This window comes from Paenibacillus sp. JT22N12, assembly GCF_056269365.1.
Window position 1 is genome coordinate 1 of sequence record NZ_JBWDNU010000003.1, and the last position, 57671, is coordinate 57671.

General features: G+C 51.5%; 51 protein-coding genes, 2 pseudogenes and 1 other annotated feature (1 of these 54 running past the window's edge). Of the genes and pseudogenes, 22 read left to right on the plus strand and 31 right to left on the minus strand.

What is annotated here, in order from left to right:
* Positions 1–635: 635 nt before the first annotated feature.
* Positions 636–821: pseudogene (locus tag AC0YOA_RS11440) on the plus strand (ATP-binding protein); the annotation flags it as partial.
* A 151-nt stretch (positions 822–972) separates the two neighbouring features.
* Here the strand turns inward: AC0YOA_RS11440 and AC0YOA_RS11445 are convergent.
* Complete coding sequence (locus tag AC0YOA_RS11445) at positions 973–2523, minus strand: FAD-dependent oxidoreductase (protein WP_475786659.1); 1551 nt, start codon at positions 2521–2523, stop codon at positions 973–975.
* Positions 2524–2685: 162 nt separating this feature from the next.
* On the opposite strand from AC0YOA_RS11445, the gene AC0YOA_RS11450 reads away from it, so the two are divergent.
* Together AC0YOA_RS11450 and AC0YOA_RS11455 are read left to right on the plus strand one after the other, a co-directional pair.
* Positions 2686–3351 (plus strand): fumarylacetoacetate hydrolase family protein, encoded by a 666-nt coding sequence (locus AC0YOA_RS11450; RefSeq protein ID WP_475786660.1) that lies wholly within the window; start codon positions 2686–2688, stop codon positions 3349–3351.
* Between the two features lie 149 nt (positions 3352–3500).
* Complete coding sequence (locus tag AC0YOA_RS11455; RefSeq protein WP_475786661.1) at positions 3501–3914, plus strand: organic hydroperoxide resistance protein; 414 nt, start codon at positions 3501–3503, stop codon at positions 3912–3914.
* Between the two features lie 180 nt (positions 3915–4094).
* On the opposite strand, the gene AC0YOA_RS11460 is transcribed toward AC0YOA_RS11455, so the two are convergent.
* Both AC0YOA_RS11460 and AC0YOA_RS11465 read right to left on the minus strand, forming a co-directional pair.
* The gene (locus AC0YOA_RS11460; RefSeq protein ID WP_475786662.1) at positions 4095–5933 is read right to left on the minus strand and encodes an ABC transporter ATP-binding protein; all 1839 of its coding nucleotides are present in this window, start codon (positions 5931–5933) and stop codon (positions 4095–4097) included.
* 8 nt (positions 5934–5941) lie between these two features.
* The gene (locus AC0YOA_RS11465; protein ID WP_475786663.1) at positions 5942–6589 is read right to left on the minus strand and encodes a PadR family transcriptional regulator; all 648 of its coding nucleotides are present in this window, start codon (positions 6587–6589) and stop codon (positions 5942–5944) included.
* Between the two features lie 232 nt (positions 6590–6821).
* Here AC0YOA_RS11465 and AC0YOA_RS11470 point away from each other — a divergent pair, with 232 nt between their 5' ends.
* The 3 genes from AC0YOA_RS11470 to AC0YOA_RS11480 all read left to right on the plus strand — a co-directional run bounded on the left by AC0YOA_RS11470 (position 6822) and on the right by AC0YOA_RS11480 (position 8659).
* Complete coding sequence (locus tag AC0YOA_RS11470; protein ID WP_475786664.1) at positions 6822–7250, plus strand: cupin domain-containing protein; 429 nt, start codon at positions 6822–6824, stop codon at positions 7248–7250.
* 62 nt (positions 7251–7312) lie between these two features.
* Positions 7313–7690 carry an MmcQ/YjbR family DNA-binding protein gene (locus AC0YOA_RS11475; RefSeq protein ID WP_475786665.1) on the plus strand — a complete coding sequence of 126 codons (378 nt, stop codon included), beginning with the start codon at positions 7313–7315 and terminating at the stop codon, positions 7688–7690.
* An 84-nt stretch (positions 7691–7774) separates the two neighbouring features.
* Positions 7775–8659 (plus strand): NAD-dependent epimerase/dehydratase family protein, encoded by an 885-nt coding sequence (locus tag AC0YOA_RS11480; protein WP_475786666.1) that lies wholly within the window; start codon positions 7775–7777, stop codon positions 8657–8659.
* A 92-nt stretch (positions 8660–8751) separates the two neighbouring features.
* Here AC0YOA_RS11480 and AC0YOA_RS11485 read toward each other — a convergent pair whose 3' ends face one another.
* From AC0YOA_RS11485 to AC0YOA_RS11510, 6 genes are all read right to left on the minus strand, one after another.
* Positions 8752–9657, minus strand: coding sequence for an aldo/keto reductase (locus AC0YOA_RS11485; protein WP_475786667.1), 906 nt, complete (start codon positions 9655–9657; stop codon positions 8752–8754).
* 271 nt (positions 9658–9928) lie between these two features.
* Entirely contained in the window at positions 9929–10879 is a 951-nt protein-coding gene (locus AC0YOA_RS11490) for a DUF1861 family protein (RefSeq protein ID WP_475786668.1), read from the minus strand.
* A gap of 295 nt (positions 10880–11174) precedes the next feature.
* The gene (locus tag AC0YOA_RS11495) at positions 11175–13640 is read right to left on the minus strand and encodes an O-antigen ligase family protein (protein ID WP_475786669.1); all 2466 of its coding nucleotides are present in this window, start codon (positions 13638–13640) and stop codon (positions 11175–11177) included.
* Positions 13641–13909: 269 nt separating this feature from the next.
* Positions 13910–14536 (minus strand): SGNH/GDSL hydrolase family protein, encoded by a 627-nt coding sequence (locus AC0YOA_RS11500; RefSeq protein ID WP_475786670.1) that lies wholly within the window; start codon positions 14534–14536, stop codon positions 13910–13912.
* A 390-nt stretch (positions 14537–14926) separates the two neighbouring features.
* The gene (gene uxaC, locus AC0YOA_RS11505; RefSeq protein ID WP_475786671.1) at positions 14927–16333 is read right to left on the minus strand and encodes a glucuronate isomerase; all 1407 of its coding nucleotides are present in this window, start codon (positions 16331–16333) and stop codon (positions 14927–14929) included.
* 29 nt (positions 16334–16362) lie between these two features.
* Positions 16363–17652, minus strand: coding sequence for a Gfo/Idh/MocA family oxidoreductase (locus AC0YOA_RS11510; protein WP_475786672.1), 1290 nt, complete (start codon positions 17650–17652; stop codon positions 16363–16365).
* A gap of 160 nt (positions 17653–17812) precedes the next feature.
* On the opposite strand from AC0YOA_RS11510, the gene AC0YOA_RS11515 reads away from it, so the two are divergent.
* Positions 17813–18694 (plus strand): AraC family transcriptional regulator, encoded by an 882-nt coding sequence (locus AC0YOA_RS11515; protein ID WP_475786673.1) that lies wholly within the window; start codon positions 17813–17815, stop codon positions 18692–18694.
* An 85-nt stretch (positions 18695–18779) separates the two neighbouring features.
* On the opposite strand, the gene AC0YOA_RS11520 is transcribed toward AC0YOA_RS11515, so the two are convergent.
* Positions 18780–19655, minus strand: coding sequence for a helix-turn-helix domain-containing protein (locus AC0YOA_RS11520; protein WP_475786674.1), 876 nt, complete (start codon positions 19653–19655; stop codon positions 18780–18782).
* A 326-nt stretch (positions 19656–19981) separates the two neighbouring features.
* Here AC0YOA_RS11520 and AC0YOA_RS11525 point away from each other — a divergent pair, with 326 nt between their 5' ends.
* On the plus strand, positions 19982–21973 hold the full coding sequence (locus tag AC0YOA_RS11525; RefSeq protein WP_475786675.1) for a beta-galactosidase trimerization domain-containing protein: 1992 nt from the start codon (positions 19982–19984) through the stop codon (positions 21971–21973).
* A gap of 203 nt (positions 21974–22176) precedes the next feature.
* Here AC0YOA_RS11525 and abc-f read toward each other — a convergent pair whose 3' ends face one another.
* The 5 genes from abc-f to AC0YOA_RS11550 all read right to left on the minus strand — a co-directional run bounded on the left by abc-f (position 22177) and on the right by AC0YOA_RS11550 (position 27167).
* On the minus strand, positions 22177–24006 hold the full coding sequence (abc-f, locus tag AC0YOA_RS11530; protein WP_475786676.1) for a ribosomal protection-like ABC-F family protein: 1830 nt from the start codon (positions 24004–24006) through the stop codon (positions 22177–22179).
* A 414-nt stretch (positions 24007–24420) separates the two neighbouring features.
* Positions 24421–25446: an NADH:flavin oxidoreductase/NADH oxidase gene (locus AC0YOA_RS11535; RefSeq protein ID WP_475786677.1), complete on the minus strand. Its 1026-nt coding sequence runs from the start codon at positions 25444–25446 to the stop codon at positions 24421–24423.
* Positions 25447–25725: 279 nt separating this feature from the next.
* The gene (gene lspA, locus AC0YOA_RS11540; RefSeq protein ID WP_475786678.1) at positions 25726–26187 is read right to left on the minus strand and encodes a signal peptidase II; all 462 of its coding nucleotides are present in this window, start codon (positions 26185–26187) and stop codon (positions 25726–25728) included.
* 26 nt (positions 26188–26213) lie between these two features.
* On the minus strand, positions 26214–26597 hold the full coding sequence (locus AC0YOA_RS11545; RefSeq protein WP_475786679.1) for a ribosomal maturation YjgA family protein: 384 nt from the start codon (positions 26595–26597) through the stop codon (positions 26214–26216).
* Positions 26598–26639: 42 nt separating this feature from the next.
* On the minus strand, positions 26640–27167 hold the full coding sequence (locus AC0YOA_RS11550) for a GNAT family N-acetyltransferase (protein ID WP_475786680.1): 528 nt from the start codon (positions 27165–27167) through the stop codon (positions 26640–26642).
* Positions 27168–27457: 290 nt separating this feature from the next.
* On the opposite strand from AC0YOA_RS11550, the gene AC0YOA_RS11555 reads away from it, so the two are divergent.
* Positions 27458–28222, plus strand: coding sequence for a MerR family transcriptional regulator (locus tag AC0YOA_RS11555; protein WP_475786681.1), 765 nt, complete (start codon positions 27458–27460; stop codon positions 28220–28222).
* A gap of 143 nt (positions 28223–28365) precedes the next feature.
* Here AC0YOA_RS11555 and AC0YOA_RS11560 read toward each other — a convergent pair whose 3' ends face one another.
* The 4 genes from AC0YOA_RS11560 to AC0YOA_RS11575 form a co-directional block, all read right to left on the minus strand.
* Complete coding sequence (locus AC0YOA_RS11560) at positions 28366–28830, minus strand: hypothetical protein (protein ID WP_210038594.1); 465 nt, start codon at positions 28828–28830, stop codon at positions 28366–28368.
* 196 nt (positions 28831–29026) lie between these two features.
* Complete coding sequence (locus tag AC0YOA_RS11565; RefSeq protein WP_475786682.1) at positions 29027–30061, minus strand: phage baseplate protein; 1035 nt, start codon at positions 30059–30061, stop codon at positions 29027–29029.
* Between the two features lie 248 nt (positions 30062–30309).
* Entirely contained in the window at positions 30310–30735 is a 426-nt protein-coding gene (locus AC0YOA_RS11570) for a hypothetical protein (RefSeq protein WP_475770319.1), read from the minus strand.
* A gap of 114 nt (positions 30736–30849) precedes the next feature.
* Positions 30850–31728 (minus strand): VOC family protein, encoded by an 879-nt coding sequence (locus AC0YOA_RS11575; protein WP_475786683.1) that lies wholly within the window; start codon positions 31726–31728, stop codon positions 30850–30852.
* Positions 31729–31925: 197 nt separating this feature from the next.
* Between AC0YOA_RS11575 and AC0YOA_RS11580 the strand changes: the two genes are divergently transcribed.
* The 3 genes from AC0YOA_RS11580 (at position 31926) to AC0YOA_RS11590 (ending at position 35399) form a co-directional block, all read left to right on the plus strand.
* Entirely contained in the window at positions 31926–32369 is a 444-nt protein-coding gene (locus AC0YOA_RS11580; protein ID WP_475786684.1) for an Rrf2 family transcriptional regulator, read from the plus strand.
* Between the two features lie 186 nt (positions 32370–32555).
* Positions 32556–33932 carry an S-layer homology domain-containing protein gene (locus AC0YOA_RS11585; RefSeq protein ID WP_475786685.1) on the plus strand — a complete coding sequence of 459 codons (1377 nt, stop codon included), beginning with the start codon at positions 32556–32558 and terminating at the stop codon, positions 33930–33932.
* A 282-nt stretch (positions 33933–34214) separates the two neighbouring features.
* Positions 34215–35399: an MFS transporter gene (locus AC0YOA_RS11590; protein ID WP_475786686.1), complete on the plus strand. Its 1185-nt coding sequence runs from the start codon at positions 34215–34217 to the stop codon at positions 35397–35399.
* Positions 35400–35616: 217 nt separating this feature from the next.
* Here AC0YOA_RS11590 and AC0YOA_RS11595 read toward each other — a convergent pair whose 3' ends face one another.
* Both AC0YOA_RS11595 and AC0YOA_RS11600 read right to left on the minus strand, forming a co-directional pair.
* Positions 35617–36738, minus strand: a complete 1122-nt coding sequence (locus tag AC0YOA_RS11595; RefSeq protein ID WP_475786687.1) for an NADH-dependent flavin oxidoreductase — start codon at positions 36736–36738, stop codon at positions 35617–35619.
* Positions 36739–36821: 83 nt separating this feature from the next.
* Positions 36822–37544: a DsbA family oxidoreductase gene (locus tag AC0YOA_RS11600; RefSeq protein WP_475786688.1), complete on the minus strand. Its 723-nt coding sequence runs from the start codon at positions 37542–37544 to the stop codon at positions 36822–36824.
* A gap of 255 nt (positions 37545–37799) precedes the next feature.
* On the opposite strand from AC0YOA_RS11600, the gene AC0YOA_RS11605 reads away from it, so the two are divergent.
* Positions 37800–38372, plus strand: coding sequence for a TetR/AcrR family transcriptional regulator (locus tag AC0YOA_RS11605; protein WP_475786689.1), 573 nt, complete (start codon positions 37800–37802; stop codon positions 38370–38372).
* A gap of 106 nt (positions 38373–38478) precedes the next feature.
* Here AC0YOA_RS11605 and AC0YOA_RS11610 read toward each other — a convergent pair whose 3' ends face one another.
* Entirely contained in the window at positions 38479–39024 is a 546-nt protein-coding gene (locus tag AC0YOA_RS11610; RefSeq protein WP_475786690.1) for a TetR/AcrR family transcriptional regulator, read from the minus strand.
* Between the two features lie 253 nt (positions 39025–39277).
* On the opposite strand from AC0YOA_RS11610, the gene AC0YOA_RS11615 reads away from it, so the two are divergent.
* Positions 39278–40030 (plus strand): 3-oxoacyl-ACP reductase family protein, encoded by a 753-nt coding sequence (locus tag AC0YOA_RS11615; protein ID WP_475786691.1) that lies wholly within the window; start codon positions 39278–39280, stop codon positions 40028–40030.
* Positions 40031–40375: 345 nt separating this feature from the next.
* Here the strand turns inward: AC0YOA_RS11615 and AC0YOA_RS11620 are convergent, their stop codons facing one another.
* Positions 40376–40516: a hypothetical protein gene (locus tag AC0YOA_RS11620; RefSeq protein WP_475786692.1), complete on the minus strand. Its 141-nt coding sequence runs from the start codon at positions 40514–40516 to the stop codon at positions 40376–40378.
* 441 nt (positions 40517–40957) lie between these two features.
* On the opposite strand from AC0YOA_RS11620, the gene AC0YOA_RS11625 reads away from it, so the two are divergent.
* Entirely contained in the window at positions 40958–41425 is a 468-nt protein-coding gene (locus AC0YOA_RS11625; protein ID WP_475786693.1) for a substrate-binding domain-containing protein, read from the plus strand.
* A 170-nt stretch (positions 41426–41595) separates the two neighbouring features.
* Positions 41596–42096, plus strand: coding sequence for a CBO0543 family protein (locus tag AC0YOA_RS11630; protein WP_475786694.1), 501 nt, complete (start codon positions 41596–41598; stop codon positions 42094–42096).
* Positions 42097–42432: 336 nt separating this feature from the next.
* On the opposite strand, the gene AC0YOA_RS11635 is transcribed toward AC0YOA_RS11630, so the two are convergent.
* From AC0YOA_RS11635 to AC0YOA_RS11655, 5 genes are all read right to left on the minus strand, one after another.
* Positions 42433–43659 (minus strand): serine hydrolase domain-containing protein, encoded by a 1227-nt coding sequence (locus AC0YOA_RS11635; protein WP_475787371.1) that lies wholly within the window; start codon positions 43657–43659, stop codon positions 42433–42435.
* 226 nt (positions 43660–43885) lie between these two features.
* Positions 43886–44653, minus strand: a complete 768-nt coding sequence (locus AC0YOA_RS11640; RefSeq protein WP_475786695.1) for an ABC transporter permease — start codon at positions 44651–44653, stop codon at positions 43886–43888.
* Positions 44654–45415, minus strand: a complete 762-nt coding sequence (locus tag AC0YOA_RS11645) for an ABC transporter ATP-binding protein (protein WP_475786696.1) — start codon at positions 45413–45415, stop codon at positions 44654–44656.
* A 12-nt stretch (positions 45416–45427) separates the two neighbouring features.
* Positions 45428–46294 (minus strand): pentapeptide repeat-containing protein, encoded by an 867-nt coding sequence (locus AC0YOA_RS11650; RefSeq protein WP_475786697.1) that lies wholly within the window; start codon positions 46292–46294, stop codon positions 45428–45430.
* 14 nt (positions 46295–46308) lie between these two features.
* Positions 46309–46638 (minus strand): PadR family transcriptional regulator, encoded by a 330-nt coding sequence (locus AC0YOA_RS11655; RefSeq protein WP_475772416.1) that lies wholly within the window; start codon positions 46636–46638, stop codon positions 46309–46311.
* Between the two features lie 250 nt (positions 46639–46888).
* Between AC0YOA_RS11655 and AC0YOA_RS11660 the strand changes: the two genes are divergently transcribed.
* The 4 genes and pseudogenes from AC0YOA_RS11660 (at position 46889) to metG (ending at position 52601) form a co-directional block, all read left to right on the plus strand.
* On the plus strand, positions 46889–47584 hold the full coding sequence (locus AC0YOA_RS11660) for a response regulator transcription factor (protein ID WP_475787372.1): 696 nt from the start codon (positions 46889–46891) through the stop codon (positions 47582–47584).
* Positions 47571–48716, plus strand: a complete 1146-nt coding sequence (locus AC0YOA_RS11665; protein ID WP_475786698.1) for a sensor histidine kinase — start codon at positions 47571–47573, stop codon at positions 48714–48716. Before AC0YOA_RS11660 ends, AC0YOA_RS11665 begins: the two co-directional genes overlap by 14 nt.
* Before the next feature lie 91 nt (positions 48717–48807).
* A complete protein-coding gene (locus AC0YOA_RS11670) occupies positions 48808–50541 on the plus strand; it encodes a M20/M25/M40 family metallo-hydrolase (RefSeq protein WP_475786699.1) in 1734 nt (577 codons plus the stop codon).
* Positions 50542–50669: 128 nt separating this feature from the next.
* Positions 50670–50930, plus strand: a binding site (T-box leader).
* Between the two features lie 41 nt (positions 50931–50971).
* Positions 50972–52601 (plus strand): annotated as a pseudogene (gene metG / locus AC0YOA_RS11675) (methionine--tRNA ligase).
* 149 nt (positions 52602–52750) lie between these two features.
* Here the strand turns inward: metG and AC0YOA_RS11680 are convergent.
* The gene (locus AC0YOA_RS11680; protein WP_475786700.1) at positions 52751–53461 is read right to left on the minus strand and encodes a FadR/GntR family transcriptional regulator; all 711 of its coding nucleotides are present in this window, start codon (positions 53459–53461) and stop codon (positions 52751–52753) included.
* Positions 53462–53471: 10 nt separating this feature from the next.
* A complete protein-coding gene (locus AC0YOA_RS11685) occupies positions 53472–54245 on the minus strand; it encodes a DUF1836 domain-containing protein (RefSeq protein ID WP_475786701.1) in 774 nt (257 codons plus the stop codon).
* Positions 54246–54480: 235 nt separating this feature from the next.
* Between AC0YOA_RS11685 and AC0YOA_RS11690 the strand changes: the two genes are divergently transcribed.
* Positions 54481–55803, plus strand: a complete 1323-nt coding sequence (locus tag AC0YOA_RS11690) for a hemolysin family protein (protein WP_475786702.1) — start codon at positions 54481–54483, stop codon at positions 55801–55803.
* 265 nt (positions 55804–56068) lie between these two features.
* Here AC0YOA_RS11690 and AC0YOA_RS11695 read toward each other — a convergent pair whose 3' ends face one another.
* Positions 56069–56398: an antibiotic biosynthesis monooxygenase family protein gene (locus AC0YOA_RS11695; protein ID WP_210045755.1), complete on the minus strand. Its 330-nt coding sequence runs from the start codon at positions 56396–56398 to the stop codon at positions 56069–56071.
* A 261-nt stretch (positions 56399–56659) separates the two neighbouring features.
* Here AC0YOA_RS11695 and AC0YOA_RS11700 point away from each other — a divergent pair, with 261 nt between their 5' ends.
* Positions 56660–57671 carry the 5' portion of an epoxide hydrolase family protein gene (locus tag AC0YOA_RS11700; protein WP_475786703.1) on the plus strand. Its footprint extends 386 nt past the window's final position, so 1012 of the gene's 1398 nt are visible here — the first part of the coding sequence; the start codon lies at positions 56660–56662; its stop codon lies beyond the right edge, outside the window.

A 57671-nucleotide genomic window follows, 5' to 3' on the forward strand; every position in this document is an offset into this window, starting at 1 on the left:
TGAGGAGGGACCCCAAGGGCCCCGGCCCTCTGGACACCCGGAATGGCATAACGTCTGTGTTACAGAGAATCGCTTGTTAGCTGCAACCAGCATGGATCGTTTCCGTCCCTTCCGGGACACACTTCCATTTACCGCTCCTGTGCCGCCCGGTGGACTTCGTCCCATCATAACGTTGGCGGGAGTGAGATGCGTTTATGATTGTTTCCCTCCCTAAATCCCTCCTGAGGAGGGACCCCAAGGGCCCCGGCCCTCTGGACACCCGGAATGGCATAACGTCTGTGTTACAGAGAATCGCTTGTTAGCTGCAACCAGCATGGATCGTTTCCGTCCCTTTCGGGACACACTTCCATTTACCGCTCCTGTGCCGCCTTTTGGACTTCGTCCCATCATAACGTTGGCGGGAATGAGACGGGTTTATGAACCTTTGTGCGGATAAAGTTTTCTTTGGAGATTGGTTTGTTTTTCCTTATTAGAAAATGGGGGCCTATTGAATGAACAACTTTGATAGGTTTCACCCTATAGTATATTCTATCCCGGCAAAGACGTAAATTGGGGAAGAACAGCCGCGAACGGGGGAGTGATTGCCAAAGGGAAAGTGATTTGATTCATGAGGGTGATCGTACCATGAGGATCATCTTTCAAGGCTGTTTGAGCGGTTCTACCGCAGCGATCATTCGAGGGCGCGCAATTACGGCGGAGCGGGTCTGGGGCTCTCCATCTTGCAATCCATTGTGGAGGCGCACGGCGGGGAAATAACCGTACGCAGCCGCATCGGTCATGGATCCGAATTTGATGTTACTTTTCCGGTCATCCAGCAGTAAATGCAGATGCTGCGGAAAGATTCCAAGCCTTTTGTTATAACATAAGGTTCTTGACCCGGGTTGAAGTCAAGAACCTGTGATGCAGGCCGGGTAATGACAAGTTGATATTGCCCGGGCGCAGCGGTTAAACCCCCGCGGTATGATTTAATCCTTAATCGGAGCCAAGCTTTTTAAGCGCTTTGGTCGCCGGTCCTTCAATAACCTCTCCGTCATAGGAGAATCTCGAGCCGTGGCAGGGGCAATCCCAGCTTCGGTCGCCATTGTTCCAATCCAGCTCGCAGCCCATGTGGGTGCAGGTTGTATCAACCAGATGAAGTATCCCGTCAGGATCCTTGTAGGCGCCTGCGCGCTTTCCATTGAACGATACGACTCCGCCTTCCCCCTGCGCGAGCTCTTCGACATGCTTATGCACCATTTCCAGCTTTCCGGCGATCAAGTACTTGGCCACGTTCGCATTCTCCGATATCACGTTCTTCATGCTGGCACGGGCGTGAAAACGCTGAGGCGTATACAGCTCCAGATAGGGATTGCCGCGCCCGACGATGCTGTCGCTCAGCATCATCGCCGCAGCCGTTCCGCCGGTCATTCCCCATTTGCCAAAGCCGCTGGCAAGCTGGACATTAGGCATGCCTGAGGTGACAGCTCCCACATACGGAACCTTGTCGAGAGTCAGCAAATCCTGGGCGGACCAGCGGTACGGTATCGAGGCCACGTTGAAATGCCTTACCGCATAATCCCTCAATGCTTCATAATACTGGATCGTGCACAGACCCTGTCCCGTCTTATGGTTTTCCCCGCCGATCAGAACCAGCTTCTCACCATTCATCGTAGACGCCGTACGGATTGAGCGCTTCGGATCGTCGGCGCTCAGATACATGCCCTCCGGGAATGGTTCCTCATCCGCCATGCGTACTCCAAGTACATAGGAACGCTGGGCATGCAGCCGGGCAAAATAAAAACCATGCCGGTCGATAAACGGATAATGCGAGCAAACGACCACATGGGATGCTTTCACCCGATGCCCGTCTTTGGTGATGACAACAGGCTCCTCTCCATTCTCCACATCCACCGCCGTGGTATGCTCATAAATGCGTCCCCCCGCCTCTGTGATACGGGGAAGCAGAGCGCTCAAGTACTGCAGGGGATGGAACTGAGCCTGATTATGCATCACAATGGCGCCATGGGTCGGCACATCGAGCGGTATCTTGTCAATATATCCGCCGGGAATATCCAGCTTGGCATACGCCTCGGCTTCGTCATGCAGCTTGGTCAGCGTATCGACCGTTTGCGCATAGAGGTATGCATCCTGCTCGGAATAGCCGCAATCTATGTCCAGCGACTTGATCGTATGCCTGACAAAATCGAGAGCGTCGCGGTTGGCTTCATAATATAATCTGGCCTGGTCCTCGCCCAGATCCTTGATCAATTGAGCGTAGATCAGATCATGCTGGGCGGTCAGCTTGGCTGTCGTATGCCCGGTGGTTCCGCCAAGAAGGGAATCCGCTTCAAGCAGCACCACGTTGACGCCTGCCTCAGCCAACCGGTAAGCGGTCGTTATTCCTGCGATTCCCCCGCCAATAACGACGGTATCCGTCGATGTATCTTCTTCCAGCTTCGGGTAATCGGGAAGCTGTACGGAATGGCGCCAATACGATTCGGGTAGCTGCGGAAGCTCTCTTAATGGCTTGTTTGTAATTAACATCTGTCATCACTCCGGTCTATGGGCATCCCCACTCTATTGTTCGCGGATAGGGTTTACAGAATTAACCTCTTTTATGTAAAGATGGCGGATATTGCGATGAAAACAACCTCTCCTTAAGGTATAATGAAACAAATCGTGTTTATGCAAAGGAGAGAATGAACCATGTCTGAGTTTGACTGGATTCGCAATATTTATTGTGTGGGGCGCAATTATTCCCTTCACGCCAAGGAGCTGGGCAATGATGTGCCGAAAGAGCCCATCCTCTTCTCCAAACCGACGCATGCCCTTCGACCGGCCCATGGAACGACTGAGCTGCCCGGCCATATCGGCATTATCGATTATGAAGCCGAGCTGGTGCTCCGGATCTCTTCGGCTTACGACCCAGGCAAGCCTGTTGGCGAGCTAATTGACGGTATCGCCCTTGGCATCGACTGGACGGCAAGAGACGTGCAGTCCCGTTTAAAAGCCAACCAGCATCCCTGGCTGCTGGCCAAAGGCTTTAAAGGCTCCGCTATTCTTTCCGAATTCCACAGCGTCTCCAGTCTGGAGCAAATCGCAGCTCTGCGCTTCAGTCTCCATATCAATGGACAAGCCGTCCAAACGGGCAACCCGAATGACATGACCTTCTCTGTGGAGCAATTGGTTACCTATATCGGCGGTACCTATGGACTGGATGCGGGGGATATTATTTATACCGGTACGCCAGCCGGCGTCAGCGCTATCCATGATGGAGATTCGGTGGAGCTGAGGCTCACTGGATTGGACTCTGCTGCTGCAGGCGGGGAGCAAACCTTGGGTTCCTTTGAAGTTAAATTTCTAAACCAATAAACTGTTAATCCGATGTAAAGAAAAGATCTTAATTCCATGATTAATTCAGGATATTAAATAAATATGAAGAGTGCGGCTCAAAGGTTTGCACAACGGACAAGTAGGGTAATATAGAAGCGTGCTTACATAATGAAAGGAGAGGAATTACTATGAGCGTTATCTACACTGCGCATGTCACATCACGCGGAGGCCGGGAAGGCGTTGTCCGCTCCTCCGATGGTCATTTGAATTTGAAAACCACTCAGCCCAAGGAAGGTGCTGAAGGAACGAATCCGGAGCAGCTGTTTGCAGCCGGATTTTCGGCCTGCTACCACAGCGCGTTGAAAGCCATTGCCAAGGGCAAGGGGATCGAAACGGAGAAATCGGAGGTTACCGCAACTGTCCGGCTTCACAAGGACGATGACGGCTTCAAGCTCTCCGCCGTTCTTACCGTGACTGTTCCGGGTCTCGATGAGAAGCAGACGATGGAGCTTGCGGAAGCGGCGCATCAAATGTGCCCTTACTCCAAGGCTACACGCGGCAATATTGATGTGGAGCTTAAAGTTGGAGCGGCACAAGCCTGATCTTATACGCGGCAGCTGACAAAAGGCTGTATCCTCAAGCGGGTAATCGACCCGCCAGAGGATACAGCCTTTCTTTTGAGCTTACAGCAGTAATACCGCATGCTATATAATCAGCCCTGCAGCAGAACGCTTTTCCGCAGAAGGTTCTCTTATAACGACACCACCGGTCCGGCTATCCTATCATGTCCGGGATAATTTCCTGCCTCGGTGCTCCACAGGCTGCTGCGGCTCCTCTTTCTGCGGAAACTGCAGCTCATAGAGCTGTTTGTATCGGCCGCCCTGCTCCAGCAGCGATTGATGCGTGCCCACCTCGACGACCTTTCCTTTGTCCAGGACATAGATCCGGTCTGCCCGCTGAATGGTTGATAAACGATGGGCAATGACAAGTGACGTGCGGTTCTCCAGCAGATGCTCCAGCGCGTCCTGAATGGCCTTCTCCGATTCCGTATCAAGCGAGGAGGTCGCTTCATCGAGAATAATGAGCCGGGGATCCTTCAGAATCGCCCGGGCGATGGACAATCGCTGTTTCTGGCCGCCGGAGAGCTTCACTCCCCGTTCCCCGATCTGCGAATCATAGCCCTGCGGGAACGACATGATGAAGTCATGGGCGTTGGCGGCGCGTGCAGCCGCTTCGATCTGGGCCGATGTCGCTTCCGGCTTCCCGTACACCATGTTGTCGCGAATGCTCCCGTTCAGCAGGACGATATCCTGGGAAACAATTCCCATTTGGCGCCGCAGCGAGCTCAGGCTAAGCTGTGTCAGCGGATGCCCGTCAATGCTGATGCTCCCATGCTGCGGATCATAGAAACGGGTGATCAGATGGGTGATGGTGGATTTGCCCGCTCCCGAGGAACCGACGATGGCGGTAACTTTGCCGGGCAGCAGCTCGAAATTAAAATGCTCCAGCACCTTCGGACCTGTTTGGTAGGCAAAGCTTACATCGTCGAACAGGACATGGCCATGAACGCGGTCAAGCTCCCGGGCATGATCTACCTCCACCACCTGGGACTTCGTCTCCAGAATTTCCACTATCCGCTCGTAAGCTGCCGCCGATTGCTGAATGGTATTCAGCGTCCGGCTGAAGCGGCGGACCGGATTTTGCAGGAGCCGCAGATACGCGAGAAAAGCAACGACATTCCCTACGGTCAAAGCCCCGTCCATCGTTTGCTTGGCCCCATAAATCAGGACGGCCGCCATCCCGACGAAGTTGATCATGTCGATTATCGGCTCATAGACCGAACGCAGCTTCACGGCGGCCAGATTCGCCCCCATATTCGCCTGGGTACGAACGGCGAAGCGCTCCGTTTCGTAGTCCTCCGTGGAGAAGGCCTTCATCAGCCGAATGGAGGACAGGGTATCCTGCAGATGATTGGTCACCTCGGCAACCGACTCCTGAATCCGTTTGGATGCGGCGCGAATCCGTTTGGAGAAGAACCGCGTCGTCAGAATCATCACAGGGAAGGTAATCATAATGATGACGGTCAGCTGCCAATCCACCCACAGCATATAGGCAAGAACAGCCACAAAGGTGAACAAATCCGTTACGATCGACATCATGCCGGACGATACCAGCTGCTGCAGCATCCCTACATCGCTGGTTACGCGCGACATCAGATCTCCGGTCCGGCTGCGGTCGAAGAAGCCGACATCCAGCGATTGTAAATGCCGGTACAGCTGCTGACGCAAATCAAGTACGGCCTTCTGGCCGATAGAAGCCATCGCCATGCCGCTCAAATAATTAAAGATTCCCTGCAGGATAGCGGCGGCCAGGATACCCAATGCAATCCATACCAGCGTCATATAATGCTTGCCGGGAATGACGTGGTCAATGGTATACTGCGTAATCTGCGGAATTACAAAAGCCAGCAGGGAAACGGCCAGGATCGAGAAGAAGGCCACAAGGATAAGCCCACGCTGACCGCGAATATGGAAAAACATCCGTTTATACATGCTCCAGATGCTGCCGGGATTCGGTTTGGCAGGCTGCAAGCTTATTCGTCGTCTTGCCAGATTGTCCATTCTTTCCATCACTCCGTATCGGCGGGCCCGGCATCTGTCGCGCCAGAGTCCAGATAAGCTTTTAACAGATTATTCATGTCTGCAACCAATCCGGCGAGCTCATGCTGCCTCGCCTCACTGCCGGCTGCGGATCGTTCCGCCCTCATCAGCTGCCGCAGCACTTCATACGATTCTATACTTAGACCCAGCTTTCTGCGGAACCGCTCATGCCGGTGCAGATCCTCTTCTTCTCCCCTGTGCCGCTCCCCTCTTTCGCCTTCCCGGCCCTTGCCGCATGCGCCCCGCTCCGGCTCGGGGCTTTCGCTGAGCATCGTGCGGCCTTCCTCCGTAATCCGGTACACCTTCTTGCCGCCGCTCTCCGCTGCCGCGATCAGCTCGCGGTCCTCAAGCATCTGAAGGGTAGGATAAATCGATCCTGCACTCGGAATATACAAGCCGCCGGATTGCTCCTCCAGAGCTTTCATCATCTGATAGCCATGCATCGGCTCCTTCGTAAGCAGCTGGAGCAGCGCATATTTGACGCCTCCCCGGCCAAAATACCGTTTGGAGCTGCGGAAACGGCCTTCGCCGCCATCCTCCCTGCCTCCACGCCCCTCATGCTCTTCGTATCTCCTGCCCCTATGTTCAAAAAAATGATTAAACCGCTCATTCCGCATCGTTCAATCTCTCCCTTGTTAGCGAATACGATATATCGTAATATAAAAATAAACGATATATCGTATTGTGTCAATAACGACATTAATTACAATGCCGGCCGGCAAACGGGTAGAGTTCGTTCACCTTCTCTGGTAAATTATAGTTAGAAAGTGGTTCATGATGATCTGCTGCACAACAAACTGCCAGAAAGCTCACAGATTTTTCATAGATCGCTCTAAAGGAGGCATTTATTTGTCCCATTCTTCTGAATTCGACTTCCTTGCTGCACCTCTTGCCGGACAAGCTCTGGCGCCATCCGGCTCCAATCTGGTGCTTGCCGAGTGGACAGCTTCAGGCACTTCGCCAGACATGACCCAGCCGCAGCTCATCGCTCCGCTCCATCTGCATCATTACGACAATGAAGCGTGGTACATCCTCGAAGGCACGCTCGGCTTCCAGATTGGCGATGCGGCGATTGTGGCCTCCGCCAATGACGCTGTCATGGTCCCGCGTGGGACAGCGCACACTTATTGGAATCCAAGACCTGAGCCTGCCCGTTACCTCATTGTCATGACCGCACAGATTAGTGGGCTGATTGATGCCATCCACGCTGCAGACAAGCGGGATCCGGAATCCATGAAGCAGCTATTCGAACGGTACGGTTCCGAATTGCTTGAGTAGGACGGGTCGCAGATATGGCAGCATGTATTAGGAGTGGGAGCAGCAATTATACGAGGAGGGCTATGATGAAGCATGATTTGAGCGGGATGAAAACGCCTGGGGGAGTAAGAATGCTTGAGCAGGTGCGCAAGATCTGCAAGGTGCTGCCTGAGGTCGCCGAGTTGATCGATGGGCATGGGCATACGACGTTCAAGGTAGCCAACAAATCGTTTATCATCATGAGCGACTACGGGATCACCTTCAAGTCGGATCTGGAGAATCAGGAGATTCTGATCCAGCAGGAGCGTTTCACGAGGCCTCCCTATATCGGCCATCACGGCTGGGTATCCATCAGCAATCCCGAGGACTGGGAAGAGATGGGCATTCAGTTGAAGGAAGCTTATTTGCGCGCCGCGCCCAAGCGGCTGTTCAAGCAAGTGATGGAAGAGGAATCGATATAACCTTCTGAGTCATGATGGGCTGAACGATATATCTATATAAACGACTGGCTGCATGGTTAAATTTGATTACAGGAGGTGTCGACGATGAAAAAAGCGCTTATTTTGGGCGGAACACGATTTTTCGGCAAAAAGTTAGTGGAACAGTTGATCCATGATCAGGTCGACCTGACCATCGTAACAAGAGGGCTTACTCCCGATTCATTCGGCAGCTCGGTGAAGCGGCTCCAAGCTGATCGTACAGACCCGGCTGCTCTGCGCGCTGTACTGGGTACCTCGGAATATGATGTTGTTTACGACAACATTTGCTTCACGCCGCAAGAGGCGGAGGAAGCTGTGAATCTGTTTGCCGGGCGCACAGGAAGATATATCGTAACTTCGTCATTAAGTGTGTATCCGTTCGGAGAACCCGGAAAAAAAGAGAGTGATTTTGACCCCTACACCTATCCTGTTCCGGAGCCCTCTCCTGCGAACGCGGACTATGCTGAAGGAAAACGGCTGGTTGAAGCGGTATTGCTGCAAAAAGCGCCGTTTCCGGTGGCGGCTGTACGTTTCCCCATTGTTTTGGGACATGATGATTACACGCGGCGGCTGCATTTTCACATTGAGCATGTTGAGCAGGGGCTGCCCGTCGGAATACCAAACCTGAATGCGCAAATGTCGTTCATCAACTCGGATGAGGCTGCCTCCTTTCTCGCCTGGCTTGGCCGTTCCAATCTGGAAGGGCCGGTCAACGCCTGCTCGCAAGGGGAGCTGTCCCCTGGACAAATCATGACGCTTATATCGCAGGCCGCGGGCAAAGAGGCGAATATCCTGAGCGAGACTGATAACATGCATATGTCGCCCTTTGGCATCCCCCAGCCCTGGTATATGGACACGGCCAAAGCCGAGGCTGCCGGCTTTTCGTTCCAGCAGCTCCGCAGCTGGATGCCGAATTTGATCCGGGAGATTGCTGCCGGGCAGGCAAAATAGACAAAAAATAACCGGCCAGACACATTAATCCTGTGTTTAGACCGGTTATTTCTCCTATATATACGGCGCTGCCGGACCGTCATCCATTCCGCTTAAACCTTCGCGGCCTGCCCTACCTCAGTCAAACGTTTCTTCGCTTCCTCATAGACATCACCCGCAAGCGGACCCTGCTGGGCAAAACGCAGATTCTCCTTCAGATGCTCCGGATTCTTAGTGCCTACAATCGTTGTCGAGAGCTGCGGGTGGGACAAAGTAAAACGCAGCAGGAAGCCTGTCCGGCTCTCTCCTTCTTCGAGAAGCTCGTCCAGCTTCGCCGCTTCCCATGCCGACCAGCGGTCCTGGGAACCGCGTCCAGCTCCAGGCTCGCCCTGTCCTACGCCGCCGCGTATAATAATGCCCGCGCCAGCTTTGCCTGCCTTGGCAATAAGATTCTCATGCTCACGCTCCAGGGCGGAATATGGAATCTGGAAGGTGTCGAACGCACCGGTATCTATGTAGGCCGGTAGATGGGGCAAATAGGATGAAATACCGATCCAGCGGACTTTGCCCGAGGCCTGGATTTCCTTCAATGCCTCGACGAGTCCGCCCTCTTCCGTCTGCTCCACTGTCGGCCCGTGCAGCTGCAGCAGATCGACATAGTCCGTTTTCATCCGTTTCAGGCTGGTCTCAATATTATGAAGGATATTATCGCGTGTCCAGACATGAGGCGTCTCGTCGTGATCACCCTTGTCCACCAAGGTGCATCCGCATTTGGTTGCAAGGAAATACTCATTCCGGCGATGGCTGATATACTTGCCGATCAGCTCCTCGCTCCTGCCGTAGTCGTATGCGGTATCAATGAAGTTAATGCCGGCATCCAGCACAGCGTTCAGAATACGCTCGGAATCCTCATCGGCTACGTGGCGTCCGTTCCATACCCGGGGACCGCGAATCTCCATGGCTCCAAAACCAAGCTTCGTCACCTGCAGGCCCGTCCGGCCAAGCAATGCTTTTTCCATTGTCGGTATTCCTCCTTTGATTCGGATCTTGAATACCCTTACATTATACCCTTGTCCAAGTGCCATGAACAATCCTTGTCCGGATTATTCCCGGAATAAGCCCCTTTTTCCGACTGAGGAAAAGGGGCTTTCAGATGAGTCTTACGGGTCATCGCATCGCGGAAATCGTTCAACATGGATAAAACACATCAAGCGCATGAATGGATGAATAGCTGTCTTAACCGGTCTGCTGATTCAGGGCAGGGCAGATGCCGTCCTGACCCGCCGCAGCTTACAACTGCTCGTATTCCAGAAAAGGATCCGCGATTTCAATCCTGTACGCTGCGGCATCCCCCGCTCCCACATAGAGATCCGCCAACCCGCCTTCCCTGCGCACCAGTCCGCCGCTGAAGATGACATCGGCAAGATCGGGGCGCTTGGCGGGGCCTGCGGGGAAGCTCCCCCGCCGGGCAATGATTTTCATCGGTGTCTTCTCAAGGGTGTCCGGGTTGAAGGCAAAGGTCATGGCATAGTAATGGCGGCTGCCATCCTCCTCATCGAAAGAGGCGATATGACCGAGTACACCGACAAGGCCATTGGCCAGCAGATGCGCCTCATTGGCGCCGCCCCACTGCGTACCGGCAAACTGATCCTCGAATACGGGAGCCTCGCCAATCAGATAAGCGGTTACATCTTCGAGCCGGCCGACTTTGACGAAGCCGATCTGTCCTCTGCCGCCTTTGTACCCCTGGGGACGGGTCAGCACACCGATTTCTCCATCCGCAAGCTCGATCAGACGAATATCCTTCATATGGTATGGACCGCTGAGAAAATGCCGCAGGCCGGCGGTATCCGCACCGCGATAGAACTCCGTCACCCAAGCCACGATGCAGTGCGGATGCAGCGGATCGGCAATAACCCGTACACCGCCGAAGATCAGTTCCCCTTTGATTCGTGTAAAAAAGGGATCCTGCAGCTCATAAACCGGATAATCCGGATGGGGCTTCCAGACCTCGCCTTCCTTGCGAAAAAAAATAACCTCCGAAAATTCCGTGCTGCGTCCTTCCACTCGCCCTGCGATAACGAGACTTTCCCGGTCGGCAAAAGCAGCCGATATGTTATACACATCCCGGCCCCCGATACCTTCGAAGCGGATCCGCTCTCCGCCCGTTGCAGGCTCATGATTACCAAATTGCTGCAGCAGGTCCCTGCAGGTTTGAACCTTCGTTTGTTGTAGCAGCATACGTCCCGTCCCTCCGTAACCGTTTACGATTAACCGAGATGCTACTTTCAATGATGAAACCATTAATCAAGCGTTCTATGCCCTCTTCATTGCTACACTCAGGCGGCTGGACAACGGACGCTGGATTGCCCAGAAAAACGAAAGGCGCATCCTCACTGGGCAGGCAGTGCTTTCCATCAGAAATATTCGATGCTTTATCATATACCCGAATGGGTTCCGTCGTTCCGATCTTTTATCGGCAGCATGCTTATGAAATGTCTCTCGTATGCTCCGGCAGAAGGGGACCTCATTGCGACTAGCTCTCTATTGCCGCAATCTTCTGTTGTTCCATTAACTCTTGCTCAGCCTTGGCCTTCTCCTCGGCCTCCACTAATTTAGCCTGCAAGGCCTCATCCTTCCGTCCTGCAGCTTCAAGAGCGGATAGATAGGCATGAACCCCGGAGCGTATGATCGGATCTTCAAAATTACCATTAATATCCTCCTTCAGCATATTAATGGCCTGCTCATAATCATGCCGGTTGTAATAAATTTGGCCCAGAGCCAGCCTCATCGTCGGGGTAACAATAAACTCATTGCCCTGAAGCTGTCCTTCCGGAAGCGATTTGAGGCGTTCGATCCGGTCCAGCACTTCCCGATACAAGGCAAAAGAGTGATCCCACATGGCATTTGCCGCCTGTTCATCCGTCTGCTTCCCGTTCATCCCGGACAAATAATACTCCATCATCCCCGCTTCATAGAAATACATATCCCACGGGAACCTGTCCAGACCTTCGTCGATCGTCCTCAAGGCACGGTCATTGTCTCCTATGCTTTTGTAATATTGGTATTCTTCTCTCAATAACTTATAGTCGTAAGGAGAATAGGATTTTAACTGAGTGATCAGCCGTCCCTGCTCCTGCAGGTACTGCTCATCCCGGGTTGAGCTGAACGCCTGCTTCATCCAGTCTATCTTGAGCAGCGTATAATCGGGATGCTCCGGTGAAATCGCAATCGCCCGGTCGATGTAGGTGAGCAGCTCATTAAGCGGCTTCCTCTCTGCGACTGCCATATTCAAGGAATGATCGAAGCTTGCGCGTGCCTCGTATTCCCTGTACGCCCCGATGAATAGAACGAGCGCCAGCAAAGAAATCGAGGAGGGAAAGACCCACCGCCAATTGACCTTTTGAAATGCTTGCCACGCCGGTATGAGAAATGTCTTGTGATAAGGTGCCAGCATGGCGCCCAGGCACAGGAACACAAGTACGGAAAGAAACATGTAGCTCATATCGAAGTCGATTACACTATGCGCCAGAATGGACAGGGAAATGATGAAGAAATAGATTCCGCCGCCGCGAAGCCCGGGATTTCTGATATAGGACCGGATAAACAGGCCGTAAACGGTAATCAGGAATCCGAGCAGAACGAGGAGCCCCAGCCAGCCGATTTCAACCATGGTTTGTAATAAATAGCTGTGCGTCTGCTGGCTGCCATACGGATTGTTTTGATACTTCTGGTAAAGCGCTGCCCAGGCACCGCCTCCGCCGCCCAGGATGGGATAGTCAGCCGAGATTTTGAATGAATCTCTGTAGAAGGTCTCGCGCTCCAGGACGCTGTGCTGGTGCAAATTGATATTTTCCAGGCGGTTCGCGATACTCACAGGCAGCAAGCTTCTGATTCCGCTGCTTGTAAGAACAAGAGTAACGGCCAGCGTCCCCAGGATGATGAAGAGCGCAGGTACAGCGGCAATAGACAGCCTGGACTTTTCCAGCCTGAAGGTTTTGGCTTCGAGAAAGCCGGATAACCGCGGGTGAATGAAAACAATCAGTGCTGCAAGTACGACAGAAATGCCCAGAACGAAGCTCCAGCCGTTTAAGGGGAGAGGATTCCAGAGGGACATGGTCTTCCCAAGCTCGGAGGCGGGCTCCAGTATAGCCGAGATATCGGTGCCTATTCGCGTCACATGGCTCAGGATCACGAAAGAAAACAGAACAGCCAGAACCATATAAATCAAATACAGCAGCTGCCTGCTTATTTTCAGAAAAGGAAGAATGAACAAGACGATGACTGGCAGCAGGACAAGCGCCGCCCGCGAGTAAGTCAGCATGAGAGACAACCAGATCGGGACAAGCATGAAACTATGTATTGCCCGCAGGTACCACTGCCTGGTATGGATAGCTGAGAACAGTCCGCCCAGGAAAAGAGCGGTAAGAAATGCGGCATAGGAATTGGAATACTGAAAAACCGAGGTCAGACGGTAAGAGGTATCGGCCAGCCACAGTGCATTGGGATAATACACCTGTCCGAACCAATTCATGAATCCATAGATGACAATCGTGTAGCCGGATATTTGAATGGCCGCTTCCATGATGTTCCTGTGAAGCTTATTTTCCATCATATACAGACCGACGATAAAGAAAGCCGCGGTCATAAATTCAAGCTGAACCATCAGCTTCGCATTATGGGCGGAAGCCGCCTGGAAGGAAGACAGCACATACATAAGCGGGAGCATGAGCACTCCCAGGGACAACAGAAACCTGTAGTCATCCAGTCTCCAATTGTAGAGAAAGCGAATGCCGAGAAGAAAGACGATGACGGACGAATACATCAGGAATTCAATCAGAGGCGCTTCAAAATTCAATTCGGCTCCGTTAAACAGAGCGTACCTGAATGGAAAAATAAACAGGAAAAGCGTTACCGCCGCTACGATCGTCCACTGAATGAGCGAAGTATTCGATGCCTCTTTTTCATGGACGCGAGGAAGTGTCTTTTTTTTCGTATTCAATTTCGTGAAGCTCCTTTACGACTGCGGATTTTTACTCATCTATCATTTATAAATTCCGGTTTTCAGGATTCGCATAACATTTCCAAATATATGGACGAGAAAAAAAGAAAAAAGTTACAATTTTGGGTGATTTAATTTTTAATGAAATGAAGAGCAGAGGATGCATCAAGGAAGATCTTCCCCTTTGAAGCGAAAGAAAACGACAAAAAAGCCGGCGCCTGATTTCCCGGACACCAGCCTTATATTCACGTCATTGATAATAAGTTCTCTTAAGCTTTCACAGCATTCAGCCAGGCCTGGGCGATCAACGCGCTCCCCGCAGGCGATGGGTGAACGCCGTCCGGCGCCCAATAAGCGGGGCTTGTCTGTGTACCCGCTTGAGCGAACAACCCGTCGAGCGGAACATACAGGGCTTGGAACTCGTTGGCGAGCTTGCGGACCACTTGAATCTTCGGGTCCAAATCCTCTCTCCAGGTCTTCTGGGCCTCGTTGACCGGAAGCACGAACGGCTCTACCAGGATCAGTTTGACATTCAGCTGCTCCTTCGCCTGCTTGATCAGTTTGCGGTAGGTGGTTTCATATTCCTCCGCGCTCATCGGAATGCCCCTGTCATACCGGCGCCAGGTATCGTTGATCCCGATATAGATCGACAACCAGGTCGGCTTCAGTTCCAGGCAATCCCGCTCCCACCTGCGTTCCAGATCAACCACGCGGTCGCCTCCGATACCGCGGTTAAGGAAGCGGACCTGTTTCTCCGGGTGCTTGCTGGTAAACAGCGCCGTAGCAATATTGGCGTAGCCGCTGCCCAGACTTTTTCCATCCTCCCGGTTGCGTCCTGCATCGGTAATGCTGTCCCCCTGAAACAGCACAACTGCATTGTTTTCGATTAATGTCATCAATAACACCTCCAGTTAACTATTATACATGCGATAATCCGCAGCGGGATAGGGGGATTTCAGCCGATCTTATGGGCCTTCTGCCTATACGGAAGCCGACTCCAGCAAGGAATTTCCGGCTTCCAGCCCGCCATCCCCGCTCCTGCAGCAGCTTCTGTATGGAGAACTTTAAGCAGGCTGCAAAAGCATGTAAACCGGCAGGCTTTTCAGCACGGCGGCTTCGATAAACTCTTAACCTGCTGCAGGACGCGCACAGAAGCGAGTAATGTTAACGCGCCCCCGTCAGCGTCGGACTTCAGCCGCACAAGCGAAGCTTTCTTCGTCAGCAGCATTCCATGTGAAAAAGACAGCTGCCCGCAAACCGCCGGACAGCCGTCTTCACAAAAATCCCTACTGCGCAAATCCAAAATACTGCTGCGCGTTATTGTAGCAAATATCCTGCACAATGGTTCCAAGCAGCTCCCGGTCATGGGGAGCTTCGCCCTTCTCCACCCAGTCGCCGAGCATGTCGCACAGCAGTCTGCGGAAATACTCATGACGCGTGTACGACAGGAAGCTGCGCGAATCCGTCAGCATGCCGACAAAACGGCTCAGCAAGCCAATGTTCGCGAGCGTGTTCATCTGCACCAGCATGCCGTCCTTCGTGTCGTTATACCACCAGGCGGAGCCAAGTTGCATTTTACCCGCAACGCCGCCGCCCTGAAAGCTGCCCATTACAGTAGCCAGCACCGGATAATTCACCGGATCGAGGGAGTACAGAATCGTCTTGGGCAGAGCATCCGCCGAATTCAGAGCGTCCAGCAGTCTGGTCAGGGGATACGCAACCTGGCTGTCGTTGATGGAATCGTAACCCGTATCCGGCCCCAGCTTGCCGAACATAAGGCTGTTATTGTTGCGGGAAGCGTTAATATGAAGCTGCATGGCCCAGCCGAGCTTGTTGTACTGCCGGCCCAGGAACAGGAGCGTATGCGTCTTGTATTTTTGCTCCTCCAGGAGGCTCACTTCCGCACCTTGCAGCGCTTTGGCGAAAATCTCCGCGGCTTCCCCTTCCGTCGTATCCGCATATGGCACATAATCGAGCGCATGGTCCGATACCCTGCAGCCAATCGAATCGAAGAACTGTATCCGCGATTCGAGCGCGGAGAGCAATTCGCCGTAGCTGCCGATCGGCTGCCCTACAGCCTCGCTCAGTCTGGCAATCCACGGCCTGAAGGTGGCGCGGTTAATCTCCAGACTTTTGTCCGGGCGGAAGGACGGCAGCACGACCGTATCGAAGCTGCTGTCCTCCTTCAGCTTGATATGGTATTCAAGCGAATCCGCCGGGTCATCCGTCGTACAGATCACCTTCACCTTGGAGCGTGTGATCAAGTCGCGGGCGCCGTAACCCCCTCCGGTCAGCAGCGCGTTCGCTTTCTCCCAGATCGCTTCCGCATTGCCCGTATTAATAAGCTCTTCAATGCCGAAGAACCGTCTAAGCTCCAGATGCGACCATTGATAGAGCGGATTACCGAGTGTTACCGGCACCGTAGCCGCCCAGGCGTCGAATTTGCTCCGATCGTCGGAATCTCCGGTAATCAGCTGTTCCTCGACCCCGTTGCTTCTCAAAGCGCGCCACTTGTAATGATCCCCGGACAGCCATACATCGGTAATATTGCGGAACGTCTTATTCTCGTATATTTCCTGCGGGCTCAAATGACAGTGGTAATCAATGATTGGCATATCCTTGGCAAAGCTGTGGTAAAGGTCGATTGCCGTTTCACTGTTCAGCAGAAAATTATCATCCATAAACGGTTTCATTTTACCTGCTCCCTTCCCTTACGGTTATCCTAGAACTTGACAAGATCGCTCACTTGAACCGGCAATCCGGTGCGTATGGAACGGTTGGCGGCAATCCCCGTCAGAATGGACATCGCGCCGTCCCGATGATCCGCGGCACGATTGAACTTATCCGGCACGGGCTCGCCAAATACATCATTGAGCAGCACAGGATCGCCGCCGCCATGGCCGCCTTCGCCTTCATCCACCTTCACGGTATAAGGAGCGTCGAACATGGGATAAACGGTGATCGATATCCCTTCCACGGCACCCTCCTGGGACTTTTCCCCGCCGGAATTGACATAGGATTTCTCGACAATGGTCATCTCAAGCCGTCCTCTGGTTCCGTTGAATGCGATGCGGTAGCCTTCCCAAGGCAGATAAGCATTCAAGGAATACGTCAGAATCGCGCCGCTGTTGTATTTCACAAGCACGCCCATCGTATCCTCGATGGAAATCCCGTCGCCGAAGACGCTCTGATCGCGGCGGTAGCCGTCTTCATGCTCGGCATCCAGATACATCGCCTTCAGATGCTTGTTATTGTCGAGTTGGAGGGCGAACGGATCGTTCTCGGCGATCGGATTGCCCGTCGCGCGCTCATAGAATTCCGTCACGCCGCGGTTCTCGGCATTCTCACGGCCATAGAACATCAGATCGCCATAAGCGAATACGGATTTCGGCTCCGAGCCGATCCAGAAATTGACCAGATCGAAGTGATGCGTCGATTTGTGCACCAGGAGTCCGCCGCTGTTGCGCTTGTCCCGGTGCCAGCGGCGGAAATAATCCGCGCCGTGCTGGGTGTTCAGCAGCCATTCAAAATGGATCGAATTCACGCGGCCGATGGCCCCCTCCATAATAAGCTCGCGCGCTTTCGTATGGTGCGGTGCATAGCGGTAGTTGAAGGTGACTCGGATTTTGCGGCCTGTGCGTTTGACGGCATCGAGAATTTCCTGAAGCTTGTTTTCATCCACTGTCATCGGCTTCTCGGTCACAATATCGCAGCCGAGCTCCATGGCCCGGATAATATATTTGTGATGCGTGCGGTCAACCGTCGTAACAATCACCGCATCCGGACGCTCCTGCGCGATCATCTCTTCGAATTCGTCGGCGCGGTAGGTCCGCACTTCGGGATGATCATATTTGTCCACAAGCAGCTTATTCGCGTAAGCCATGCGGGTTTCGTTAATATCGCAGAAGGCTGTCAGCTCCGAAGTTGCCCGGTAATGCTTGGCAAGCGCTCCATAGAAGAATTCCGCTCTTCCGCCAGTGCCGACTAATACATATTTTTTACGTTGTGCCATTTTGCCACCGCTTTCATGCTAGATTTGAATGAGTTCGTCACAGCTAACTTTAGCGCAAATAAAACGATTTTTCACCGCAGTTTATGTATAAGTCACCCCTAACCCCGCTTTTATTGCTATAATATCATGAAGAAACATAGACGGGCGGTGAGCGAAACGAATGAGTGCCTCCACACGAACCAGCTTTCAGGATCCATCCGGCGGATGGGATATCGATAATTTAAAACGCAAAGGGCATTTCTCGATGACCGCAAACCACTTCCACCCTTATTATGAGCTGTATTATTTATGTGAGGGCGAGCGAATGTACTTCGTAAAGGACCGCGCTTACCGGGTGAAGGCAGGGGATATGGTTTTTATAGACCGGCAGGTGCTGCACAAAACCTCCGATACCGGAGTGCCCGACCACGAAAGAATTGTGATCAATTATCAGCATGAATGGCTGGAACAAACCTACCCTCACGATGCCGCTATACTGGTGGAAACTTTTAGACGCGATTATCCCGTTGTCTCCCTACCGGCGCAGCAGCTTCCCGAGCTCAAGCGGGTCATTGCCGAAATCATAAACGAAATGCGGCTGCAGGAGACAGGATGCGCCATCCGCCTGCGCCACGCCATTATCGAGCTGCTGCTGATTGCCGTCCGTGCAAAAAGCGGCGATCACGGCCAGCCTGCGCCCGCTGACCATGGTTCGCCCATGCACATACGAATGATCAAGGTAGTCCAGTTTCTCAATGAGCATTATGCGGAGCCGCTGTCCTTAACAAACGTAGCGAAGCAGTTCGCCATCAGCTCCTATTACCTGAGCCGCACCTTCAAATCCGCGACAGGGTTTGCTTTCAGCGAATATATCAACCTGCTGCGCTTGAAGGAATCCCAGCGGCTGCTTCGCGAAACGGATCTGAAAATCACGGATATCGCGCTTCGAACCGGCTTCGATAATTTCTCGCATTTCGGCAAAGCCTTCAAGAAAATGGCCGGGCTCTCGCCCCGCGCCTACCGCAGCGGCAGCCGGATGAACGCGATGCGGCAGCAGGTCTAGTGAGGTATAGGCTAAAAACCCTTCCGGGTTAATGGGCTGCCGGGCGTATCCCGCTCCACGCTTGATTATTTGCCGTCAACATGCATCAGACGAAGCCCTGACGCTCCCGCCGGTACGCCCCGGGTGCCTGTCCGGTCTGCTTGCGGAACACGCGGATAAAATAATTATAATCCGGTATGCCGACCTTCCCGGCGATGACCGGCACAGAGTCGCGGGTCTGGACAAGCAGCTTCTTCGCTTCCTCCACACGAAGATAATGGAGATATTTCATCGGGCTCATCCCGGTGTGCTTCTTCAGACAGCGGGTTATGTAGTCAAAATGATAGGACAGCGCGGCCTCGAGGGCGCTTGAGGAGAAGGGCTGATCGATGCTGCGGCGCAGAAACTTCTCCGCCTCCCGGCTGATCTCCAGCGACTTGGACGGCTGCTGCCCGGCAGCCACAATCGATTGAAGCTGGGTAAACAGCCTGGCCAGATAAGAATGCAGCTGAAGCGCGCCGAACAGCTGCAGACTGCGATGCAAATCCAGCATTGCCTGAAGCGTGGGAATAAGCGGCAGCAGATCGAGGCCCTGTGCGAATTTCGGAATAAACATGTAATGTGCCGTTGGCTCCGTATCTGTATCCGTATCTTTACGCCGGATCGAGAACCAGGGGATATCATCGGCCTTTACCGTAATCGCCGGTCCCTTATGGACAAAGTGCAGCCAATAGATTTCCGTATCCTCCTCGCACGGCCGGTACCCAACATGCGTCCTGCCTGCCTCCAGCACCAGCATTCCGCCCGTTTTGATCGCGTATTCCACCCCGTCCTCAGCCATATACATCGTTCCCTTGGCCACAATCAGCATATCGTACACCTGGAAGGTCCGTTCAAAATGGCTGTCTCCCGGCTTCCAGACCGTATGCCCAATCGTCATAAACTGCGGAATTGGCGGTATTAACAGCTGCAGGCAATCCATGCCCATAACCTCCCCTCAAGCTCCTGCCGTTCGTATTCCTAACGATCCTGTTCAAGCTTGAAAACGTTCCGTTCAAAGTTATTATACGCTATATCCGGCAGTAAGAAGGAACTTGCTGCCGCCATCCTTCGACGGCAGGGAACGCTTATGCAGCCTATCCTTGCCCATTGTTCCAAAAAGTCGATATCGTCCTATTGAAATCGCTTACGTCCCTATACGCAAACAGAGCGGATGCGATAGATTAAAGCTGAAAGCTGCCTTTTTCCCTAACATTCACACCATGTGTACCGATTAACGCCATTAAACGTAAAGGGGTTGTTTGTATCATGCGGTTCCGACAGGTCCATCTTGATTTCCATACGTCCGAAATGATCCCCGGCATCGGTAAATCCTTTGACAAAAAACAGTTCCAGCAGATGCTCCAAAAAGGGCATGTCGATTCCATCACGGTATTCTCCAAATGTCATCATGGCTGGGCGTACCACCCTTCGGAGGCCAACGAGACCCATCCCGGCCTCTCCTTCGATCTGCTAGGCTCCATGATCGAAGCAGCCCATGAGATCAACGTGAACACACCTGTCTATATCTCAGCCGGACTTGACGAGAAGCTTGCGCGGCGTCATCCCGAGTGGCTGATCCGCAGCAGGGACGACCAGACGCAGTGGGTCAAGGGATTCATGGTGCCGGGCTATCACGAATTCTGCATGAATACGCCCTATCTGGACGTGCTGCTGAAGCAGATTGAGGAAGTCGCCACCCGGTATGATGCCGATGGCATCTTCCTGGATATTGTAGGCGTTCGCAAATGCTACTGCCAAGTCTGCATCGCCGGCATTCGCGCCCAAGGTCTCGATCCCCGCGACGAAAACGTGATTCTGGCCTATGGCGAAACGGTTTATGCCCATTACACAGAATCCGTCAAACGCGTTATTCATGCCATCAAGCCGGATATGCCGATCTTCCATAATGGGGGCCATATTCAGCGGGGCCGCCGTGATTTGGCGCATATGAATACCCATCTGGAGCTGGAATCGCTGCCGACGGGCGGCTGGGGCTATGACCACTTCCCGCTCTCCGCCCGCTATGCCCAGACGCTTGGCATGCCTTATCTCGGTATGACAGGCAAATTCCACACCTCATGGGGAGAATTCGGCGGCTACAAGCATCCCAATGCGCTGCGCTACGAGGTTGCGCTCAATCTTGCCAACGGAGCGCGCTGCTCCATCGGCGACCAGCTTCACCCGGAAGGCTTGATGGATGAGGCCACCTATTCCTTGATTGGAGCCGCGTATTCCGAAGCCGAAGCCAAGGAGGCATGGTGCGTCGATGCCACAGCCGTTGCCGATGTGGCGCTGCTCTCCGAGGAGGCTGCCGCCAATGAGCATACCGGCCGGAATAAAATCTCCGATGTCGGCGCTGTGCGCATGCTTCTGGAAGGCAAGCTGCTGTTTGACGTTATCGATCAGGAGGCGGATTTCGGTGCCTATCGGGTCATCATTCTCCCCGACCATATACGCCTTGCGGAAGGGGAGGCATTGACGGCCAAATTGGAGGCCTATCTGGCCCAAGGAGGCAAGCTGCTCGCGACCGGCGAGAGCGGGCTGCGGAAGGCCAGCTGCGCCAGCCTGACGGATCCAGACGACGGCTTTGTGCTTGATTTGGGCGCTTCCTGGCTGGGCGAGAACCCGTATAAACCGGATTATTTCCGTCCGCACTTCGAGCTGCCCGCACTCGGCTCCGCCGCATATATTTTCTATTCGCAGGGGCAGAGGATTGCTCTGGGCAGCGGAGGAACGGAGCTTGGACACCGGGAGGATCCTTATTTCAACCGCGATGTATTCACGTTCTGCTCCCATCAGCATACGCCTGCCAGCGGCAGCATCGCCGGTCCGGGCATGACTGAAAACAAGAACGGCATTTATGTGGCCTGGAATGTGTTCGAGGATTACGCGACCAAAGGCAGCCTGATCCTGAAGGAGACGGTGTTGTGGGCCTTGCGACGGCTGCTCCCTGACATCACGCTGCGCACCAGCCTGCCTGCGCAGGGAGTGGTAACGCTGCAGCATCAGCCGGGGCAGGCGCGTTATGTCAATCATCTTCTCTATGCTTCACCCGTGAAACGCGGGGATGGCGTCGAGGTCATCGAAGATATTATTCCGCTTCATGATGTGGAGGTTGCGCTGAATCTGCCGGAAGCCGCGAAGCGCGTTTATCTGGCCCCGCAAGGCACCGAGCTGCCGTTCCGGCAAAATGAAACGATCGTCGCCTATACGGTCCCGCGCCTGGAATGCCATCAAATGGTGGTCATCGAGACATAAAAGTCCGGCGAAGAAAACAGCTTGCGCATGGAAGGAGAGCGCCTGCGCTTCTCAGACTATTTCCGCTTTCCGCTCTCCGTCGGTTAGTCGGGCTTTTGAATCTTAAGCAATATTTCTGCCAAGTAAAGAAGCCGGAAGCGATCAGTTCATCGCTTCCGGCTTCTTTGAAATAGCTATGCTTTCAGACAATCCGTATGCAGATTCTATATCTGCCTCAATAGCGCGATCTGCTTTTGCAGCTCTTTAATTTCCTGCATCAGCTTTTTCTGCTGCAGCTCATTCTCCGGCTCCGTCTCGTTCATCAATCGGACCAGGCGGAGCTCAAGCTGTCCGCACTCATTCGCGCGTTCCTGCCCATCCGTATTGAGCGGATGAGTCCGGCTGCGGGACGCGTATTCCTCGTATGTCCCGGGAAACAGCTCCGGAGCTTGATTGTTGTCCATCAGGATCAGCCGGTTCGCCGTCTTGCGGATCAAATACCGGTCATGCGTAACGAGCAGAAGCGCTCCGGGATACTGCTGCAGCGCCTCCTCCACACGCTCCCGGGTGTCGATATCCAGATAGTTGGTCGGTTCATCCAGAACCAGCAGATTGGCGCGGCCAAAGTACAGCTTCAGGAAGGCCACCCGGCATTTCTCGCCCATGCTCAGGCCGGCGATTTTCTTGAAGACCTCCTCGCGCTTGAACATGAAGCAGCCAAGAATGGTCCTCGCCTGCGACTGCATCATATCGGGAAGGGAAAGCAAGCTCCCGAGTATGGTCTCCTCCTCATCCAGATTGCCAAGCTCCTGGGCAAAATAACCGATTCTGGTCTGCGGATGCAGACGCACGGTCCCGGAAGTCGGCGGCAGCACACCAGCCGCCAGCTTCAGCAGCGTGGACTTGCCTGCGCCGTTAGGCCCCAGAATGGCAATCCGGTCTCCGCGGTTCACCGACAGCTGGAGGTTCCGGAATATCTCGGGCGTTCCCTGATACGCAAAGCCCGCATTCTCGAGCCGAAGCAGAGTCGATGCTGCGAACCCCGCGTCCTCCAGCCGCATGCTCAAGCGGGCCGATTCGCTCGGCTTCTGCACCCCTTCCTGTTCCAGCTTATCGAGCGCGGATTCCTTGGCGTGCATGCGGGAGACGTTCTTCTTCGCCTTCGACCGGTAGAAATCATTCTGGCCCGCAGCCTTATGCGATTGCTGAAACCACTCCGAGTAGCGGCGGATACTCTCGAGAAGCTTCTCCTTCTCCTGCTGCTGCTTCGCATACAGCGCTTCCTGCGTCCGCAGCTCCAGATCCTTCTGCTTGCGGTAATCGGTGTACCCGCCGGGATAACGACGGCAGTCGTGACGGGACAGCTCCATCACAGCCGTTGCCGTTTGGTCTATAAAAGCGCGGTCGTGCGATACATACAGCACGGTGCCCGGATAGGACCGCACCCACTCCTCGAGCCAGCCAAGCATCTCCGCATCCAGATGGTTGGTCGGCTCATCCAGCACAATAAACTCAGGCTCCCGGACCATCAGCGCCGCCAGCTGCGCTCTTGTTTTCTGCCCGCCGCTCAGCTGGCAGAACGGCAGCTTCCACAGCGCCGGATCCAGTTTCAGCTGCTGCAGGCATTTCTCCGTCTTCACTTCCCAGCCGTACCCGTCCAGCTGCATATATCTGTCGTACGTCCGGCTGTACTGCTCCATAACGTCAGATTCTGTGTCTCCGGTACTTAAGCGCGTCTGCAGATCGTTTAATGTGCGCTTAAGGTTGTACAGCTCGGTCGAGCCAAACTGGACAAATTCCAGTGTGGACAGCTCATCCCCCTGCTCCACCAGCTGATCGATCGAGCCCCAATCCGATAGCGGGAGCACGCGGTGAATATCCCCGCCTGTCAGATGGATCCGGCCGAACAAGCCCTGGAGCAGCGTAGTCTTCCCGATGCCGTTGCTGCCGAACAGAGCCACCCGCTCGCCCTTCCTGATTTCCAATTCAATATCTTCAAACAGCGGTTCCCCGCCATATTCATGTTTTAGTCCCGATGCCTTGACGATATACATAGTCATTCCCCCCGATCCCAAATGGAAACACAAAAAACCGCGGCCAGCAGCTCGCGGTCTTATACGTCCGGGGGAAGCAGAGGAACAGCATGAACCATGCCGCTAATATGCCTGAAAGCAAGCTGAAGCGCCTGAAATAGACACCTCCGACAGCGTCAAGCATTTTCGCAGTCCATCCGTACCCTGCTTCATATAAAAGGAGTACCCCCGCGTTGACACACGTATCCCAGACCGGTTCGCGCTATAGGCGAACGCTGCTTGCACATTGACAAGTTATCTTGGGATTCATGTGATTAATTCATCGGCGTGGGTCCTCCGTAAGGTCATTGGAATATTGGAACGGTTCCATTATATATCGATTAACCGCATCAATTCAAGCCGCATCAGGGAAAATGGCCGAATCCAGCAGACCGTTTACAGGATTCTGTCATACTGCTTCGGAAGCAGTTCCTTCCATTCGCCGCCGGTAGCGCGAATTGCATGCGCCGCCCAGTACGGGTCGTTCAGCATTCCCCGTCCAACCGCGACCAGATCCGCATCGCCATTTGCCACTGCCGCAAGCGCAAGCTCCGGATCGTCCAAGATGCCAACCGCGATAACCGGCACGCCCAGCGCTTCCTTGAATTTTCGTGCAAGCGGCAGATGGTAACCTGGATAATTGCCCGGCTTGAGCTTGCCGACAGGGCCATCCCCGCCGCTGCTCACGTGAAAGATATCCACACCCGCATCAAGATAACGGCGTGCCATCTCAAGCGCATATTCGATGCCGTATCCTCCATCCATATATTCAATTGCCGATATTCGCATGATGAGCGGCATGTCGGACGGCATTTGAGCCTTAACCGCCTGCAGCACTTCAACACCGAACAGAGCACGGTCCTGTCCGTATTTATCATCGCGATTGTTAATCGATGGCGAGTGGAACTGATGAATCAGATAGCCATGTGCCCCATGCACCTCAATCGTGTCCACGCCCGCCTCCACTGCCCGTCTGGCGGCATCTCCGAATTTGACAACCATGGCTTGCGTTTCCTCAGTCGTCAGCGCATGCGGCTGCTTGAAGGTTTCACTAAAACGAATGGCAGAAGGACCGACCGGCACTTCCGCATCCCCCGCCTTACGTCCTGCATGGGCGATTTGAATGCCGGCTTTGGCGCCGAAACGGTGTATGCCCTCAATAACGCGGGCAAACGCCGGCACATGCTCATCCGACCATATGCCAAGATCATAATCGCTTATCCGTCCGTCCGGTTCCACATCCGTCATTTCTATGATGATCAGCCCGGTACCCCCTACAGCACGGGAAGTATAATGCACATCATGCCACTCATTCGGCTTGCCGTCCTTGGCGCTGACGGAATACTGACACATCGGAGGCATGACAATCCGGTTGCGGAGCGTCAGGCCTTTAATTGAGAAAGTTTGATTTAATCTGGACAAGGTTTTTTCCTCCTCTACAATATTACTTTAAGTTACTTTATAATCTATAGAGTATTATAACCCTTCATCTTTCCAATTGAATAGTGGGAGCATTATTTTATTTTACCAGGATATATGTGAATTTATAAATTTTATCCTGCATCGACCTAAGCAGAATATCCCGATGAATGTTCATCGGGATAAAATCTTGCGGTCACATGGGTATTGCAGCAGTGCAAATGTCAGAGCGCGATTGAAACGCAAAGCAGATATTTAATGGTATAAATCAATCACCGTACATTATATTCTCCTTGAATGGGAGGAGATTCTTTTATGCAAGGCCAGACGTGCGAGAATGAGGAAGAAGCTGATCGTGATGGCGATATCCGCCACATTCATGCTTCCTCCCCCTTTCCCGAGCGAGATAAAATCCGTCACCTTGCCGAATACCGCCCGATCAATAGCATTACCCAGCGCTCCGCCAACGATTAGCCCTGTAATCAGCTCCAGCATCACGCCGCGCAGCTCCCCTTGACGCCGGTAGTAAAGCACGGCCGCAGCAAGGACCACCGCAACAATGACAAAATAACGGCCAAAGCCCTGAAAGGAGCTCATGGCTGCACCGGTGTTTTCGTAATGAATAAATCGCAGGACGCCTGGCCAAATGGAAATCGTCTCCCCCACTTCCATCGACATGCGGATAAGGGCTTTTGATATTTGATCAATAAGGATAACCACTATAGAAATGATATAAAATAGCATTCGTTCATCTCCATTTCACTTGCCTGTCATGACTGATTCCTTCGAAGAGCGGCATCTATCATGCAGGAAACCAGAATTCCAATACTGTAGCGGAGCAAGTCCACAGCCAGGAACCCTTTTCCCAGTATCAACGAGCCCGCAAACGTGCTCCTTATGCCATTGATCCAATCCGCCTGATAAAGCTGGCTGAACTCAATAGCAAAGCAAAATATCAAGCTCACCCCGAATGCCCAGGATAAGCGCTTGTGGACCCATAAGAAACGAACGCCAAAATAGATCATACCCGCCCAAAGTGCATCTCCGAAGTGCTCGGACACGAAAACGGGCAGCGTTTCGGAATATGCTCTGGAGCTGTAGCCCAGCACCATAACGATAAATACCGCAATGATATAATATATTCTTGCCTTCATGGCCTCCACCAACTATTTTCAAATGACTGTCCGCGCCGGCCTCTACAGTTCAATCCAGAATCTCCTGATGATATTCCCATTCGCTTCGGTGAACTCCGATTCAAATATGCCGCCATTTTTGAGAATGGTCTTCTCAGAGCCGATATTCCCTTTGTCGCAAACAAGCAGCACCCGGTTCAGGCCAAGCTCTCTGGTTCTGATCAGGGATTTGGCCAATAAGGCTCCGGCGTAACCCTTGTGCCTCTCGGAAGGACGGATGCCATAACCAATATTCCCGCCGCTTTCGGTTAATTTCTGATTCAGCCGGTGGCGGATATTGACTGCGCCAACAAGCTTATCCGCTTCGTTGATCAGCCAATAGGTGGAGTGGGGCACCCAGCTCTCTCTTGTCAGCTTGTCCTCGCTATCTTCCGCATACAAGAATGCAACATACGCTTCAAAATCAGAAGGATCCCTCTCAATCACCCAGGGCACCATATCCTCACCGCTCTCAAGCCAGTCTTTATAAAAGTTCATATATAAATCGCGGTATTCCAGGGATGGTTCGACCAGTCTAACTTGGTTTATCATATATGCGCCTCCCATAATGGATCATGGTCTGTTCTATTGCATATGCATATTGTGAATCAGGAGGTCCCGACAGGTATATGATAGTGCTAGCATGAAGGCTTGCCAGCGATGCTCTTCATATTGAATTTAATTTACCATAAAAGCCGAGATGGCAGCAAACATATGTGCTTATTTATGTTCCAATAATATCCATTTAAGGAATCAGTCTGCCGCGAAATAAATCCGCGAAGGCGGCATTGACATTGACGCTGCGTAAAGGTGTACATTTAGAAATGTCAGGAGGCGAAGGCATGGAATATACCGTACAGAAGCTTGGAAGGCTCGCTGGAATCAGCACAAGGACACTCCGCTATTACGATCAGATCGGCATTCTCAAGCCGGCCCGGATCAATTCGTCCGGTTACCGGATCTACGGTCAGGCGGAGGTCGACCGGCTGCAGCAAATTTTGTTTTTCAGAGAGCTTGGGTTCCCGCTGGAACGGGTCAGGGAGGTCGTGACCGCTCCATCCTTCGACAGTGCCGAGGCGCTCCGGACGCATTACGCACAGCTCCTTGACAGACGCAGGCAGCTTGATACGCTCATCGCCAATGTGGAACAAACCATTTCAGCGGCAGAAGGGAGAACGACCATGACCGATCAGCAGAAATTTGAAGGCTTCAAACAGAAGATGGTTGAAGACAATGAAGACAAATACGGAGAAGAGATTCGCCGGAAATACGGAAACGAGGTAGTCGACAAATCCAATCAGAAATTCATGAACATGACGCAGGAGGAGCATGCCGAGGTGACCCGCCTGGCGGAAGAATTAACGGTCACACTCGCAGAAGCATTCAAGGAGGGCGATCCGGCGGGCGGGCTCGCCCAGAAGGCGGCCGACCTGCACAAACAGTGGCTCACCTTTTATTGGAGCAATTACAGCAAGGAAGCCCATGCCGGGCTCGCGCAAATGTACGTCGACGACGAGCGGTTCAAGGCCCATTATGACGCCGCTCAGCCGGGAACGGCAGAATTTCTGAGAGATGCGATCCACATTTACACCGGTGCGGGAAAATAAAAAATAATCAAAACCCCATCCCCCGGCATGGCCGCGTGGACGGGGTTTTGATCCTCACAAGCGCAGCAAGCGGCGCACAGCCCGCTTGTGGAGGGCCGCAGCCGAAGCCGCGCTGCCCATGATAGACCGCTATGGGAAAGCTGTCAGGAAGGATTCGGCTGAACGCCTTCCTCCTGCGCCAAATACCTCTGCAGCATATTCAGCTCCCGGTACAGCTGAAGCAGCTCGGACTCCTTCCCCTGGATGAGCCGGGACAGCTCGTCGATTTTCATCACGATATCGGCGATATCCTTCTCCTTCACCGACAGGCTGCTGCTGAAGCATCCAAATGACTGCTTCGCCCACCGCTCCGCCGAGCCCCGGCCATCCTTGCGGTAAATGGTTGTGAACGCATCAAAAACCGCGTTGATCACCTGGCGGCGCTCGAAGCTCAGAACCCCCAATCCGTTCTTGGCATGCGCCACCGCCTGCATAAGCTGAAAATCATTCAGCTTGCCATGCGCGACCTCACCCCGGTCAATCTCTCCTATTAAATCCGGATAAACGGATTGAAACAGCTCCGCCTCCAGGATCATTTCTTCCATTGTGATTAAGGACCGATCCTGCATTCCACCACATCCCTTATCATTTTAAAGTCCTCTATATACAATTCGTATCAAATTTCTATTTAAGTCGCTTTCCCATACCCGGTCCGCAGGTTTGCGTAGAAAAAAACGCCTGAATGGAACCATATGCCTCTGAAACGAAGCATAAGATCCATCCGGACGTTTTTGATTAGATCGTCTTCCTGTTTAATTAAACTCCTTAATCCGTTAATGAATCCTTATAATAAATACTGGCCAGCTTGGATGTATTGCTCTCCGATACCGTTGAAGCCAGCCCGATGCCAAGCCGCGCGTTCTCCGGATGATTCGTGTCGGGAATCTGGACGGCCATACCTTCAGGCTCCCTGAAGGTGAGTGTGTAGCCTGCCTTGGTCAGCTGCTTGTCGCTGACAATGCCGTTATTCAGGTTAACACTGGTAATGTACGTGTTGCCGTTCGGATAGATAGAAGTGGTCGAGTTGTACGAATTTCCCTCCAAGAGGTACAAAGTGCTTCCGAAGGAGGTGAAGCCCTGGAATGTGCCAAGACCGGACGGCTGGGCAATATCCGCAAGAGCTGTGTAATTCCCTGCTTTCACCTGAGCCAGGCTGTACACGCCATAGCGGAAAGAACCGTCCTCACGATAACGCATGGTCAAATACCCGTGGGTCATATCGATACTGACTGTTGTGCGGTCTGCGCCCGGTACGAGCTCGAACTTCGTCAAAGAAGAGGAAGCTGAGGTCAGCACCTGACCGTTCACGAATTGAAACCGTGCCAGCTTGGAGCCCCAGCCGGATGTTCCATCGCTGAGCGCATCAACCTCTGTCCACAAATACGAAGCGGAGCCCACCGGCTCAACACCGATTTGAACACCATGCCCGAATCCCTTCAAGAACATATATCCTTCTACATTCCCTGACAAGTCCAGCTTCGTCACGCATAAATCGCCATTCAATGCCCGGTTGGCGCCAGATACAGGAGCCGATTCCCCAGGCAGCTGCTGGCCTCCCGCCATGAGCTGGACCGCGAAGATTTTCTTATTCGTATTGTCAAAAGCAAACGACTGCAGGACGGTATTATTGTGCAAAGCCTTCGAGCGAATGAGCTGCGTGGAAGGGTCCGTCAGATCAAACCTTTGCGAGACGGGTACAGCTGCCTGCGTATAACTTTCGAACGTGATGGCCGCGAGCAGAATGAACAGCAGAGCTCCGGCCCATTTGGCCATCGGACTGCGCATGCATATTTTCATCATTTTCATCTCCTCCTTACTCTACTTATCCCGAATCAGACTATCGTCATTCCCTCTTTTACCCGAACCTCCTTTTATTATGCATCTGCACTGACGGGCAGTACTTATAAAATACTGACGATGATCGTCCCGGTCAACCGCTCCGGGTATTAATTTTCTCTAAACAGGTCCTTCTAAAAAAATAAACGCAGCCTGTTCCCGTTGCAGGAGACAAGCCGCGCGCGTATGTAAACCCCGGGAGTGGCCCAGGTTCAAATATTATCCGTCGCCAATGCGCTTAGCGCCTTGACGGCTTCTTTGATGTCCGTATCATGCCGGGTAGGGGAGCCTGTCTGCCCGCCGTACCAATAAAGAATAAGAACATTCTTCACTTCATAAATGGCCGGGATTTGCATATCAAATTTCGCTTTTTGCTGATTGAAATCCGTGAGTCCCTCTTCGCGCTTCTTCTCGGTGGGGAATAAATAGAAGGAAACCGATTCGTCATTCTCCAGCTTGTAGGTAGTAGCTTTCAGGCCTTTCAGCACAAAATGATTCTTTGTCCCGTCCTCATTCAGCAGCATTATCCCTTTGTCCGCGAATACGGTCTTTAGATCATCCAGATTGAGATCCGCCTCGGTGGTGCAGGCTGTCGCCACAGCCAATATCATGAGCAGCGCAAGAACGATTCGTTTCATTTTCCACTCCCCCTTTGTTCATAGTAACGGATAACAGGAGAGCTGCCAAATTATACTAAAAATCCGGCCGAGCCCAAGGCTTGGCGCACAGGAGTTTCCAGCTGATTATCATGACTAAACGTGTTGAACAACCCCAGCAGCCGATAAACGGATTTCAATGCCGCTGGGATCCAGAACAACAACCGTCCCATCCCCGTGATGCGCCACAGGAACTCCTTCTTCCTGCAAGCGTCCAAGGACAGCAGAAAGCGCAGCCTGGTCCGGCAGACCGATCACATAATAGGCGAGTCCCGCCGCATCCTTGGGTGTTAGCGGAGCTCCCACGCCAGCCCAGGTATTGAGTCCGATATGATGATGATAGCCGCCGGCGGATATAAACAAAGCCGCATTGCCCATCCGCGCCATAACAGCAAACCCGAGCACATCGATATAAAAACGCTCAACCGCGGCCAGGTCGGATACATGCAGATGCATATGCCCGACCGTGGTCCCTGCGGGCAGACCGTTCCAGGGATCATCGCCCGCCTCCGCAAGCAGGCCGTCCCAATCGATCGGATCAACCGCCATGATATAATGGCCTGCAGCGTCGCGCTGCCATTCTTCCCGCGAACGGTCGCGATAGATCTCAATGCCGTTATTGTCGGGATCCGCAATGTAGAGAGCCTCGCTCACAAGATGGTCGGACTGGCCGATGTGAATGCCTGCACGGATGAGATTGCGCAAGGATAATCCCAGCGATTTGCGGTCCGGCAGCAGGATGGCAAAATGGTACAAGCCCGCTCCTGATCTTCTGGGGCGCTGAACGGCTCCTTCTATTTCCTCCAGAAGCAGCAAGGGAGCCGCGCCCTCCACGGAAAGCTCGGCCGTTCCGTTCTCTTCCTTGATCAGCTTTAATCCCACTACATCCTGATAGAACCCGATTGAGCGTTTCAGATCGCTGACCCTCAGCTTGACAAGCTTGATGCCTGTTTCCGGGTGAATCGCGTTCGACATTACAATCACCTCTTTCGCGTTTTTCTCATATCGCGCTTATTTGGAATCGCAGGTTGATGATTATCAGAATATCTGATATAGTTGTAACTATAATTGTTACAGGTTACTTTTGTCAAATACTTTATTGCTCCCGTATCCCCGTTGACATTTCATGTCCGTTGTTAGACGATGATAGAGGACGAAATGAGGTGCTTCTTATGGCAATCAGCAGCCGGCTCGCTGTGGCGGTGCATATATTAGTATTAATCGAAACGCATGAGGGCAAGCGGATCACATCCGACTATATTGCAAGCAGCGTCAATACGAACCCCGTTGTCGTAAGACGGCTTATGGGCGTATTGAACAAAGCGGGCATCATTGCCACAACGCCGGGCATTCCCGGCGCCACCCTGTTAAGGCCTGCCAGGGACATCAGTCTGGCTGATGTATACTGCGCGGTGGAGCATTCCAGTCAGGAAGGGCTGTTCTCCCTGCATGAGAATCCTAATCCCAACTGCCCGGTAGGAAACAATATTGAACATGCTTTAGAGGACACCTTCGGCAGAGCGCAGATTGCCCTGGAATCGGAGCTTGCTGCTGTGACGATCGCAGACATCGCTTCAGAATGTGCAAAAATGTCTTTGAATCAGCAGCAGCCGTAGCTTCAATCCAGCTGCAGAATGATTGATCGCCCCCTTTTCATGAAGGGGGCTTTTTACTGTGGGAAAACACAAAATTTAATTTCTGTTGACAAGCGTTTTTTTCTAATGATAGAATCGAAAAAAATAATTCCAATCTTATCAATCGGAATTAAGGTTATTTGCCATTACACTCGGGGGGAATTATTCATGTACAGAAAAATCTCGTATCCAAAATGGTTGGCCGCTGCCGTTTTATCCATGTCATTATTATTGGCGGTTCCGCTAAGCTCTGCCGCAGCCGGGGCTGCTGCCAGCCCTCTTGCTCCAGCTGTTGACCAGACCGGTAATTATTCATTATTTCTGCAGGAGAAATTCGATCTGACGATTGGAGATTCAACGACGAAGGGTGAATTGCTTCAAGATCTCGCCCTGATTTTGAACTACAAGCCCACAGCTGACGCTGTCACCTTCAGCGACTTGAGCCCATCCAGCCCGTATTATGAAGCTGCAGCTGCGCTTAGCCAGCAAGGAATTGTGAGCGGCCCGGCCATTCATCCGGATGAACCGATCGGTGGTTTCCAGGCCGTATTCATCGCTTTGAAAGCAGCCGGATTAAAGGAGTTGGCCTATAGCTATCCGGAAGCGAAGACCGCTGCCGCGCTGAACAAGCTTCATTTGAAGCCGGATGCTTTCCAGTCAGAAACCGCTGCACAGGAAATCGCTGCTGCTGTGGACACCGGTCTCGTGGCACCTTCGCTTTATGGCGAGCTCAAGCCCGGCGCACTGGCATCGAAGACATTCCTTGAACAGCTTCTGGGTCAAGTGCTGGTAAGCAAGGGCCTCTATGAGCACTATATTGGCCTGACCGGCGATTCGGATATTTATGCGAAGCTGATTGACGCTTACTCGACCTCCGATGTAATTGAGGCTCCCGAACTGGAAACGATCGTTAACGGTGCGCTGGAGAAGGGTCTCGTAACGGGCTATAATCTGAAGGACTCCCGTTACGATGCGAATTTCATTGACTCGCTGACGATTACATACGGCCACTCCGATATTCAGCATGCGGTGCAGCTGATCGGACTGCTGCGCAGCGAAGGACTGCAGGCCAAGGTCCAGTTCGAGCCTAAAACCTCCGCCTTCGTTCATTTGCTGGAATGGGGCGAGCCTGCGCCGGATCACGATAACCACTACAAGAAGCTGGAGAACGGCAACTATATCGCATCCGCCAAGGAATATGATATTTCGTTCGAATTCGCAACAGCCGCCGATAAGCAGCGCTTCCAGCCAGTCGTGCTTGCTTATGCCAAGAAAGACAGCGACGACGAGCCTGGACTGATTGCCGCTTCCTGGTGGCAGCCGCTCTATTATACCCAAACCAAGCTGAAAGATTACGATCTCATCACCAACAACAAAATTACCGGCAGCGGCTTCTATTACGCGCAATCCTTCTCCCTGAACGAGCAGTCCGCAGCAATTGTCCAAGGATTCAAGGCGATTGATCCGGCCATTGACATCACCACCTCGACCTTCTGGGTGGACAGACCGTTCTACAGCTACCTGAAGGGCGACGATTTCAAATAAACATTCTCCTGTAAGAGGAAATGGCAGAAACCGTCCTTTGGCGGTAAAGTTAGTTTCTTCCCTCAGAACATAAGCAAAGTATGATGGAATTTCATACTTTCTTAAATTTCAATAAAACAAGGCATCCCGTCACTGCCCACCCGGCAGCGGCGGGATGTTTGTTTTTATTTCCTCCACAATCATCAGGCAGGCCATCCCGATCCTGTGTTAAGATAAAATGATGACGCCCTTGTTGCTAAGCTATCTGGAATAGATGAAGCCTTAAGAAGGAGTATGAACAGCATGAATCATCACAAAATATGGACCAGGGATTTCGTGGCCATCTGCCTCAGCAGCTTTTTTATTTTTTTGAATTTCTACATGCTTGCAACCACGCTGCCCCAGTATGTGTCGGAGCGCCTGTCCGCAAGCGGCCAGCAGATGGGGCTGGTCATTACCGTATATGTTCTTGCGGCCGTTATTATGCGTCCTCTCGCCGGCCAGTGGGTGGACCGCTACGGCAAGTTTGCCGCTGTTCTTTCGCTCGCTTTATTTTTCGCAAGCACCCTGCTGTATCCCGCTATCCACAGCCTGCTTCTTCTGCTCGTTCTCAGAGCCATCCATGGCGGAAGCTACGGCATGTCCTCCACTATGACCGGGGCGATGGCTGCAGAGCTGATTCCCGCCGCACGCAAAGGGGAAGGCATCGGGTACTTCAGCATGTTCATGAGCCTGGCGATGGTCATCGGGCCGTTCCTTGGGCTGACGCTGGTTCATCAGGCCAATTACACGGTGCTTTTCATCGTGTGCATCTGTCTGACCGCCTTCTCGCTGCTTTTCGGATTCCTGACGAAGGAAGCTCCGAAGGAGGCGTCAGTCAAGAACAAGCCCTTCAGCTTGAGCTGGTCCTCCATTGTGGAAGCCAAGGCGCTGCCGGTATCGCTTGCGGGATTCGTCCTTGCGTTCTCATACAGCTCGCTGACTTCTTTCATTTCCGTCTTTGCCAAAGAAATCGATCTGACCGAGGTTGCGAGTTACTTTTTCGTCGTCTTTGCCGTTATGATTGTGCTTCCCCGCCCCATAATCGGCAAAATATTCGACCGCTACGGCGAGCATGTGCTGGCTTATCCCGGCATTGCCTTGTTCGTTATCGGCATGCTGATCCTGGGCAGTGCGCATTCTCCGGCCGTCTTCCTGTTATCGGGAGCTGTAATCGGGCTTGGCCACGGCGCCATTATTCCCTGCTTCCAGACCGTGGCGCTCCGCTCGGCTCCAAGCGGCCGCAGCGGACTTGCGACGGGCACCTTCTTCCTCATGTTCGACCTGGGCTACGGGATCGGTTCCTATGTCCTTGGCGTGGTTGCCCAGCATACCCATTATGAAACCATGTACCACATCGCCGGACTTCTGGTTATTCTGTCGGGCGTTGTCTACTATGTGCTTCACCACCGTGTACAGTTCAGAACACAGCTTGGCAAAGCGGTCTGATAACTTAATCCCTTTAAAAAACAGCAATGAAGAAGAAACGGCAGCCGCCTTCCTTTTGTGGCGCAGTAAGTTGCTTCCCTCAATAATATAAGCAAGTACAGGTCAAATTTTGTGCTTTCTTATCATTCAAATAAGGCCATCCTTTGCAGGATGGCCTTGTCTTTGTAAAACATGCTTGGAAAATGTTTTCTGCCCGAGCCTGACTCAGTCAGAACCCTTAAACAACCGGAAACCATCCAGGTACGTTAATAAGCATGTTCCATAATGCGTCCGGTATGGTCAGGTCTTTTTGAGCCGTTCTGGGCAGGGTCGTTCTAATCTCGTTTTCTTGATCGTTCAGAACCTTTTCAACCCATTTCGGTTCCATAATGATGGCATGCGCTAAAGCTAATAGAGGTACCCCGGCGTTCAGCGCCTTATTAACATCTTCCGGTGAAGATAATTCGCCAACCCCGATTACGGGAACACGGCTGCCTGCCCGTTCCTGGATGAGCAGAACACGTGATTTCGTATCCGTCTCATCCCGCATTGATCCATCCCAAAAACCTCGTACGGAGACATGAATGTAGTCCAGCTTCTGCTGTGCCAGAACGTCAACTAACTGAAGCGTGTCTTCCATGGTTATACCCGGGTTTTCTCTTTCTTCAGGCGACAATCTATATCCGACAATGAACGGATTTTTCGCATGCTCAGCAACTGCCTGTTTTACGCTGTCGATTATGGCGAGAGGAAATGTCATTCTTTTTTCAATCGTACCTCCCCACTGGTCAGACCGGCGATTGGAATGAGGGGAGAAGAATTGCTGAACCAGATACGTATTTGAGCCTTGAATCTCCACGCCGTCAAAACCTGCTTTGATTGCTCTGCGGGTTGCTTCTCCAAAGGCTTTAATCATATCCTTGATATTTTCTTCCGTCATTTCTCTTGGAACAACCGAACCCGGACGTTCTGAGGCTGCAGCGCTTGGGCTTATCGGCTGTTTGCCGCCTGTAAGCTCAGGCGAGGCCATTCTCCCCGCATGGTAAATCTGTAAAATCGCTTTAGCCCCCTGTCCTTGAATCGTACCTGACAGTTTTTTCAATCCAGGTATTAAAGAGTCATCATATACGCCAATTTCATTAATAAAAGCCTTCCCTTCTGGCGAAACATGGCTGCTCGCTGTAATAACCGCACCTACTCCGCCTGAACGGACACGATAATAATCCAATTCTTGCTCTGACACGCCTCCATCCTCAAGAGAGGAAGAGTTTGTCATTGGCGCCATTAATACGCGGTTCTTAAGCTGTACTCCCGAAGGGAAAGTAAATGGTTCAACTATGGGTTTATAAGCCGGATTCATGTTTTGTTGTCTCCTTTTTGATAAATTAGTTCTGAGCGGATGTTGGAGCCTCCCCATCAGATGCCTCTGTTTCACAAATCAAGTTAAATCTTGCAAACTCCATCCCCGCAGAGGCCGCCCTCGGAATCGCCATCTGGACCTGAGTCAAGCATCTGCAAAGGATGTTCTTCTCTCCACACTTGTTCAAGCAGCTCCAGGAACACGCCGCTTGGCCGTACTCCGGAAACAGCATACTTATCATTGATGATATAGAAAGGCGTGCCTGTAATCCCTAGCCCGGATCCATGCTGCCGCTCTTTCTTTACCGTATCCTTGTATTTATCGCTGGACAGCATATCAAGAACCTCTTGGGCATCAAGACCGCTCTCGCCCGCAAGCCTGGCAAGTGTTTCGTGATCGCCGATATCCAGCGAATCGGTAAAATAGGCTTTATAAACCTGAGCCATCCACTCTCCTGCTTTACCCTGTTCCTGCGCATAAACGGCCACGCGGAGAGCATCTGACGTATTTGATGGAATCAATGTGTCGAGATTATAGGTAAGGCCAACATCTTTGCCCATCTTGACCACCGTTTTATTTCCTTCTCTCACATAATCAGCGGACATCCCTCCGCCATGAATTTCGGCTGTCCAGGTGTAATAATCTTTGCCGGTGTTGCTCGGAGCATTCGGGAACAGCTGGAACGGTCTGTAGACGAGTTCGACTTCAGCCTTATGTTCAAATTGTTCTAGGGCTGTTTCCAAATTTGTTTTGCCTATATAGCACAACGGGCACATGATATCTGACCAGACCTCTATTTTCATCATTCCTTCGCCTCTCTCCTGTGATTTGGAATAACTCTACATGTATGAATGCTGCCGATTCATTTAATCAACAGTCATCGATTAATTAACAACAATTGATTAATTAACATGTATTGATTTATATTATAAAGAGTCGCAACAAAATCTCAATCGTTAAAAAACCGGCTTTTGTCAACTAATCAACATATGATTTGTTTTTGTTCATAATCATCGAAGGACGGTGATCCAACCATCATGCCTAAAGTAGACAGAAGAATAATGAAAACGAGGGAAGCCATCAATAACGCTCTAATTGAGTTGATGTCCGAGAAGAGCTTCGAAAACATTACGATCAACGACATCTCGGAAAAAGCGAATCTTAACAGGGGGACACTTTATCTTCACTATACGGACAAATATGATTTGCTCGACAAATGTATAAAGGATCATTTGAGTCATATGCTGGAGTTTTGCACGTTATCGAAGCCTGGCGAGGAAAAATTGGATGTTATCAATTCCCCGCTGCCGATGTTTCAATATTTTGAAAAACATTATTTATTCTATTCCTCCATGCTGAGCAATAAAGGTATAACTTGTTTTCAGGAACAGTTGATCCTGATGGTCAAAAATGGAATTACCGAGCGATTGAATACCGGGGAAGTTAACCATGGGGAGAACAAAGAGGTTGTCATTCAATATATGGCATCTGCTTTCGTCGGAGTCGTGGAATGGTGGATTAAAAATAAAATGCCGCTCTCTCCGGAAATGATGGCGCAGCAATTATGGGACATCTTCAAAAAAAATTTTTCCCAGTTAGTGAGTGCCGTCCCCCAAAACGGGCAGTTGACTTGACCAGCGTTAACCTTGACTATGTAAGGTCTGCAGCTCTTATAAGCCATACAAATAATCCCGCCTGATGACGGGATTATTTGTGCTTGTTCCTTGTATGTCGTACAGCTTACAGATTCCTCTCCAACAATACCCCCAGCTGTTCTGCCAAGACCTGATGCGGGATTGGCTTTTCATTCATGAACCACCATTCCACTACCCCTACGTAAGCCGATGCAACAAACCTGACAAAAGCATCCTCATGTAATCCCTGGTTTTTCCCTTGGGTTACATCCACCTCATTCCTGAACTGCTCGACAAGAAAGTCAAGAAACCGGGTACGAAAATAAGGAGCTCCTTTACTCGCTAACATCATCGAAAAGAATAAATAATTTCGTTCAAAATATTCGGTCCAGAGCGGTGACCCGCTTATAAAATCCATATCAGCTGCCGCTGTGCACTTTTTCCGGAGTTCATTGATATGTGTCTCTATAAGCTTATCGAGCAAATCATATTTATCCAAATAATGAAGGTAGATGGTCCCGCGACTCACATCTGCCCTATCGGAGATATCCTGTATCGTAATGGCATCAAAATTTTTCTCGGACATCAGTTCAATAACCGCTTTTTTTAACGCTTCTTGCGTTTTGGGAATTCTTCTATCCACTTTAGACATTAAAGGACCACCAGACTTTCTGAAAATAATAAACAATAATCAAGCGATTGTTCACTAATTGACAAATCACGCTCATCTAACAATTGCATGCTTTTTGTATCCGTTTATAATTATAGACAGATGTTCATTAATACATCAAGGTTTATTATTGGATTGCCGTTTAATTATGAAGAAAGGAGAAAGTCTGTTGGAGAGCGGACCCGCAATTTATTAATCATAGTAACGCAGCAGAAACTAAAAAGGAGATGTTAAAATGACCGTTATAAACAAACCTCTATCCGGTAAAATCGCATTCGTAACGGGCGGATCCCGCAGCATTGGCGCGGCGATTGTAAGAAGACTTGCAAGCGAGGGGGCATCCGTAGCCTTCACCTATGTCAGCGCGCAATATAAAGCGGAAGAACTGGTTCGGGAAATTCAGGAAGACGGCGGCACCGCCTTGGCCGTTCGTGCCGACAGCGCCAATGTCGATGCTGTAAAAGGCGCCGTCATGGAAACGATCAACGTATTAGGCTCCATAGATATTGTGGTAAACAATGCAGGCATCGCCAATGTGAAGCCTTACGATGAGGTTACGATCGAGGAATTCGACCAGATGGCGGCCGTAAATTTCAGGGCGGTGTTCGTGGCGATCCAAGCCGCAGGGCCGCAAATGAAAGAAGGAGGCCGCATTATCAATATTGGCAGTATTAATGCCTCCTGGAATCCCATCCCCGGAAACAGCCTGTACGCAGCAAACAAGGCCGCTGTGGCCGGATTGACGCGAGGTCTGGCCCGTGATCTGGCTCCAAAAGGCGTCACGGTAAATAATATTCAACCGGGACCGGTCGACACGGATATGAACCCGGCAGATGGACCTTACGCATCGCTCGCCAAAGGGATGATTTCGCTGGGGCGGTACGGCAAAGCTTCCGAAATCGCAAGTATGGTCGCTTATCTCGCCTCGCCTGAAGCCAGTTTCATTACAGGGGCGACCATCAATGTCGATGGCGGTGTCGTAATCTAAAGGCGGATCGAAGACTTTAACGAACAAGTTTGCCGGTATTATTGTAAAATAACATGAAAACCTGACTATATCATAAAAAGAAGCGAATGGGTCAAGACCCCATTTGGTGTACAGTAAAAAGCAAGCTGGCGCCTGGTACTTAACCGGTGCCAGCTTCTGCTTCGCTGTCCTTCGGCGGCGCAGCAAGTTTTCTTCCATTAGAACGATTTCAAAAAAATACACCCCCTAGAATTCATCGGATTCCCTCGGGGGTTTTATCCAATGCCTATTCTAAAGGGTGCACTTCAATCCTTTTTACCATTCCTGTTAAAGTTTCTTCCGTTCACCGGATACACAGCTTACGAATTATACCTGATTGGCTCCAAATACCAGCTGCTCGCTCAGGCTCCACAAGCGGGCGGCAGCATCGGGGTCAACCGCATGAGGCATCACGCCAAGATTCGCCGATGGAGCCCGGACAACTGCATCCTTCCCGTCCGCCAGCATGGCAATTTCACAGTTTTCACAATAGACGCCGCCCTTGCCGTCAAGCTCCGGACTTGTCGCGCACCATACACCGGTCGCCGCTCCCTGCTTGACGGTTTTCAGGTTCGTCGACGAATCGAGAATTGGCTTCCCCTCCTCGTCAATGACGCCAAATGCCCGCAGCTGCTCCTCCGACAGATGCCTTGACAGGCCCGTCTCGACAATGCTTCCCGGATGAAGGGCGAACGCACGTATGCCATCCGCTTCCCCCCGCTTGTCCAGCTCAACCGTGAAGAGGATATTCGCCGTCTTCGACTGGCCATAACCTGACCAAGGGATATAGTCGCGGCGCTCAAAATGGATGTCTTCAAAAACGACAGGCGACCGGCTGTGCGTATACGCCGATAACGTGACACCCGCGCGCCTTGTGCCTGGCGGAGTGCCGGCTGGAAGTACAAAAAAATGAGGACATCACGGGGATTATTACGATTAGCGGAAGTAAGATTCTTTGCGCCTATCGGTTGCCTCTGCTATTTCATTCCGCTCGCGGATCGAACAAGACTTCAAGTCCAGGATTTGCAAGAAGAGGTATTTCTGCTGACGGAGAAAGGCTGTACCTATCGGAATTTATTTGATCGATCTATTGAGAGAAGTGGAATCGATGGTGTCACAAGCTTGGAGTTTTTCAGTGCAGAAGCGATTAAACACTGTGCTATGACGGGTATGGGCATTGCTTTTCTGCCCGATATGGCCGTAAAAGCGGAGCTTGCGCGGGGCGAACTTGTCTCTCTGCCTTGGGAAATGCCTGATCTTCATGTCGTGACCCAGATGCTGCGGCATAAGGATAAATGGTTGTCGCCTGCGATAGAAGCTTTCATTGATGTGGTTAAGGATGTATTTGAACCGGCACCTGGTGCTCCCCAAAGCTAGCCGTTACAACTACGTGAAGCACCGTAAATGACGGACGCGTAAATATGAATGAGTTCAAATCAAGCGCAGGCATAGTGCGCTGAAGGATGAAGCGCGTATACATACAGATTGATTAGAGAACTACTATAACGTTTAAACTAAAATTTCAGAAATATGGAGTATGATCTCAAATGCCTTTCATTGCTTTGGACATAATATTCTTACTTGCGGCATGGCGCTGGGGAGATTGGAGACATTGGCAAAAATATCATTCGACTATTTTGTATTTCTTGCTTGGGGACGTTATTTATATGGTGCTGACAAGCAGTTATCCGCTATGGCAGCATCAGCCCTGGCCGCCAATTCATAGTTATTTAGGTGTCGAACTATGCTGTTTGGTGTGCTTTGCATCTACCACGTTGATATACCTTGGTTTATTCCCAAACGGACTCGGTAAGTCAATATTATGGATTGGATTTTGGGTAATCGTTTATTCGTTAATCGAGGTATTTTATTTGTTTTGTGGGGCGATTAAACATTTTAACGGTTGGACCATGCTTTATTCCGTTTTATTCAATATGATCATGTTCCCGTTGCTTCGGTTACATTTTTCCCGGCCATTACTAGCGTACACGATCTCCATACCGCTTGCTATTGCAATACTGGCCATATTCAGGGTTCCGATTAAATGATGATTGGGAGCGACCCATATATCATGGCCCACCGGCTGACCTGAGAGCAGCCCACGGATAGCCTCCATGATCGAGGTCACCGGCAACCAGCAAGCGAACGACGAACCCCAATTTGACCAATAAATGAAAAAGCAGACCGATTTGAAATAGATATCGGTCTGTTTTTTTACACAGGAATGGAAGAAATCACACGGTTATATCTAGCCAATCGCAATTTTTATATCTGTGAAGCGTCTAAGCAAAGTACAAAGGCAACTTCTGCTTCCAATCGGCCGTCAGGTGGCTGACCGTTGGGGTCGTGGGTTGAGGGCGGGCATACCAGGCGCGGGCTCGGTGTCAGTCTTCGATTGCCTGATAGACTGTGGTCCAGAAGTCGTGGATAAGATGCACGGAATCCGCAGTGGACATCCCGATCTGGGTGAGCAGGATTCCGGTGAGCTGTTTGTCCGGGTCGGCGTAGGTCGAGGTGCCGGTACCGCCGTCCCAGCCGAACTGGCCGATGGAGGCGTAGTCGCCGCGGTAGGTGCGCACCGCCATCCCCATGCCCCAGCCGCCGTGCTGCCCTTGGCCGAACGACAAATGGACGTTGTTTTTGGCCAGGTCGTCTCGATATGCTTGTTGCTCGGGTGTGAGACGGTTGGTGGTCATCAGCTGGACGGCGGGCCTGGACAGGATCCGTTCGGTCCCGTGCATCCCTTGGTTCAGCAGCATCTGTAAATACGCGTGATAGTCGTCTACGGTTGAGAGCAGCCCACCGCCGCCTGCCTGGAACGCCGGGGGCTGAGTGTAGCGTCCGCCAGCGGCCTCGTCCCACACGATGAAATCTCCGGTCTTCGGATCGGGGTTGAAAGCGGGCGGCAGCCGGTCAATCTTGTTGGCGGGCACGTAGAAGCCGGTGTCCTTCATGCCCAGGGGGTCTAAGATGCGTTCGCGCAGGAACGTTTCAAACGACTGACCCGTGGCCCTGGCGACGAGCACGCCGAGCACTTCGTTGCTAATGTGGTACTGCCACCGCTCTCCGGGCTGGTAGCTCAGCGGGAGTGTGCCCAGGCGGCGCATCCACTCATCCGGCTCGGGCAACGCCTCCAGTGGCGTGTCGAATAACCCATTCTCGAAGATCGCGTTCTGGATCGGGGAGCCCATCAACGTCAGATCTACTCCGATCCCGAACGTGGAGGTCAGCAGATCCCTTACGGTGATCGGCCGCCGCGCTGGCACGGTGTCGTCCAGCGGGCCGTCGGGTCGTTTCAGCACCTGCCGGTTGGCGAGTTCGGGCAGCCATGTGTCTACTGGGTCGTCCAGACGCAGCTTGCACTCGTCGAGCAGGATCATCACTGGCGCGACCGCGACCATCTTGGACGTCGACGCCATCCGGAAGATCGTGTCCCGGCGCATCGGCGCGCCTCCATCATGGCGCATCGTCCCGATCGCTTCGACATGCGTCTTGCCGCCGCGGCTGACCAGGGCGACCAGCCCGGGAATCTTCCCGGACTCGACATGCCTTGCCAGCACCTCGCGCATTCTGCTCAGCCCTGTTTCGGAGAAGCCAACAACATCCTTCATATTTTCTGACGAACTAAAATCTTCTGTTGTAATCTTTTGCATTTGGTTTCCCTCTCTTTCCTTTTTAACAGCCCTATTGTTTTAAACTATAAATTCTCTTTTGTTACTCATGCTTTAAAGCCCTTTGTCAAAAAGGTGTATTCGATACATTATAGAATCTGAATATTGGCAATATTCAGGATAATCAGAATCGAGATATGTCATGCAGCTTCCTTCTTTAATTATTTCACGCCCGCTTCTTATACACCCTCATCGCAAAGTAATAGGCTACGAGCAAAATCCCGATGCACCACGCAAGAGCGACCCATATCTCATTGCCCACCGGCTGACCTGACAGCAGCGCACGGATGGCTTCCACGATCGAGGTCACCGGCTGGTTTTCGGCAAAGGCGCGAACGACCTTCGGCATCGACTCGGTCGGCACAAACGCCGAGCTGATAAATGGCAGAAAGATAATCGGGTAGGAAAAGGCGGTTGCGCCCTCCACCGATTTTGCGGTCAGCCCGGCAATCGCCGCGACCCAAGTTAAGGCCAGGGTAAACAATACGAGTATCCCGGCTACTGCAAGCCATGACAGTATCCCGGCGGACGAATGAAAGCCCATAACGAGCGCTACTAGAATGATGACGAGAACCGATAGGGCGTTGGATACCAGCGAGGTCAACACATGCCCCCAAAGCAAGGCTGAACGTGAAATCGGCATGGTGTGAAACCGCTCGATGATGCCCCGCTGCTTATCCAAAAACAGGCGGTAAGCCGTATAGGATATGCCGCTTGCAATCGCAATCAGCAGGATACCGGGCAGCAGGTAGTTCACATAGTTATCCGTACCGGTTTGAATGGCGCCGCCAAACACATAGACGAACAGCAGCATCATCGCAATCGGCGTGATGCAGACCGTGATGATGGTGTCCATGCTGCGGAAAATATGGCGCATGGAACGCCCGAGCATCACGCTAATATCGGTGAAGAAATGATTTTTTGCCGCCTCCATTTACATGGCCTCCTTCTTGCCGACGATGGAGAGGAAGATCTCCTCTAACGACGGCTGTTTTTCAACATACTCCACCTTTGCGGATGGGAACAGCTTTTTAAGCTCCGCGAGCGTGCCGTTTGCGATAATCTTGCCCTCGTGCAAAATGGCAATTCGGTCGGCAAGCTGCTCTGCCTCCTCCAGATACTGCGTGGTGAGGAGGACCGTCGTGCCACCGCCCGACAGCTCCTTCACAATCTTCCAAACCTCGATGCGCGCCTCGGGGTCAAGCCCCGTCGTCGGCTCGTCGAGGAAAATGATCGACGGTTTTCCCACAAGGCTCAAGGCGATGTCGAGCCTGCGGCGCATCCCGCCCGAATACGTAGACGCCCTGCGGTCGGCAGCGTCTGTCAAGCCGAGGCGTTGAAGCAAGTCGTCCGCAACCTGACGCGGATTTTTGAGGTATCGCAGCTTGGCAATCATGGTCAGATTTTCCCGTCCGGTCAACATTTCGTCCACGGCGGCAAATTGCCCGGTCAGACTGATTGCCTGCCGCACATTGTCGGGTTTGGACGCAACATCGAATCCGTTTACGGTGGCGGTTCCGCTGTCTGGTTTGAGCAGCGTGGTGAGGATTTTGACAACCGTGGTCTTGCCCGCCCCGTTGGAGCCGAGGAGGGCGAAAATACTACCCTTTTCCACCTCGAAATCTACGCCCTTTAGGACTTGAAGCTGCTTGTAGGATTTTTGCAGTCCTTTTACCTGAATGGATGTGGTTGGCATATTTTCCCCTCCTTATCGAACTGTAACTTTTGACAAATCGGCACCCATGCCTTTAAGCGCGGCATAGGTCAACTTATCCATCATCGCACCGTCGAAGCAGATGGTTTTGATGGCGCGGTAGTACTTCTTGGACAACGTAAAACCAGGATTGAACGAAGTATTTTTGAGTGTCGCGCCTTTAAACGAAACTTCGTTCAGTGCCGACTTGCCAAACTTAACGCCGATAAAGGTCTGCCCGTCAAATCGCAGCCCTCGCAGATCGGAGGAACTGAAGTCAACGCCGTCAAACATACAGTTTTCAAAGACCACTTTTCTAAGGTCGGTCATGGTCAACTTAACATCGGTCAGTTTTATACCGATAAATTTTGTTCCGGCCAGTTCCGACTGGCTGAAGTCGGTACGTACAAGAATGGATTCGTTGAAGCTCGAATTTGCAAGGTCATTAGCAGATAGGGTGCAGTCAGTCAGATTGGCATGGTCAAAATTGGCTTCGCGCACATCGCTGCTCGCAAACGTGCTGCCTGTCAAGTCGGCCCCCGAAAAGTCAGATCCCCGTAACGCACTCGCTGTAAATTTTCCTTTATGCGCGATAACGCCCGCAAAATCGCTATTTGCTAAGTTACTCGCGCTGAGGTTAGTCAGCACCTGCCGCTCCAGCGAACGGGACAGGTTTGCAACCTCCTGTACGGTTTGCTCAATGTCGCCGATGCTGTCAATGGTCATCTCAAAAGCGGTTTCATCATCCTTGCCCTCGGCTTTGAGTTCACGGAACCGCTCCTGCAAATCGGAGAGCAGGTCCGTCTTTAATTCGGTGACGCTTTTTACCTCATCGTAGGGTGCAAACACGCCGTTCAAATAGTTTGTCAATTTCTCATTCATAATCTCAACACTCCTTATAATAAGTTTTCAAGCACTCGCTTTGCGTACTCCCAATTGCTTTTGTTGCGGTCGTAAGCAGCCTTGCCCTTTTCGGTAATCCTGAAATATTTACGCCGTCCGCCCTGGGATTCATCGCCCCAATACCACTCGATATCACCGTCCACCTCCAGCCGCTTGACGCTGGAGTACATCGTGGCTTCCTTTAATTCATACTCGCCGCCTGAGCGCTCGGCAATCAGCTTGACAATCTCGTACCCGTAGCGGTCCGCTTCGGATAAGAGCCGTAAAATCATCGTATCGGTATGCCCGCGCAGCAGGTCGGATGTAATTTTGTTCTCGCTCATCTCATCACCTCCGCATCTGTATAATACGACATACTACTTTGTCTGTCAAGGTAATATTTTAAATTAGGTACTTTGCTTGAAAAGTAAAGGGTTCCACATATTAGTCATGCATAATATGTAGAACCCTTTATTTTATTTTGGGACTTGTTAATTCTCAGTCAAATGTTTATTACTTTAACAGTAAGGCAAAAAATTAACCGTAATTTAACCAGGCTTGAGCTATCATGATCAAATTGAAATGCGGGGGATGATGGAACTGAAAGTATTGGTTGTCGAGGATGACTTATCGATGCAAAAAGCAATCGGCACGGGGCTGAGAAAATTCGGATACGCGGTCGATGCCGCACCTGACGGAGAAGAAGCCCTGCAGCTCGCCCAGGTCAATGAGTACGATGCGATCGTGCTTGATTTGAATCTGCCGAAAATAGATGGTATTGATGTTCTGACGGAAATTCGCAAGAACAACCAGGAAATCAAGGTGCTCATCCTGTCCGCGCGTTCCGAGGTGGAGGACAAGATCGCGGGGCTCGATACCGGTGCCAACGATTATATGGCGAAGCCGTTTCACTTCAAGGAGCTTGAAGCGAGGCTTCGCGCGTTGCTTCGCCGAAAATTCATCCTGACGGATACGCGAATCGCACATGGAGATTTACAAATCGATACCGCATTAAAGCAGGTATACGTTCGGAATCAGTTGATTGACCTAACCAAGAAAGAATACGGCATCCTCGAGTATCTGATGATGCACAAGGATAAAATCGTAGGCGCGGAAGAGATAATCGAACACGTGTGGGACAGTCAAACCGATTTATTTTCCAACTCCTTTAAGGTACACATCAATTCGCTCAAGAAAAAGCTTGCCGTCCACCTTGGGAAACAGGAAATCGTCAAAAACGCAAGAGGGCTCGGCTATTTCATCGTGGAGGTGCAGTATGGCCCGGTTTAACCATCTTCCGCTGCGGCTGCGGCTGACCCTATTAATGGCGCTGATATTGATCATTGCTTCGATCGTGCTGATGATGACTTCGATCTATGCCGCACGAAAGATTTATAACGCTGACTTTCCCAAGTACAAAGTAAATGCATCGGAGTTTATACAGAGATCTCTGGTTGCACGACCATTCGCATTGCCAAAAACAGCAGTGACAGAGAGGAATAACGACTTTACAGCCATCGGCATTATTAGCGCTGTGATGGTCGTTGTTATAGGAACCGGCTTAACCTATCTGATTGCGGGAAGAGCCTTGAAGCCTGTAACGGATTTAAGCAAGGAGATCGGGGAAATCGACGAAAACAACTTGTTCCGGCAGGTCGGGGTGCCTTCGTCCAATGACGAGGTTTCCAAGCTGAGCCGGTCTTTTAACCGGATGATCCATAAATTGGAGAAAGTGTTTGTCGCGCACAAAAATTTCTCGGCCAATGCCGCGCATGAACTCAAAACGCCGCTCGCCGCCATGATCGCAAACATCGAGGTGCTCCAGCTTGACGATCATCCTACGGTCGACGAATATAAGGAAACGCTGGAGGACACGCTTAAAAACGCGCAGCGTCTCAGCGTTTTGGTGAATGACCTGCTGAAGCTGAACGCCGGACAGAATATCGCGGAAAGCGAGAAAATCGAAGCTGCGGACATGTTCGCAAATATTATTGACGAGCTCCTGCAGCCTATTCAAAGTAAAAACCTTCGCATCGAAAACCGTACCGCCGACGTGCTGCTGCACGGCGATAAGCATCTCTTGTACAGAGCTTTTTACAATATGATTCATAACGCGGTCAAATATAACAAGCCAGATGGAGTCATCATTATCGCTGCGGCGGAGAACGCGGTCAACACCCGAATTACGATCCTTGATACGGGAATCGGCATACCGGAGGATCAGATCGATAAAATTTTCGATCCGTTCTACTGCGTAGACAAATCGCGCTCGAGAGAGCTTGGAGGCAGTGGCTTGGGGCTTTCCATCGTGAAGATGGTCATCGAAAAGCACGGAGGTGAAATCCAGGTGCACAGCGTGGCCGATGTGTCTACGACTGTCGTAATCCGGCTGCCGAAGCCTCAAAATAAAGCGGACCGCTGACTTTCTCGGCGGGCTGTCTTCTTAACCTTGAGTTAACCTTCCTTGAATTATAGTGAGAGCATGCTTCAGTTCACAGGAGGGATACAAAAAAATGGTAAAAAAAAGTTCGATTTTGCTTATGCTTATCGTATTTGCGACGGGAATCTGGACAGGCTTTGCACAAATGCGGCCGCCATCGCCGCCATCTGAATCCAGTGCCGATTATTTGGCTTATCAACGAATGCTTGCCCATTTGCAAGCCATGACAGTCGCACCGCATCCATCCGGTTCCAAGGAGCTTGACGAGGTACGGACCTATCTATTGGCGCAAATCCGCGATATGGGCCTGGAAGCGACTGTCGATCCGGAAATATATACATCCGCGGATATGGAAGCCGATCGTCTTGCTCAAGACGGTCCGGCGATGGGAGAACGAAGCATTCGGAAGACACCGCCTTCAGGAGCTTTAGAAGGTATCAATCATAAAAGAGCCCCTTCAGAAGAAAAGGACGGATTGGTTTTAAGCAACATATGGGTCAAACTGGATGCGCCCGGCACGGATCGCGGCATATTGATGCTCGCCCATTACGACAGCGAGGTCAACTCCCCCGGCACGGCTGACGATATGGTTTCCGTAAGCGCGATACTTGAAGCATTGCGCGAGCAATCGAGTAGGCCCGATTTGAAAAACGATCTCTATTTTTTGTTTACGGATGGGGAGGAAGAAAGCGCGCTAGGCGCGAAAGCGTTTGTGAAGTCGCATCCAGAGCTTCAAAGCAAGATCGATCTTGTCCTTAACTTCGATGCGCGCGGGAATCGCGGCGGACTGCTCATGTTTGAAACGTCTGCGTCAAACTATGATTTGTTGCGGCATTTTCAATCGGCGAGTTCACGCCCCCTGGCTTTTTCGTTCACAACCGGGTTGTACCGAAAAATGCCGAACGGCACCGATTTGACCCGTTTCTTAGAGGCGGGATATCCTGGACTTAATTTTGCCGTTGCGGAGGGCGTAGAGCATTACCATCAGCCGTCGGACACCTTTGAAAATTTGCATCGCGGTACGGCTTATAACTTTCTGCAGACCGCCTTGGAAATGGCCGACTATAGCGGGCAAGCGCAATTCCAGGGCAGCGGCTCTAACCGGGATAGCGTGTTTTTCACATTGCTGACCGGCAATCTCGTGGTCATGAGCGACATTGCTGCCTATATCCTGTCGGTATGTGCGGCGTTGGCTTCATTAGCTTGGCTGATTATTCAGATTCGGCTTGGCAAGGTTACGCTTCGCCAAATCGCCGGCGGCACGGGCTGGCTGCTCGGTACGATGGCCGCGATGGGCTTGCTGAGCTGGGGGATCGTCTCATTATGTACCCAAACGATGCGGCTCGGCGAATCAACAAACAATGATGCGGTTTTTCTTTGCATAGCCTTGGCGCATGGCTTGGGCGCTCTCGCAATATGGTTCTTCTGGATGCAAAAACGATCGCTTGCCGAAGGGATCGCAAGTGTGCTGCCGATTCAAGTGCTGCTGATCGCCGGAACCACGGTCTTGTTCTATGAAATCAGTTACCTGTTTACGTTACCGATGCTGGTGATGATGATTGTCGCAGTTTTGGATCGCTATCCGGTTGGCCGGATGATCGCATCGACTGTGCTCGGCGCAGGAATATTGCTGCTGTATGTACCGGTATGCTGGCTGGTCTATGTGATGTTTATGCTGCCTGCTGCACCGGTGGTTGTCGCTTTGAGTGTCGTTCCGGTTTCTATTGTAGCCGTAATTTTTGCAGCGAAGTACAGATTATCCGCTGTGCTGTTGTCCGAAGAGGGAAAGGAAACTATCCCCCGTTAATGAATATGATGATTTTGGGCATGATAACTCAGTTGTGATGCACTAAAACACCTGCAGCGGCAAGCCGTATAATAACCTTGACTTTGAAAATTATAAAAAGTATTATTACAAATAACTTGAATATTCTGAAAAAAGCTAAGAAGAGAAAGAGTACCCTGGTGATGTCTTTTGCAGAGAGCCCCGGTTGCTGAAAAGGGGTAAAGAATAACCTTGGGAATATGGTCTCGGAGCTGCGCATCGAAGCCTCATGTGGTTGTAGGTTGCGCCGGAACCCGCACCCGTTACCGTGCTAGGGTATAAACGCAAACGCGTCGTACTTGAAGAGGTTAATGCCGCAAGGCATTGATAAAATTGGGTGGAACCACGTGAGCGCAACTCTCGTCCCTTCGGGATGAGGGTTTTTTTGTTTGTCAAAAAAGGAGGAGTCTTAATGACAAATATTTTTATTGGCGGAGCATGGCCGTATGCGAACGGTTCATTGCATCTGGGACGGTTGGCAAGCTTACTGCCAGGAGATGTACTGGCACGTTATTTTCGTTCCAAGGGAGAAAACGTGCTGTATGTTTCGGGCAGCGACTGCCATGGCACACCGGTCGCCGTTCAGGCCCTTCAAGAGGGTGTCTCCCCAGGGGATATTGCGGATCGGTATCACCTGGAGTTTGCCGAGTGCTTTAAGCAGCTGGGGTTTACTTATGATTTGTACACACGTACTGACCAGGTTTTTCACCATCAAGTGGTTCAAGAAATGTTCTTGCAACTATTAAAAAATGGATATTTATACAAAAAGACAATACAGCAGACTTATTGTGAAACCGATCAACGCTTCTTGCCGGATCGATACGTTGAGGGTACATGCCCCGTTTGCGGGAACCGTGCCAGAGGTGATCAATGTGATTATTGTTCGACCTTGTTAGATCCTGCAGACCTGTCAGACAAGACCTGCAAGATTTGTGGGAATCCCCCTATTGAGCGTCCAACAGAGCATTATTACTTTGCGCTCTCCCGATTTCAGGCTGAATTGAGCGAGTATGCAAAACAAGCCCAAGGATGGAAAGAAAATGCTGTACAGTTAACTGGACGATACTTAAAAGAAGGTCTTCAAGATCGTGCTGTAACCCGGGACTTGACTTGGGGTGTTGATGTTCCGGTTGACGGGTTCGAAGAAAAAAAAATCTACGTTTGGATCGAGGCGGTCAGCGGCTACTTATCGGCAAGCAAGCAGTGGGCTGCTGAGACAGGCGGCAGCTGGGAATCATTCTGGATGGAAGGGAAGGAGAATATAACCGCTTATTATGTACATGGTAAAGATAATATACCTTTCCATACCGTGGTCTGGCCGGCACTGCTCCTTGGAGTAGGGGGTCTCCATTTGCCGGATCGGATTATATCATGTGAGTACATGACCCTGGAAGGGAAAAAGTTCTCGACAAGCAGTAATTGGGCGGTATGGGTACCGGATATTATGAGTCGCTATCAACCAGATTCTATTCGTTATTTTTTAATCGCAAACGGTCCTGACTGATTTTTCCTGGAGGGAGTTCATCTACAGCCATAATGGGGAATTGCTTGGCGCATTTGGAAACCTTGTTAATCGTACATTGGCTTTTATCGACAAGTCCTTTGAAGGATGCGTTCCAGAAGGTAATCTTAGTGAAGAATGGAAGAAAATAATGGAGGAGTTGTATCTTGAGTCCGGGGCCTTAATCGAAGAAGGTCGTCTAAAGGAAGCCATTGATCTGATTTTTACTTGCGTTCGCCGGGCAAACAAATTCTTTGATGAACAAAAGCCATGGGCACAGATTAAGGAAAACCGGGAAGCGTGTGGACATACACTGAATATATGCGTGCAAATTATAGTGAATCTGTCCAATCTGCTGCACCCGTTCATTCCCTTCTCTTGTGAAGAAATAAGAAGGTTCCTGGCACTGGAACAACCGGTTTGGAGACTGACATCAGTTCCAGCCAACCGAAAAATTCAAAACCTGAAGTTATTGTTCCAGCGGATTGACATTAGTCAGATTGAAGAAGAAACAAGTTTATTGGAAAAACAAAAATTGTAGTTGTCATCTATTCGAAAAGAAGAGCTTTGCGGCCGCGCTCAAATAAATCGCCCTGTCCTTCCGTCAAGGACAAGGCGATTATTTGATACCGAATGGCTTTCTACCATATCAGCCAAGGAGAATCCGCTTCTCCCTTCCTCTCTTCTTCCCTACGGGAAACGAGCCACAGCCTGCATGTCCTGTTCAACATCAGTCTCGGGATCCCATTGATCCCGCATATCAACCAGATGCAGCTTCATCAGCTCCTTGGCCTGCTGGGGATTGTGCTGCACAATCGCCTGCGCGATCAGGTAATGGTAGGACGAGGCTTTCTCATGCATGCCGGGAATCCGCATCGTATGGCGCCGGCTGTCCAGCAGCACATCTCCGACCATGTGAATCATATTGATCAGAATTTCATTACGCGAAGCTTTGGCAATGAGATCATGGAACTCAATATCCTCCTTGAGAAAAGGCTTGCCGGCCTTCACCTTGCGCTGCATCGCTTCGGCGCTTTTCAAGATGGCATCCCTGTCCTCCGGAGCGGCTTTCTCTGCCGCAAGAGCAGCGAGCTCCGGTTCGATAACCAGACGCGCTTCCGTCAGCTGCATCCACGAGGCTCGTTCCATCGCCGCCAGATAGCGGTTCGGATTGCCGGGAATCTGCTCGCTGATGAAGGTTCCTCTTCCCTGCTCGACGGTCAGAATCTTCTGCTTGCCGAGTATCCGCACCGCTTCGCGGACAGAGGAAATCCCCACCTGAAGCTCCTCCGAAATATCCTCCAATGTGGGAATGCGCTCGCCCGGCTTCCATATTCCCTCTTCAATCCGCCGTTTGATTTCGTCATATACCACTTCATAAATCAGCTTCTTCTTCATCATTCACGCTCTCTCATGGCTTCATCTCGTTCAATCCGTTCATAAATACCATACCGTTCAAATAGCGCCGCGCAAGCGAATGGAAGCAGGACGTATGCACGGAGATCAGCGCGACATGGAGCGCATTTTGCAAGGCTTCCTTCTGTGCATCGGTGAAAGACTCCTTGCGGGATACGAATTCCCGGGAGAGTTCATGGATCATTTGGTCCCATTTGTACACCATATCGTTCCGCCCGCCTTCATATGTCCGGTAACGCTCGTCCAGCTCCTCGAACAGCTCGGCGTAAGCGGCATAGAAATCCAGCGGAGCAATCAGCGGCAGGTGATGTTCATTAGCCCCCTGAACAGGGAACACAATCTCGAACAGCTTGCGGATCGCTTCGTAATCCAGGGCAGATCTCAAATCCTCGATAATAAAAAACAGGGAAGCCTGCTGCAGGGAATATTTCTTCCCCTCTTCAGCCAAACCAATAAAGTCCTTAAAATCCCGCTTCACCCAGTTCTGTACCGATGTGACGGAAAAATGGGTGTACTCAATTTGCGATCCCAGGGATACGATATCATGAAGAGACAGAGCCGGGTTCATATCCGACTTGATCATCCGCTCGATTACGGGAGGAAGCGTTGTGGAGACGAAAGCCGTCATGGAGATCCCCTGGGCCTTCTCCCTCTTATAATGGGCAATCCAAGTCTCCTGTAGAATAGTCAGCGGCGAACGCGCAGATTGTTTATTTATCGAAAGAAGAAGCTCAGCCATCTCCTTGCGGGTAAAAGATAATGTTTCCATACTAACACCTCAACCATTCGAATCGTTCTTCTAAAGCTCATCATAAAACTCGCGTACGGTTGTGTCAAAGTGAATTAATGGAGGAATGACCCTTGTTATATGACAATCCCGGAGGTTATCTGACCCATATCAGCAGATATGAGCCATTCATGACTTTGTAGTTTGTACGGAAACCCTGTAAAATAAGTTCATAAGAACTACTAATATGAATTGTTCAAAACGAAGGAAGGTTGTTATGGCTCTGAATTTCTTATTGATCGCTTTATTGATTATTCTCACCGCATTCTTCGTGGCTACCGAATTCGCGATCATTAAGCTGCGCGGAAGCCGGGTCGATCAGATGGTGCTTGAGGGTAAGAAGAACGCTCTGGCTGTACAAAAAGTAACAAGCCACCTGGACGCCTACTTGTCCGCCTGCCAGCTTGGTATTACCATAACCGCTCTGGGTCTTGGCTGGCTCGGTGAGCCTACGGTAGAGAGGCTGCTCCATCCCCTATTCGACCGGCTGGCTGTCGGTGACGGCCTCAGCCACGTACTCTCCATGATTATTGCGCTTGCGGTTATGACCTATCTGCATGTCGTCATCGGCGAACTCGCGCCCAAGACACTCGCGATTCAAAAAGCGGAGCAGATCACGGTTATCGTGGCGCCGCTTATCATTTTTTTCCATAAAGTCATGTATCCTTTCATTTGGCTGCTGAACGGCTCAGCTAACGGATTGGTCCGCTTATTCGGCATGAAGCCGGCCAGTGAGCATGAAGAAGCCCATTCGGAAGAAGAAATCCGCATCATTCTCTCGGACAGCTATCAGAGCGGTAAAATCAACAAAGCGGAATTCGGTTATGTGAACCGGATTTTCGCCTTCGACGAGCTGCTGGCCCGGGAAATTATGATACCGCGCACCGACATGGTCTGCTTATATGCCAACAAGACGCTTTCCGAGAATCTCGCAATTATTAAGAAAGAACAATATACCCGTTTTCCCGTTGCCATGGACAATAAGGATCATATTATCGGAACCATCAACACCAAGCAGTTTTTCCTGAAATATGACAATAATCCATCCTTTGATTTCAGCACGCTGCTTCAACCCGTCATGTCGATTCCCGAGGTCATGCCCGTGGATACCCTGCTTAAGAAAATGCAAAAAGAGCGCGTCCATATCGCCATGCTGGTGGATGAATACGGAGGCACCTCGGGATTGATTACAATTGAAGATATCATTGAAGAGATCGTGGGCGAAATCCGCGATGAATTCGACAGCGACGAGAAGAAGGAAATTGAAACTCTGGGAGAGAACCGCTTCCTGGTAGAGGGTGTGGTGCTCATAACCGAGATCAACCAGCTGCTCGGAACCGATCTTGAGCATGACGATGTCGATTCCATTGGCGGCTGGTTGTACAGCAGGCAGCCGGAGCTCAAAGAGAATGTGGAGTGGCGTTTCGGCGAGCTGAGCTTCATCATCCGGGAGAAGGTAAAGAACCGGATTATGAGAATCGAGATTCATCATCACCGGGCTTATCATCATCCGGAGCTTGTGGAAGAGGCCTCGCTTTAGAATCCCCTAGAGGATTGGAATAAACCAGCCCGTCCATCATTGATGGGCGGGCTGTTGAATTTCTGGCCATCCCTTACGAATTTCACCGGGAAGCATTGTCGACAGCTTGCTGCCATGGAACGAATAATAATCGTATCCGTTTTGCTTAACGGACTAACCGGATGCAGGAGTTACAGAAAGAAATTAATAAGTTCATAAATGAAAACCGCCATGTGTTTTTTCACATGGCGGTGCTTATATTTTCGCTAAAACGCTGGCGGGCTCCCTATTCATTGGAGGGTTCAAATGTTTTGACGACTTCATACATGCCCGGATCAAACGAAGCTATAGTTAATGCTTCCTGAAGATACGGAAGTGGTTTAGGGTCATTTCGCATAGCTTGGTAATCTTCCGCACTTCTCCATTGAGCATACATTGTAACCTTATTCCCATCTGTGCTTCGATGGAGACTGCAAGAAATAAATCCGGCAGCGTGTCGAACGGAGACTTCTGTTGCACGGGTAAGTAACTCGACCAGACGTTCCTGATTTTCGGGATCAACTGTGAACACATTGATCAGGGTAACAACGCGATTATTCATTGATATATGAGTCATAATTAACTCCTTTATTAATATTTTCGTAAACGTATGCTCTGCTAATCTTTAGCTCCATGTCACCATTTTATACATTCTTGCTGCTGGAGCTGCGCCTTGTGATGAGTCTCCCTTCCAGATGGATGCCCGTTCGCTGTTTCAGGCAAGTCTTAGTTTGAATCCGAAAAGCCCAATTAACAGCTGAATACGAACTGATTAGGACAGAAGCCCATACAATACATGGTCAAATGTCTATTACCACATAAATGGAGGACAACAAATATGGGTATCCATGGAGGCAACGGAAATTTTGGGCAGGGAGGATTAGGAAGCCACTTCTATAATCCATTCTTTTTCCGCCAGCCTTATATGAAAATATCTTACCCCATGTCTCTTGGGCAGCCAGCCATACCTTACGCAGGATTATCCCGCCACGTATATCCGGAGCAACCAATGGCGCATTGGCGATTGAGTATGCCGACAAAACAATCCTTGCCTACAGATAAGAACGCCATTCGGGGTCCGTTTCATGTGAATGTTCCGGAAGCGGAACTTACCGAATTGCGCAGGCGCATATATGCGACAAAATGGCCTGATCGGGAAACGGTCGCGGATGCATCGCAAGGCGTGCAGCTTGCGACGATTCAGGCACTCGCGCGCTATTGGGCGTCGGATTACGATTGGCGCAAGTGCGAGGCGAAGCTGAACGCCCTGCCGCAGTTCATCACCGAGATCGATGGGCTGGACATTCATTTCATTCACGTTCGTTCGAAGCATAAAGATGCTTTGCCGCTCATCATCACGCATGGATGGCCAGGCTCGATCATCGAGATGCTGAAGATTGTCGAACCGCTTACCAATCCCACGGCATATGGCGCGAAGGCATCGGACGCTTTCCATCTGGTGATTCCGTCGATGCCCGGCTACGGGTTTTCAGGCAAGCCGACCACAACCGGCTGGGGCCCCGGCCGCATCGCACAAGCCTGGGCAGAGCTGATGAAGCGCCTGGGGTACACGAAGTATGTGGCACAGGGCGGCGACTGGGGTGCGATTATCACGGATTTGATGGGTGTACAGGCGCCTCCGGGACTGCTCGGCATTCACTCCAACATGCCTGGCGTAGTTCCGCCCGACCTTGATAAGGAGCTCCAGTGCGGCAGCCCGCTGCCCCCCGGTCTCTCAGACGACGAGAGGCGTGCGTCCCGGCAGCTGGACTTCGTATACAAGCACATCGGCTACGCCAAGATGATGGGGACGCGCCCTCAGACACTGACTGGACTTGCGGATTCGCCCG

What these genes read in the sequence shown, in the direction of transcription:
- AC0YOA_RS11625 (WP_475786693.1), top strand. Translation starts at nt 40,958, where the DNA reads ATGAGGACATCACGGGGATTATTACGATTAGCGGAAGTAAGATTCTTT.
- AC0YOA_RS11615 (WP_475786691.1), top strand. Translation starts at nt 39,278, where the DNA reads ATGACCGTTATAAACAAACCTCTATCCGGTAAAATCGCATTCGTAACG.
- AC0YOA_RS11680 (WP_475786700.1), bottom strand. Translation starts at nt 53,461, where the DNA reads ATGATGAAGAAGAAGCTGATTTATGAAGTGGTATATGACGAAATCAAA.
- AC0YOA_RS11630 (WP_475786694.1), top strand. Translation starts at nt 41,596, where the DNA reads ATGCCTTTCATTGCTTTGGACATAATATTCTTACTTGCGGCATGGCGC.
- AC0YOA_RS11565 (WP_475786682.1), bottom strand. Translation starts at nt 30,061, where the DNA reads ATGATGAAAATATGCATGCGCAGTCCGATGGCCAAATGGGCCGGAGCT.
- AC0YOA_RS11465 (WP_475786663.1), bottom strand. Translation starts at nt 6,589, where the DNA reads ATGCGGAATGAGCGGTTTAATCATTTTTTTGAACATAGGGGCAGGAGA.
- AC0YOA_RS11480 (WP_475786666.1), top strand. Translation starts at nt 7,775, where the DNA reads ATGAAAAAAGCGCTTATTTTGGGCGGAACACGATTTTTCGGCAAAAAG.
- AC0YOA_RS11650 (WP_475786697.1), bottom strand. Translation starts at nt 46,294, where the DNA reads ATGAATGAGAAATTGACAAACTATTTGAACGGCGTGTTTGCACCCTAC.
- AC0YOA_RS11590 (WP_475786686.1), top strand. Translation starts at nt 34,215, where the DNA reads ATGAATCATCACAAAATATGGACCAGGGATTTCGTGGCCATCTGCCTC.
- abc-f (WP_475786676.1), bottom strand. Translation starts at nt 24,006, where the DNA reads ATGTATATCGTCAAGGCATCGGGACTAAAACATGAATATGGCGGGGAA.
- AC0YOA_RS11555 (WP_475786681.1), top strand. Translation starts at nt 27,458, where the DNA reads ATGGAATATACCGTACAGAAGCTTGGAAGGCTCGCTGGAATCAGCACA.
- AC0YOA_RS11520 (WP_475786674.1), bottom strand. Translation starts at nt 19,655, where the DNA reads ATGGATTGCCTGCAGCTGTTAATACCGCCAATTCCGCAGTTTATGACG.
- AC0YOA_RS11600 (WP_475786688.1), bottom strand. Translation starts at nt 37,544, where the DNA reads ATGATGAAAATAGAGGTCTGGTCAGATATCATGTGCCCGTTGTGCTAT.
- AC0YOA_RS11550 (WP_475786680.1), bottom strand. Translation starts at nt 27,167, where the DNA reads ATGATAAACCAAGTTAGACTGGTCGAACCATCCCTGGAATACCGCGAT.
- AC0YOA_RS11605 (WP_475786689.1), top strand. Translation starts at nt 37,800, where the DNA reads ATGAAAACGAGGGAAGCCATCAATAACGCTCTAATTGAGTTGATGTCC.
- lspA (WP_475786678.1), bottom strand. Translation starts at nt 26,187, where the DNA reads ATGCTATTTTATATCATTTCTATAGTGGTTATCCTTATTGATCAAATA.
- AC0YOA_RS11610 (WP_475786690.1), bottom strand. Translation starts at nt 39,024, where the DNA reads ATGTCTAAAGTGGATAGAAGAATTCCCAAAACGCAAGAAGCGTTAAAA.
- AC0YOA_RS11485 (WP_475786667.1), bottom strand. Translation starts at nt 9,657, where the DNA reads ATGGAAAAAGCATTGCTTGGCCGGACGGGCCTGCAGGTGACGAAGCTT.
- AC0YOA_RS11515 (WP_475786673.1), top strand. Translation starts at nt 17,813, where the DNA reads ATGAGTGCCTCCACACGAACCAGCTTTCAGGATCCATCCGGCGGATGG.
- AC0YOA_RS11575 (WP_475786683.1), bottom strand. Translation starts at nt 31,728, where the DNA reads ATGTCGAACGCGATTCACCCGGAAACAGGCATCAAGCTTGTCAAGCTG.
- AC0YOA_RS11525 (WP_475786675.1), top strand. Translation starts at nt 19,982, where the DNA reads ATGCGGTTCCGACAGGTCCATCTTGATTTCCATACGTCCGAAATGATC.
- AC0YOA_RS11475 (WP_475786665.1), top strand. Translation starts at nt 7,313, where the DNA reads ATGATGAAGCATGATTTGAGCGGGATGAAAACGCCTGGGGGAGTAAGA.
- AC0YOA_RS11545 (WP_475786679.1), bottom strand. Translation starts at nt 26,597, where the DNA reads ATGAAGGCAAGAATATATTATATCATTGCGGTATTTATCGTTATGGTG.
- AC0YOA_RS11660 (WP_475787372.1), top strand. Translation starts at nt 46,889, where the DNA reads ATGGAACTGAAAGTATTGGTTGTCGAGGATGACTTATCGATGCAAAAA.
- uxaC (WP_475786671.1), bottom strand. Translation starts at nt 16,333, where the DNA reads ATGAAACCGTTTATGGATGATAATTTTCTGCTGAACAGTGAAACGGCA.
- AC0YOA_RS11620 (WP_475786692.1), bottom strand. Translation starts at nt 40,516, where the DNA reads ATGCTGGCGGACGGGAAGGATGCAGTTGTCCGGGCTCCATCGGCGAAT.
- AC0YOA_RS11570 (WP_475770319.1), bottom strand. Translation starts at nt 30,735, where the DNA reads ATGAAACGAATCGTTCTTGCGCTGCTCATGATATTGGCTGTGGCGACA.
- AC0YOA_RS11490 (WP_475786668.1), bottom strand. Translation starts at nt 10,879, where the DNA reads ATGCTGCTACAACAAACGAAGGTTCAAACCTGCAGGGACCTGCTGCAG.
- AC0YOA_RS11640 (WP_475786695.1), bottom strand. Translation starts at nt 44,653, where the DNA reads ATGGAGGCGGCAAAAAATCATTTCTTCACCGATATTAGCGTGATGCTC.
- AC0YOA_RS11690 (WP_475786702.1), top strand. Translation starts at nt 54,481, where the DNA reads ATGGCTCTGAATTTCTTATTGATCGCTTTATTGATTATTCTCACCGCA.
- AC0YOA_RS11695 (WP_210045755.1), bottom strand. Translation starts at nt 56,398, where the DNA reads ATGACTCATATATCAATGAATAATCGCGTTGTTACCCTGATCAATGTG.
- AC0YOA_RS11580 (WP_475786684.1), top strand. Translation starts at nt 31,926, where the DNA reads ATGGCAATCAGCAGCCGGCTCGCTGTGGCGGTGCATATATTAGTATTA.
- AC0YOA_RS11655 (WP_475772416.1), bottom strand. Translation starts at nt 46,638, where the DNA reads ATGAGCGAGAACAAAATTACATCCGACCTGCTGCGCGGGCATACCGAT.
- AC0YOA_RS11645 (WP_475786696.1), bottom strand. Translation starts at nt 45,415, where the DNA reads ATGCCAACCACATCCATTCAGGTAAAAGGACTGCAAAAATCCTACAAG.
- AC0YOA_RS11595 (WP_475786687.1), bottom strand. Translation starts at nt 36,738, where the DNA reads ATGAATCCGGCTTATAAACCCATAGTTGAACCATTTACTTTCCCTTCG.
- AC0YOA_RS11665 (WP_475786698.1), top strand. Translation starts at nt 47,571, where the DNA reads ATGGCCCGGTTTAACCATCTTCCGCTGCGGCTGCGGCTGACCCTATTA.
- AC0YOA_RS11510 (WP_475786672.1), bottom strand. Translation starts at nt 17,652, where the DNA reads ATGGCACAACGTAAAAAATATGTATTAGTCGGCACTGGCGGAAGAGCG.
- AC0YOA_RS11455 (WP_475786661.1), top strand. Translation starts at nt 3,501, where the DNA reads ATGAGCGTTATCTACACTGCGCATGTCACATCACGCGGAGGCCGGGAA.
- AC0YOA_RS11560 (WP_210038594.1), bottom strand. Translation starts at nt 28,830, where the DNA reads ATGCAGGATCGGTCCTTAATCACAATGGAAGAAATGATCCTGGAGGCG.
- AC0YOA_RS11585 (WP_475786685.1), top strand. Translation starts at nt 32,556, where the DNA reads ATGTACAGAAAAATCTCGTATCCAAAATGGTTGGCCGCTGCCGTTTTA.
- AC0YOA_RS11500 (WP_475786670.1), bottom strand. Translation starts at nt 14,536, where the DNA reads ATGACATTAATCGAAAACAATGCAGTTGTGCTGTTTCAGGGGGACAGC.
- AC0YOA_RS11445 (WP_475786659.1), bottom strand. Translation starts at nt 2,523, where the DNA reads ATGTTAATTACAAACAAGCCATTAAGAGAGCTTCCGCAGCTACCCGAA.
- AC0YOA_RS11685 (WP_475786701.1), bottom strand. Translation starts at nt 54,245, where the DNA reads ATGGAAACATTATCTTTTACCCGCAAGGAGATGGCTGAGCTTCTTCTT.
- AC0YOA_RS11670 (WP_475786699.1), top strand. Translation starts at nt 48,808, where the DNA reads ATGGTAAAAAAAAGTTCGATTTTGCTTATGCTTATCGTATTTGCGACG.
- AC0YOA_RS11635 (WP_475787371.1), bottom strand. Translation starts at nt 43,659, where the DNA reads ATGAAGGATGTTGTTGGCTTCTCCGAAACAGGGCTGAGCAGAATGCGC.
- AC0YOA_RS11460 (WP_475786662.1), bottom strand. Translation starts at nt 5,933, where the DNA reads ATGGACAATCTGGCAAGACGACGAATAAGCTTGCAGCCTGCCAAACCG.
- AC0YOA_RS11450 (WP_475786660.1), top strand. Translation starts at nt 2,686, where the DNA reads ATGTCTGAGTTTGACTGGATTCGCAATATTTATTGTGTGGGGCGCAAT.